Origin of the sequence: Thalassospira sp. MCCC 1A03138 (genome assembly GCF_002115785.1) — a bacterium.
GTDB lineage: Bacteria > Pseudomonadota > Alphaproteobacteria > Rhodospirillales > Thalassospiraceae > Thalassospira.
In genome coordinates this window covers 57,672-115,342 of sequence record NZ_JFJY01000013.1, presented here as the reverse complement: position 1 = coordinate 115,342, position 57,671 = coordinate 57,672, and the positions used below count along the sequence as shown (strand labels likewise).

General features: G+C 56.1%; 48 protein-coding genes (2 of these 48 cut by a window edge). 23 read left to right on the top strand and 25 right to left on the bottom strand.

The features are described 5' to 3' along the window. The 7 genes from TH468_RS20320 to TH468_RS20290 all read left to right on the top strand — a co-directional run. Window positions 1-1,495 carry the 3' portion of a vitamin B12-dependent ribonucleotide reductase gene (locus tag TH468_RS20320; RefSeq protein ID WP_085646276.1) on the top strand. Its footprint begins 2,222 nt before the window's first position, so the window shows 1,495 of its 3,717 coding nt (coding positions 2,223-3,717); the start codon falls outside the window, past its left edge; its stop codon occupies window positions 1,493-1,495. Between the two features lie 101 nt (window positions 1,496-1,596). Beyond that, window positions 1,597-2,181, top strand: a complete 585-nt coding sequence (locus TH468_RS20315; RefSeq protein WP_085646260.1) for an isochorismatase family protein — start codon at window positions 1,597-1,599, stop codon at window positions 2,179-2,181. Between the two features lie 180 nt (window positions 2,182-2,361). Further along, window positions 2,362-4,191, top strand: coding sequence for an autotransporter outer membrane beta-barrel domain-containing protein (locus TH468_RS20310; RefSeq protein WP_168177201.1), 1,830 nt, complete (start codon window positions 2,362-2,364; stop codon window positions 4,189-4,191). A 419-nt stretch (window positions 4,192-4,610) separates the two neighbouring features. Beyond that, window positions 4,611-6,242 carry an autotransporter outer membrane beta-barrel domain-containing protein gene (locus TH468_RS20305; RefSeq protein WP_168177200.1) on the top strand — a complete coding sequence of 544 codons (1,632 nt, stop codon included), beginning with the start codon at window positions 4,611-4,613 and terminating at the stop codon, window positions 6,240-6,242. Window positions 6,243-6,444: 202 nt separating this feature from the next. Beyond that, complete coding sequence (locus tag TH468_RS20300) at window positions 6,445-6,657, top strand: DUF3185 family protein (RefSeq protein ID WP_085646257.1); 213 nt, start codon at window positions 6,445-6,447, stop codon at window positions 6,655-6,657. Window positions 6,658-6,806: 149 nt separating this feature from the next. Continuing rightward, window positions 6,807-7,652 (top strand): class III extradiol ring-cleavage dioxygenase, encoded by an 846-nt coding sequence (locus tag TH468_RS20295; RefSeq protein WP_085646256.1) that lies wholly within the window; start codon window positions 6,807-6,809, stop codon window positions 7,650-7,652. 42 nt (window positions 7,653-7,694) lie between these two features. Further along, a complete protein-coding gene (locus tag TH468_RS20290) occupies window positions 7,695-8,117 on the top strand; it encodes a secondary thiamine-phosphate synthase enzyme YjbQ (RefSeq protein WP_085646255.1) in 423 nt (140 codons plus the stop codon). Window positions 8,118-8,132: 15 nt separating this feature from the next. Here the strand turns inward: TH468_RS20290 and TH468_RS20285 are convergent, their stop codons facing one another. The 3 genes from TH468_RS20285 to TH468_RS20275 form a co-directional block, all read right to left on the bottom strand. Then, window positions 8,133-8,765: a TetR/AcrR family transcriptional regulator gene (locus tag TH468_RS20285; protein ID WP_085646254.1), complete on the bottom strand. Its 633-nt coding sequence runs from the start codon at window positions 8,763-8,765 to the stop codon at window positions 8,133-8,135. Window positions 8,766-8,832: 67 nt separating this feature from the next. Continuing rightward, the gene (locus TH468_RS20280) at window positions 8,833-10,551 is read right to left on the bottom strand and encodes a phosphoethanolamine transferase (RefSeq protein ID WP_246832394.1); all 1,719 of its coding nucleotides are present in this window, start codon (window positions 10,549-10,551) and stop codon (window positions 8,833-8,835) included. A gap of 194 nt (window positions 10,552-10,745) precedes the next feature. Further along, entirely contained in the window at window positions 10,746-11,717 is a 972-nt protein-coding gene (locus TH468_RS20275; RefSeq protein WP_246832393.1) for a DMT family transporter, read from the bottom strand. Between the two features lie 176 nt (window positions 11,718-11,893). On the opposite strand from TH468_RS20275, the gene TH468_RS20270 reads away from it, so the two are divergent. Together TH468_RS20270 and TH468_RS20265 are read left to right on the top strand one after the other, a co-directional pair. Then, on the top strand, window positions 11,894-12,358 hold the full coding sequence (locus TH468_RS20270; protein WP_037987824.1) for a RidA family protein: 465 nt from the start codon (window positions 11,894-11,896) through the stop codon (window positions 12,356-12,358). A gap of 147 nt (window positions 12,359-12,505) precedes the next feature. Continuing rightward, entirely contained in the window at window positions 12,506-13,465 is a 960-nt protein-coding gene (locus tag TH468_RS20265; RefSeq protein WP_085646253.1) for an NAD-dependent epimerase/dehydratase family protein, read from the top strand. A 15-nt stretch (window positions 13,466-13,480) separates the two neighbouring features. Here the strand turns inward: TH468_RS20265 and TH468_RS20260 are convergent, their stop codons facing one another. The 4 genes from TH468_RS20260 to TH468_RS20245 form a co-directional block, all read right to left on the bottom strand. After that, window positions 13,481-13,648 (bottom strand): DUF3309 family protein, encoded by a 168-nt coding sequence (locus tag TH468_RS20260; RefSeq protein WP_085646252.1) that lies wholly within the window; start codon window positions 13,646-13,648, stop codon window positions 13,481-13,483. Window positions 13,649-13,711: 63 nt separating this feature from the next. Beyond that, on the bottom strand, window positions 13,712-14,068 hold the full coding sequence (locus TH468_RS20255) for a hypothetical protein (RefSeq protein WP_085646251.1): 357 nt from the start codon (window positions 14,066-14,068) through the stop codon (window positions 13,712-13,714). Window positions 14,069-14,138: 70 nt separating this feature from the next. Continuing rightward, window positions 14,139-14,558: a hypothetical protein gene (locus tag TH468_RS20250; protein ID WP_139834774.1), complete on the bottom strand. Its 420-nt coding sequence runs from the start codon at window positions 14,556-14,558 to the stop codon at window positions 14,139-14,141. A gap of 171 nt (window positions 14,559-14,729) precedes the next feature. Next, the gene (locus TH468_RS20245) at window positions 14,730-15,086 is read right to left on the bottom strand and encodes a multidrug efflux SMR transporter (protein WP_246832392.1); all 357 of its coding nucleotides are present in this window, start codon (window positions 15,084-15,086) and stop codon (window positions 14,730-14,732) included. Between the two features lie 161 nt (window positions 15,087-15,247). On the opposite strand from TH468_RS20245, the gene TH468_RS20240 reads away from it, so the two are divergent. After that, window positions 15,248-20,872 (top strand): G8 domain-containing protein, encoded by a 5,625-nt coding sequence (locus tag TH468_RS20240; RefSeq protein ID WP_168177199.1) that lies wholly within the window; start codon window positions 15,248-15,250, stop codon window positions 20,870-20,872. A 200-nt stretch (window positions 20,873-21,072) separates the two neighbouring features. Further along, complete coding sequence (locus tag TH468_RS20235) at window positions 21,073-22,263, top strand: FAD-dependent oxidoreductase (protein ID WP_085646248.1); 1,191 nt, start codon at window positions 21,073-21,075, stop codon at window positions 22,261-22,263. A 24-nt stretch (window positions 22,264-22,287) separates the two neighbouring features. Here the strand turns inward: TH468_RS20235 and TH468_RS20230 are convergent, their stop codons facing one another. From TH468_RS20230 to TH468_RS20195, 8 genes are all read right to left on the bottom strand, one after another. Continuing rightward, window positions 22,288-23,118 carry a phosphodiesterase gene (locus tag TH468_RS20230; protein WP_085646247.1) on the bottom strand — a complete coding sequence of 277 codons (831 nt, stop codon included), beginning with the start codon at window positions 23,116-23,118 and terminating at the stop codon, window positions 22,288-22,290. A 24-nt stretch (window positions 23,119-23,142) separates the two neighbouring features. Further along, entirely contained in the window at window positions 23,143-24,219 is a 1,077-nt protein-coding gene (locus TH468_RS20225; protein ID WP_085646246.1) for an ABC transporter ATP-binding protein, read from the bottom strand. Further along, window positions 24,216-25,034 carry an ABC transporter permease gene (locus tag TH468_RS20220; RefSeq protein ID WP_085646245.1) on the bottom strand — a complete coding sequence of 273 codons (819 nt, stop codon included), beginning with the start codon at window positions 25,032-25,034 and terminating at the stop codon, window positions 24,216-24,218. The genes TH468_RS20225 and TH468_RS20220 overlap by 4 nt, the downstream gene beginning before the upstream one ends. Before the next feature lie 2 nt (window positions 25,035-25,036). Beyond that, entirely contained in the window at window positions 25,037-25,957 is a 921-nt protein-coding gene (locus TH468_RS20215; protein ID WP_210402274.1) for an ABC transporter permease, read from the bottom strand. Then, the gene (locus tag TH468_RS20210; RefSeq protein ID WP_139834773.1) at window positions 25,958-26,962 is read right to left on the bottom strand and encodes an ABC transporter substrate-binding protein; all 1,005 of its coding nucleotides are present in this window, start codon (window positions 26,960-26,962) and stop codon (window positions 25,958-25,960) included. Window positions 26,963-26,973: 11 nt separating this feature from the next. Continuing rightward, entirely contained in the window at window positions 26,974-28,014 is a 1,041-nt protein-coding gene (locus TH468_RS20205) for a LacI family DNA-binding transcriptional regulator (protein ID WP_085646244.1), read from the bottom strand. 243 nt (window positions 28,015-28,257) lie between these two features. Then, entirely contained in the window at window positions 28,258-29,658 is a 1,401-nt protein-coding gene (locus TH468_RS20200; RefSeq protein WP_085646243.1) for an ATP-binding protein, read from the bottom strand. Between the two features lie 9 nt (window positions 29,659-29,667). After that, window positions 29,668-30,339 carry a response regulator transcription factor gene (locus TH468_RS20195; RefSeq protein WP_085646270.1) on the bottom strand — a complete coding sequence of 224 codons (672 nt, stop codon included), beginning with the start codon at window positions 30,337-30,339 and terminating at the stop codon, window positions 29,668-29,670. Between the two features lie 187 nt (window positions 30,340-30,526). Here TH468_RS20195 and TH468_RS20190 point away from each other — a divergent pair, with 187 nt between their 5' ends. Both TH468_RS20190 and TH468_RS20185 read left to right on the top strand, forming a co-directional pair. Beyond that, on the top strand, window positions 30,527-30,832 hold the full coding sequence (locus TH468_RS20190; RefSeq protein WP_085646242.1) for a PepSY domain-containing protein: 306 nt from the start codon (window positions 30,527-30,529) through the stop codon (window positions 30,830-30,832). Between the two features lie 101 nt (window positions 30,833-30,933). After that, window positions 30,934-31,467, top strand: a complete 534-nt coding sequence (locus TH468_RS20185) for a cytochrome b/b6 domain-containing protein (RefSeq protein ID WP_085646241.1) — start codon at window positions 30,934-30,936, stop codon at window positions 31,465-31,467. A gap of 134 nt (window positions 31,468-31,601) precedes the next feature. On the opposite strand, the gene TH468_RS20180 is transcribed toward TH468_RS20185, so the two are convergent. From TH468_RS20180 to TH468_RS20150, 7 genes are all read right to left on the bottom strand, one after another. Further along, the gene (locus TH468_RS20180; protein ID WP_085646240.1) at window positions 31,602-32,162 is read right to left on the bottom strand and encodes a sugar O-acetyltransferase; all 561 of its coding nucleotides are present in this window, start codon (window positions 32,160-32,162) and stop codon (window positions 31,602-31,604) included. 178 nt (window positions 32,163-32,340) lie between these two features. Next, window positions 32,341-32,811: a hypothetical protein gene (locus TH468_RS20175; RefSeq protein WP_085646239.1), complete on the bottom strand. Its 471-nt coding sequence runs from the start codon at window positions 32,809-32,811 to the stop codon at window positions 32,341-32,343. A gap of 128 nt (window positions 32,812-32,939) precedes the next feature. Continuing rightward, complete coding sequence (locus tag TH468_RS20170; protein WP_085646238.1) at window positions 32,940-34,025, bottom strand: patatin-like phospholipase family protein; 1,086 nt, start codon at window positions 34,023-34,025, stop codon at window positions 32,940-32,942. Window positions 34,026-34,118: 93 nt separating this feature from the next. Next, complete coding sequence (locus TH468_RS20165; protein WP_139834772.1) at window positions 34,119-34,826, bottom strand: hypothetical protein; 708 nt, start codon at window positions 34,824-34,826, stop codon at window positions 34,119-34,121. Window positions 34,827-34,837: 11 nt separating this feature from the next. Beyond that, the gene (locus TH468_RS20160; protein WP_085646236.1) at window positions 34,838-36,031 is read right to left on the bottom strand and encodes a LysR family transcriptional regulator; all 1,194 of its coding nucleotides are present in this window, start codon (window positions 36,029-36,031) and stop codon (window positions 34,838-34,840) included. A 299-nt stretch (window positions 36,032-36,330) separates the two neighbouring features. Beyond that, entirely contained in the window at window positions 36,331-38,895 is a 2,565-nt protein-coding gene (locus TH468_RS20155; protein ID WP_085646235.1) for a lipopolysaccharide assembly protein LapB, read from the bottom strand. 75 nt (window positions 38,896-38,970) lie between these two features. Continuing rightward, complete coding sequence (locus TH468_RS20150) at window positions 38,971-39,909, bottom strand: LysR family transcriptional regulator (RefSeq protein ID WP_085646234.1); 939 nt, start codon at window positions 39,907-39,909, stop codon at window positions 38,971-38,973. A gap of 99 nt (window positions 39,910-40,008) precedes the next feature. Between TH468_RS20150 and speB the strand changes: the two genes are divergently transcribed. The 5 genes from speB to TH468_RS20125 all read left to right on the top strand — a co-directional run bounded on the left by speB (window position 40,009) and on the right by TH468_RS20125 (window position 47,892). Beyond that, on the top strand, window positions 40,009-41,031 hold the full coding sequence (gene speB, locus TH468_RS20145; protein ID WP_085646233.1) for an agmatinase: 1,023 nt from the start codon (window positions 40,009-40,011) through the stop codon (window positions 41,029-41,031). Between the two features lie 83 nt (window positions 41,032-41,114). Continuing rightward, window positions 41,115-42,095 (top strand): ABC transporter substrate-binding protein, encoded by a 981-nt coding sequence (locus TH468_RS20140; protein ID WP_085646232.1) that lies wholly within the window; start codon window positions 41,115-41,117, stop codon window positions 42,093-42,095. 69 nt (window positions 42,096-42,164) lie between these two features. Further along, window positions 42,165-42,959 (top strand): ABC transporter permease, encoded by a 795-nt coding sequence (locus tag TH468_RS20135; protein ID WP_037987857.1) that lies wholly within the window; start codon window positions 42,165-42,167, stop codon window positions 42,957-42,959. 645 nt (window positions 42,960-43,604) lie between these two features. Next, window positions 43,605-44,399, top strand: a complete 795-nt coding sequence (locus TH468_RS20130) for an ABC transporter ATP-binding protein (protein WP_085646231.1) — start codon at window positions 43,605-43,607, stop codon at window positions 44,397-44,399. Window positions 44,400-44,793: 394 nt separating this feature from the next. After that, window positions 44,794-47,892: an FAD-binding and (Fe-S)-binding domain-containing protein gene (locus tag TH468_RS20125; protein WP_085646269.1), complete on the top strand. Its 3,099-nt coding sequence runs from the start codon at window positions 44,794-44,796 to the stop codon at window positions 47,890-47,892. 19 nt (window positions 47,893-47,911) lie between these two features. On the opposite strand, the gene TH468_RS20120 is transcribed toward TH468_RS20125, so the two are convergent. Further along, the gene (locus TH468_RS20120) at window positions 47,912-48,772 is read right to left on the bottom strand and encodes a LysR family transcriptional regulator (protein ID WP_085646230.1); all 861 of its coding nucleotides are present in this window, start codon (window positions 48,770-48,772) and stop codon (window positions 47,912-47,914) included. Between the two features lie 123 nt (window positions 48,773-48,895). Here TH468_RS20120 and TH468_RS20115 point away from each other — a divergent pair, with 123 nt between their 5' ends. Continuing rightward, window positions 48,896-50,215, top strand: a complete 1,320-nt coding sequence (locus tag TH468_RS20115; RefSeq protein WP_085646229.1) for an aspartate aminotransferase family protein — start codon at window positions 48,896-48,898, stop codon at window positions 50,213-50,215. A gap of 88 nt (window positions 50,216-50,303) precedes the next feature. Here the strand turns inward: TH468_RS20115 and TH468_RS20110 are convergent, their stop codons facing one another. Next, window positions 50,304-51,791, bottom strand: coding sequence for a PAS domain-containing methyl-accepting chemotaxis protein (locus TH468_RS20110; RefSeq protein ID WP_085646228.1), 1,488 nt, complete (start codon window positions 51,789-51,791; stop codon window positions 50,304-50,306). Between the two features lie 263 nt (window positions 51,792-52,054). Here TH468_RS20110 and TH468_RS20105 point away from each other — a divergent pair, with 263 nt between their 5' ends. Continuing rightward, window positions 52,055-52,363: a Dabb family protein gene (locus TH468_RS20105; RefSeq protein ID WP_085646268.1), complete on the top strand. Its 309-nt coding sequence runs from the start codon at window positions 52,055-52,057 to the stop codon at window positions 52,361-52,363. A 36-nt stretch (window positions 52,364-52,399) separates the two neighbouring features. Here the strand turns inward: TH468_RS20105 and TH468_RS20100 are convergent, their stop codons facing one another. Beyond that, window positions 52,400-53,569, bottom strand: coding sequence for an EAL domain-containing protein (locus TH468_RS20100; RefSeq protein WP_085646227.1), 1,170 nt, complete (start codon window positions 53,567-53,569; stop codon window positions 52,400-52,402). 246 nt (window positions 53,570-53,815) lie between these two features. Here TH468_RS20100 and TH468_RS20095 point away from each other — a divergent pair, with 246 nt between their 5' ends. From TH468_RS20095 to rbbA, 3 genes are all read left to right on the top strand, one after another. Further along, a complete protein-coding gene (locus TH468_RS20095) occupies window positions 53,816-54,958 on the top strand; it encodes an endonuclease/exonuclease/phosphatase family protein (protein WP_085646226.1) in 1,143 nt (380 codons plus the stop codon). A 198-nt stretch (window positions 54,959-55,156) separates the two neighbouring features. Continuing rightward, a complete protein-coding gene (locus TH468_RS20090; RefSeq protein WP_085646225.1) occupies window positions 55,157-56,170 on the top strand; it encodes an HlyD family secretion protein in 1,014 nt (337 codons plus the stop codon). Continuing rightward, window positions 56,167-57,671, top strand: the 5' portion of a protein-coding gene (rbbA, locus tag TH468_RS20085) for a ribosome-associated ATPase/putative transporter RbbA (protein ID WP_085646224.1). The gene runs 1,261 nt beyond the window's last position; the window shows 1,505 of its 2,766 coding nt (coding positions 1-1,505); its start codon is at window positions 56,167-56,169; its stop codon lies off the right edge, out of view. Before TH468_RS20090 ends, rbbA begins: the two co-directional genes overlap by 4 nt.

Here is a 57,671-nt window from a genome sequence, read left to right as displayed (position 1 = left end):
CACCCTGGTCGGTTCGCCAACCATCACCCATGACGATCTCAAGGCCAAGGGCTTTGACGATGACGCGATTTCGAAAATCGAAGGCGCACTTGCCAACGCATTCGACATCAAATTCGTGTTTAACAAATACACCTTTGGCGAAGAATACTGCGTCAAGCAGCTTGGCCTTGATGCCAAGGCGCTCAACAGCATGGACTTTGACATGCTGGCCGCCCTTGGCTTCGACAAAAAGCAGATCGAACTGGCAAACACCTATGTTTGCGGCGCGATGACGCTGGAACAGGCCCCGCATCTGCGTGACGAAGACCTTCCGGTATTCGATTGCGCCAACCCGTGTGGTCGTATCGGCAAACGTTACCTGTCGGCTGAAAGCCACATCCGCATGATGGCCGCGGCACAGCCGTTCATCTCGGGTGCGATTTCGAAAACCATCAACATGCCGAACAATGCCTCGATCCAGGATTGCAAGGACGCCTATATGCTGTCCTGGCGTCTCTGCCTCAAGGCAAATGCGCTCTATCGTGATGGCTCGAAACTCAGCCAGCCGCTGAATGCGGCGCTGGTCGAAGAAGACGATTACGCCGATCAGCCGACCGCAACCAAGGCGGCCGCTGTTTCCGAACAGATCGTCGAAAAAATCATCGAACGCGTCATTCGTGGCGACCGTCGCTCCCTGCCGTCGCGCCGCAAGGGTTACACCCAGAAGGCCACCGTCGGCGGACACAAGGTCTATCTGCGCACCGGTGAATATGAAGACGGCAAACTTGGCGAAATCTTCATCGACATGCACAAGGAAGGCGCTGCTTTCCGGTCGCTGATGAACAACTTCGCCATCGCGGTTTCCATCGGCCTTCAGTATGGCGTGCCGCTGGAGGAATATGTCGAAGCCTTCACCTTCACCCGCTTCGAGCCGTCAGGCATGGTTTCCGGGAACGACGCCATCAAAATGGCAACCTCGATCCTTGATTACATGTTCCGCGAACTGGCCATTTCCTATCTGGGCCGTAACGACCTAGCCCATGTCCAGCCGTCCGACGTTCTGCCGGACGCCGTTGGCAAGGGTGTGACTGAGGGCGACCTTGGCGAGGAAGCCAAGGCCGAAGACCGCGCGATCGAAACCATCCGCAAGGTCGCATCCAGCGGCTTCGTGCGTCGCAACCTTTACGTTGTCGATGGCGGTGCCCCGGTCGAAGAACGCGTGATCATGAAGGCAACCGGCACCGATCATGCCCAATCGCATGATCATGGCCACAGCCATCAGGCCGAAACCGCCAGCATCGCAACCACCGCTGCCCCGACCAGCAGCGAAACCGCGATCCTGAACGCCAGCGAAGAAGTCATGTCGGCAACGGATGCCAAAATGGACCGCATCCGCGAAGCCCGCATGAAAGGCTACGAAGGTGACGGTTGCCCTGAATGCGGCAACTTCACCCTTGTCCGCAACGGCACCTGCCTGAAATGCGACTCTTGCGGAAGCACCACGGGCTGCTCGTAAGGGCCCCGGCACCACCGCAAACCTGATCTGATCAGTAAACCGGCCGGGATTAATGTCCCGGCCGGTTTTGTTTTTGCCCCCGGATCCAAAAAGAACACACAATGTCCCGACCCGCTTCCGACCTCGCTTTTGGCAATGAAACCGCCCTTATCGTCCTTGACGTGCAAAAGGCCATCGACGATCCGAAATGGGCGTCAAAAAACAATCCCGGCTATGTCGATAAAATCGTCGATCTGCTGGCGGCTTTTCGCGCAGCCAGCCTTCCGGTGATCCATATCCGCCATGACGAACCCAATCCTGCCTCGACCTATCACACCGATGGTCCGGGCAACGCGATCAAACCCGAAGTCGCCCCGCTGCCCGGCGAACCAGTGATTGCCAAAAACGTCAATTGCGCCTTTATCGCCACCGATCTTGAAAAATACCTGCACGATCATGGCATTACGCGTCTGATCTTTACCGGTGTCGTCATCCACAATTCGATGGATGCCTCGATCCGCGTCGCCCATTGTCTGGGCTTTGATGTCATCCTGCCGCTTGATGCCACCACCGCGATTGACGTCACCGACGCCAAGGGTGTCCGTCACGATGCGCAAACCGTTTTTGACCTGTTTGCCGCGGTTCTGGGATCGGAATATTGCACGCTTTCGACCACGGATGATGTGATAGCCGCCCTGCCCGCATAACGATAATGTGGCCCGAAAACCGGGGCCTCTATCCACTTTGCGCAAACCCTATCCACTTAGTGTCAGAAAACGACACAATCCTCCCTTTAAGCGTAGCCCTCCCCATACGCCGCCCCTAAAGCTCTTGCAGCGGACCGATCTATCGGCACCGATCAAAAAGGGATGTGGGCATGGCAAATAATGAATAAGATCAGAAGCACCTTCAAAAAGGAACGATCTGATCGTTCGCACCTCGCCGGGTGCAAATCTGTCGTGAAAAAAGGGCTTTATGCGCTGGCCCTGACGGGGTTATCGCTGCCCTTTGCCAACAGTGCATTCGCACTTAGCGCAGGCTGCAGCCAGTTAAACATTTTCTCAGGAACCTCGGATGGCTTGCAGATCTCCAGCGTCTTTAATGCGAACGAGGTCGCCAAAGTTACCTTCACACATGATAATCCCGCTGCGACAATCAACTATACCTTTACCTATAAGGACAATATTAACACTGGCAACAATCAGACGATCACGAACGGCAGTTCTGAAAAAGGCGACACCATCACCCTGTCCTTCGAGATCCCAGAAGATACCACAGACGGCCTCCTTCGCTTTGAAGGCGTCGGCGCGACATATATCATGACAGGTGCCTGCGCTCTCAAAGCAGAACCGGCCGCGTCATCCTCCGCCAGCACGTCGTCCGCCGTTATCAATGCCGTCTCACGCGCTCAGACCACAGTTATCCAACAGAATATCGGATCACGTATCGCATCCACGATCGGCAATACGGGTACGGGTATTGGCAATATCACCACAGGTGGGCTAGACACTCCCGAGATCGAGAATGCCAACCTTGTCGACATGCCCCCCAAAAACCGCAAAAACAACATCACCGACCGCGATGATGCCCTGCGTCGCATGGCGATGATGGGAAGCTTCGACAGCTCCACCGGCCTTGGCATGAATATGCTGGGACTTGGCCCGACAGATCAGGGCGATGTTGGCGGTGCCGGCGGCATTGATGGACGTGCGGCCTTCGCCACCACATCCCCCTTTACGGTTTGGGGCCATGGCTCCTTTACCTCGGTCGATAACGACCATGTCAGTGGCACCACTGACAGCCGCTATGACGGCGATGTCTGGGGCTATAATGTCGGGCTGGATTACCGTTTTGCCGATGCCCTGATTGCCGGTCTGTCGCTTGGCTATAACGACACCGACCTGACAACATCCTTTAACAATGGCAGCTATCAGGAAACCGGCTGGGTCGCATCGCCCTATGTCATCTACCGCCCGATTGAAAACCTGACCATCGCGGGCGAAGCCGGATATGGCATGGGCAATATTGATGTCACCCGCGACAATGGTGCCGTATCGGGCAATACGGACTCAGACATGTGGTATGCCGCCGTGACCACATCTTATCGGGTCCGCCCCGTTGAAACCCTGCCGGTATCCCTCACCCCGTCACTGGCCTTTATCGCCGCGCGCAAGACGGTTGATGCCTATACCGAAAGCGACGGCACCGCCAATACCACCACCCGATCCAACACCCGGCAGATCAGACCAGCCATCGAGGCGGCCTATGATTTTACACCGACCCAAAGCCTGATCATCTCGCCTTTCATTGAAACCGGCCTGATCCATGATTTCACCGATGAAATCAACAATGACAAAACCGCGTTCAATATCGGCGGTGGTGTGCGACTGTCCGACAACCTTACCGGGCTGAATGCAGCACTTGAAGGCAACTATCTTGCCGGGCGTGCGGATTACACCGAATACACCATCGGCGGCACGGTGACTTATGGCTTTACCCTGACCGGGGATGATGGCCGATCCCTTGGGATCGTCACGCCATTCTTTGCCAGCAACCTCAACGAATATGGCAATCAGCGCATCCGCACCGGATTTGGCTTTGATACCGGTCCGCTTACCAGCGAACTTGCACTCAGCCACATGATGTCGATTGCCAATGACGACGATGACAACACCGATACCAGCAGGCTAGAAATCCAAATATCGATGCCGTTCTGATCTCTGGCGGGCGACGCGGTCAAACCTGACATTGCCCGCCCATTGCCGTGCTGGCAACTGATTGGCCAAAGCCTCGCTTACGCCTGCTTTATCATCGTGTACGTAACATCTTGCAATTAAGTAAATTTTCTACTTATAAATCAACCCATGCGTGCCATTCTCTGTTTTCTAAAACCAGCAAAAGAACGGCGAAACACGCGAAAGACGATTCCAAGGGGACATATATGGGCAAACGGAAAGTATCTCTTCTAAAGAGACCAGTCGTGCTGGGGATGGCACTGATAGGCGCAGCATCAATTATTTCCACTGACGCGTTTGCAAAAAGTGCAGGCTGTACGGCGTGGACGTTTAACGGCAGCACAAACGGCGTAAGTGGTTCGACTTCGGCGTTCGAAGTAAACGAAACGCCAAAGGTCAAAATGACAAACAACAATGGCGTCGGTATACCTTATGTCTTTACCTATACAGACATCACCAACGGCAACCAGGTGATCACGCGAAGCGGCACGGTCAATGCTAGCGATACAGTGACCGAAACGATTACCATCCCACGTGACACGACCGGCGGTCGGTTAAGCGTGCTGATCAATAACGGCGTCGTTCCGTCCCTCTTATTGGACATATCCTGCGCCGAAGCGGTAGCGCCAACTCCCGGATCATCCGAAAAAAGCCAGTCCACAACATCTTCGACCGTCGTATCATCTGTCTCACGTTCCCAGACGACCGTGATCTCACAGAATATTGGTGCTCGACTTTCCGCTGTTAGCACCCCGGCTGGCACCGCAACGGGCGGATCGACCTCCGGCGGCGGGATTGGCACCGGCAGTGGCAGCGCCGGAAACAGCGATGACAATGATACAAATGCCAATCTTGTCTATGACCCGGCTTACCACCGAAGTGCCCCCAACCTGACCGACGATGATAACGCCCTGCGCCGCATCGCCATGATGGGAAGCTTTGATAGCTCAACCGGTGAAGGCATGCACATGCTGGGCCTTGGCCCGACAGATCAGGGCAATACCGGCGGTGCCAGTGGTGTTGACGGCCGCACCGCTTTTGAAACCGCATCCCCCTTCACGATTTGGGGCCACGGATCATACACGTCGGTCGATAACGACTATGTCAGCGGCACCAATGACAGTCGCTATGACGGTGATGTGTGGGGCTACAATGTCGGGCTGGATTACCGGTTTGCCGAAAGCCTGACGGCGGGTCTGTCTCTTGGCTATAACGATACCGACCTGACCACATCCTTCAATAACGGCTCCTATCATGAAAAGGGATGGGTCGTTTCACCCTATGCGATCTACACCCCCGTCAGCGGACTGACCATTTCCGGCCAGGCAGGCTTCGGCATGGGCGACATTGATGTGACGCGCGATAACAATGCGGCTTCCGGCAACACGGAGTCTGACATCTGGTACGCCCAGCTCAATACTTCCTACATGATCCGCCCGCACGAAACCGTGCCATTCTCTCTGACGCCGTCCGTGGCCTTTATCGCCGCACGCAAAACGGTTGATGGTTACACCGAAAGCAACAACACCGCCGTTGCCGGCACGACTTCGAACACCCGGCAGATCCGACCGGCCATCGAAGCCGCTTACGATCTTGCGCCAACCCCGACCCTGATCGTGACGCCTTTCATCGAAACCGGTCTGGTCCATGATTTCACCAATGAAATCAACAATGACAAAACCGCGTTTGAAATTGGTGGTGGTGTCCGGCTATCCGAATCCGCTACTGGCCTGAGCGCTGCTCTTGAAGGCAACTATCTTGCCGGTCGTTCGGACTATAACGAATACACCATCGGCGGCACGCTCATTTACGGCTTTGAACTTGTTGGCGATGATGGTCGCTCCATCGGGATCGTCAAACCGTTCTTTGCCAGCAACCTCAACGAATATGGCAGTCAGCGTATCCGGACCGGACTTGGTTTTGATACCGGTCCGCTTACCAGCGAACTTGCACTCAGCCACATGATGTCGATTGCCAACGATGATGATACCGACACCAGCAGGCTCGAAATCCGCATGTCGATGCCTTTCTGATTTCTGGCAACCAGCCGTCCGATACAATCCGCAACGCCCCCGGTCACAGGCCGGGGGCGTTGCGTTTCACCATACATCCAGCCAGATCAATTATTTACCCGCGGGAACAACTTCGCGAAAGCCGCGTTGTGATCTCAGTTAAACAAATCCCGATTTCCGGGACACGAGCAAACGCAACATAAAATAATAACAGGAGCCCCCAATGCCCATCAGTCGTATTGCAGGCATCGTCATTTGTATCATCGGCATTGCCCTTTTGATCGTTGGTCTCAACGCGTCCGATAGTGCAGCCGATCAGCTCTCCGAAACCTTCCTTGGCAGCTATACCGATGAAACGCTCTGGTATCTGATTGCCGGTGGTGCCGCCGCAGTCGGGGGCTTCATCATGATGATGTTCGGTGCCAAGGCCCGCTAATCCTTCCTGATCCGGGTGTTGCCATTGTTTCCCCAAACCGCCCTTTCGCGTGCAATGGCAACACACTGTTGACGAACGGTGACTGGTCAGGGGGCCCAAACAGGCACATATTCGCAATCAATGTTTTGTGAATGTCGAGGTGCCCCACCATGACCAGTCCCGTTGCAAACCGCGTTTCCAGCCCCGTTTCTGCCACCCCGCAGAGCAATCTTGCGCCGATCTTCATCTCGCACGGATCGCCAATGCTGGTTGCGCGCCAAAGCACCCCGGCCTTTGATTTCTTTGCCCGCGATCTTGGTGATCTGTTCGACGGCGCACGCGCCATCCTGATCGTATCGGCCCATTGGCAAACCGCGACGCCGACCATCTCGACCGCGGCACGCCCGGACACCATCCACGATTTTTACGGCTTCCCCAAACCGCTTTATGACCTGCATTACGATGTTGCGGGCGATCCGGCACTGGCCCGCGAAATCGCCGGTCTGATCGGGGCAGAAACCGATGCCACACGCGGCCTTGATCACGGCGCATGGATGCCCTTGATCATTGCGCGGCCCGGCGGTGATATCCCGGTGTTTCAGCTCTCCATGCTGGGCCATGGCAGCCCCGCTGATCATTACGAACTGGGTAAAAAGCTGCGCGCCCTGCGCGATCTGGGCGTTCTGGTCATCGGCAGTGGTGCCATGACCCATAATCTGCGCGCCCTTGACCATAACGAGGGCCCGATTGATCCATGGGCGCAGGAATTCACCAACTGGATGCTGGGCAAACTGGCCGCCCGTGATATCGATGCCCTGCTTGATTACCGCGCACAGGCCCCTTATGCCGCCATGGCGCACCCCGAAGACGATCACCTGATGCCGTTTTATGTGGCACTCGGTGCGGCGGGTGATGATTTCGTGCCCGAAACCCTGCATGACAGTTTTGAATTCGGCAACCTTGCCATGACGGCCCTGCGCTTTTACGATCCCCAAAGCGCCATTGCGGCGGCCTGATCACACCGATCATCCCGGCCGCCCGAACCAAAGCGGGATGCCATGCTTACGCAAGATCAGACCACGCTTGAAATCAGCACCACCGGACAGGGCCTTGTTGAAATCACCGATCAGGTCCAGTCATGGACCCTTCAAACCGGCATCAAAACCGGTCAGGTGACAATCTATTGCCGCCATACCTCCGCCAGCCTGACGATCCAGGAAAACGCCGATCCCGATGTGGTGCTGGATCTTGAAACCTTCTTTGCAAGACTGGTGCAGGAAAACCCGAGCCTCTATCGCCACACCGCCGAAGGCCCGGACGATATGCCGGCCCACATCCGGGCTTCGCTGACCGATGTGTCGCTGACCATCCCGGTCACAAACGGTCGTGCGGTTCTCGGCACCTGGCAGGGCATCTATCTGTTTGAACACCGTCACGCCCCACACCGCCGCCAGATCACCCTGCATCTGATCGGGGAATAAGCCCGGCTGGCCGCCCTACGCCGCCATTTCCGGTCGGCGCAACCAGATGCCTCTGATCTGGGTGTCAAGCAGGTCGCGCAATGTCGCGCACATGTCTTCACAATCGTAATTCTCCGCCCCGACATGCTCATGGATGGTGAACAAAAACAGCGCGATAACGGTTTTGTGGATCGCTGCGGGTTCGATTGCCGGGTTCAGTTCCCCGTCAAGCTGCGCATCCTCGATCAGGCGCATCACCGCATCAATCAGGCCGCTACCGCGCATCAGCTCCTTGACTGCCCCCTTGCGCGGTGAAAACACCAACTGCTGCAAAATCACCTGCCAAAGTCCCGGCTGCAACGCGATCTGCGCAAAGCGATAGGATGCGATATGCATCAGCTTGTCGACAAAGCACCATTCGGGCTCCATCGTATGCAGCCCCTGCTTGATCGCATCGGCCAGATGGTCACCAACACTGGAAATAAGCAATTCTTCCTTGGTCGGAAAATGGCTGAAAATCGTGCCTTCGGCAACACCGGCTTCCCTTGCGATTTCGCGCGTGGATGTCCCGTCATAACCCTGCGCGTTGAAACATTTGCGCGCCGCGATCAGGATGTTTTCACGCGTCTGTTCGCGTTTGGTGGCACGGCGGTTCACACCGGTCTGCATAAGACATCCCCTGTTTAACTGAGCACACTCAATGAGCATGCTCAATTAAACCTGATGCCTGCCGCTGTCAATTGCCTGTCATTTCGGGCTGCGTTTCAAGCTCCGCCTGATAGGTGGCGTTTTCGCAAGGAGCAAAGATATCCTGCCCCTTGCGATAGACCGATGTTTCAACCCCCATCACGCCCAGCACGGTTGAAAACACATTGTCATGCGAAAAGCTGCCGGTTCTGGCCTGATCGCTAAGACAGACGCGATTGATCCCGTGATCGGCGACAAACCCGTCCGACGCCCAGACAAACATCGGCACCCGCGTCTGTTCGTCCGGGGCAAACATGTATGGCGCGCCATGAAGATACATGCCGCTTTCGCCAAGCGATTCCCCATGATCGGACACATACAGCAGCACGGTATTGTATCGGTCCTGATAGGACTGCAACCGTTCCACCAGCCTTGAAATCACAAAGTCGGTATAGCGGATCGTGTTGTCATAGGTATTGATCAGCTCCTGCTGCGTGCAGTTTTCAATATCGCTGCGCGGGCAGTCGGGGGTGAAAAACCGGTGTTCATCGGGATAACGTTTGTAATAGGTCGGCCCGTGGCTGCCCATCAGATGCAGGGTCACCAGCCGGTCGCCCGCCATCGCGGCAATCTGTTCGTCAAGACCGTCCAGCATCACCTCGTCATGGCAGGTGCCATTACCGCAATATTGCGGGAAATCTTCGGGTTTGATGTCAACATTGGGGATGCGGTCACACGCCCCTTTGCAGCCTTCGTCATTTTCCTTCCAGAACACCGAAACACCGGCCTTCGCCACCACATCCATCAGGCTTTCGCTATGGCTGGCGACCTCGCCATTGTAATTGGCATGATCCATGATCGAAAAAATGCACGGTACCGAAACCGCCGTTGCCGTCCCGCAGGACCGCACATCCTGAAACGCCAGCATCCCCGGAATTTTCTGGGTGAATTCCGATGTCGGGCGGGTATAGCCATTGGCCTGCACGCTTTGCGCGCGTGCCGTTTCCCCGATCACCAGAAACATCAAAGTCGGCTTGCCGTTGCTTGCGACCTTTACCACCTGATGGGCGTCATTGCCGACCGTCTGGAATGGCATTGATGACGATACATAACGCCGTTTGACATACTGAATACTGCCCGTCACGTAATTGACCGGCGAAACTTCCTTGCCCAGCACTTTGTGATTGCGCCCGACCGATGCGTAATCCTTGAAATAAAGCCCGGCAATCCCGCCAAAAAACACCAGCGGCACCGCAATCATCGCCACCCGTTGCACAAACCCGCGCACAATACTGCGCGGATAGCGCACCGGCAGCAGGAACAGGAAAATCACCGGCACGATCCCGGTCGCGAAAAACCAGATCGCCGATTGCACATTCAGATACGAAAACGCTTCGGCGGAATTGGTTTCGACCACATTTTCAATCATGCCGCGGTCAAACACGATACCGTATTTGACCATCGCATAATTCGCAAGTGCGCCGGTCAAAATCAGCAGGGCAAAAAACGGCTTCAAAAGATATTTGAACGAAAACGGCGTGAATAAAACGATAGACCCCAGCAGCAAAACAAACGGCGCACTGGCCGCAAAGCCAAGGTCATAGGCCTCAAGCTGCCCGAGAATTTGATAAAAATGCCCCAGAACCTTCCAGTTCAGGACAAGCGCGAAATAAACCGCCAGCCCGACAATGACAAAGCGATAATCAATCGGGGAAAAACGCAATCGCATCCGGCCAAAAAAGCGAACAGGAAGGCTGAAACGGGACATCGGCACTCGCACAAAAAGGGGCAAAATGCCCCACGCCTGCGCTGCAATGTCTGTCCTCGTTTGGCAACCGGACCAACAATGCCGGGATCAACCCGATCACGTGGGGCAACCGGTCAACAAACCGGCCCCCGATTGCTATCAATCGAAACTGACAGCAACCTGAACGGTGCCTTCATGCCTTTGCAAAAGCTGGCTCAGGCGGCTCGCTTACGCATTCTGCTTTGCCGCAGCCCCAGATAACTATGCGTCGCCAGCGTCGCGATCACGATTGATCCGCAAATAAGCGTCGTGCGGCTTGGCACCTCATCAACCACCAGCCACACCAGAAGCGATCCGAAAATCGCCTCGTTCAGCATGATCAGGCCCGCCTCGGCCGCCGGGATTTTCTTGGCCCCGGCGGTAATGAACAGAAACGACAGCGGCAACACCACACAGCCCAGCAGGATCAGCCACAGCGGATCAAGCGGCTCAAGCGCCAGCGGGTCTGCGCTTGGCGCCATCACCAATGTCGCCAGAAACGCGCCCACCATCATCGCACGCACCGCATCAATATGAATGCGCGTACCGACCACGTTGAAATAACACGCCATGCAGATCGCCGTACCAAGGGCCAGAATATCGCCAAGCGTATTAGCCCCGCCAAACCCCGCCCCGACAATCGCCGCAAGCGATACAAACACCACAACCGACGCAATCCATGTCCGCATCGCCAGAACGCGCTTGAACACAAACACCGCAATCAGGGCGGATAATAACGGGGTTGCGGCAATGATCACCAAAGTATTCGCCGCATCGGTATTGCGGATCGACAGGATGAAACACGCACTTGTGCCGCCATAAAACAGCCCGGCCAGCATTTCATCACGGGTCGGCATCATTGCATGGCGCAATGACTGACGACGTCGCATCCCGCGCCAGAACGCGATCAGGGCAAGCGTGCTGCCAAGGATCAGCAACCGCCAGAACGCGGTCGTCATGTCATCGGCCTTGACCAGCCTTACCAGAAGCGCATCGGGACTGATGATCAGAACCCCGATCAGCACCAGCCACGCACCGTGCAAATCGGCAATTTTAAACCGTCCTGATCCCATTTCGTCCGCGTCCCCTGATTGTTTTATGCCACCCGTTTCGGGCTTGGCTTTCTTGTGCGATGGATTGCGATCCATGACAAATCCAAATTTCTCATCAATCGATCAGCGTTGCTTATGGAAGGTCGCCGCCGCACGCCATCTCATGTCACGCCGCGCCACGCCATTTCACACAAAAGAAATGGTTTTGTTTGCGCGCCAACGCCGATAAGTTGGAACCGTTTTCGCCACACCAAATCACGAGGATCAAATCCATGGCCGGAAAAATCGACGCTCGCCTTGCCGAACTCGGCATCACCCTGCCCCAGGCAAACGCCCCGGTTGCCAATTACGTGCCCTATGTCCGTTCCGGCAATCTTGTGCATGTCTCGGGTCAGATCACCATGGAAAACGGCGAACTGAAATTCATCGGCAAACTTGGCCGCGACTATCAGGTCGAAGACGGCCAGAAAGCCGCACGCCTCTGCGCGCTCAACCTCATCGCACAGGTCCGTGCCGCGATTGGCGATCTTGATAATGTCAAACGCGTCGTCAAACTGAACGCATTTGTCAATTCCGATCCCGCCTTCACCGATCAGCCCAAGGTCGTCAATGGCGCATCCGACACCATGGTCGAAGTTTTCGGCGATGCCGGCAAACATGCCCGCTCTGCGGTTGGCGTTGCGTCCCTGCCGCTCGGCGTTGCGGTCGAAATCGACGGCATCTTCGAAGTCGCGTAATCGCCCCGATCCAAGGGTACAAAATCGCGCAAACATCCAAAAGCCGGGCTCATGCCCGGCTTTTTTGTTTTCCGCAAAATTCCCGCTTGACCTTACCCTTACTTGAGGTTCTATGAACGAACGCATCACGAATTCAGGAGAATTGCGATGCGTGTTTTTATTCTGGGTGGAAGCGGCCTGATCGGGACGGCAATCGTGCGCAATCTGGTTTCGGCCGGGCATCATGTTTTTGCGCTGGCACGAAGCGAAAACAGTGCCGCCCATCTTGCCGTCATGGGCGCATGGCCGATCCGGGGCGATATCCACAATCCCGGCCTGTGGTGCGATAAACTGCCCGTCGTCGATGCCGTCATCCATGCCGCATGTGATTTTTCGGCTGATATGGGCGGGGTTGATGCCGGGACGCTGATCGAACTGCTCCGCACCCTGCATCGCCAGTCCGGGCCAAAGGCCCCGGCCCTGCCGCGCTTCATCTATACCGGCGGAAGCTGGCTTTACCCGTCAAGCAAATCCGATGACGCCATCCATGATGAAACCGCGCCCTTTGCCCCGCAGCCGGGCTTTGAATGGATGATCGCAGGCCTGACCAAAATCCTGTCCGATCCGGCCCTGCATGGCATGGTGATCCACCCCGCCACGGTCTATCGCACCGATCCGCCGTCTCGCACGAGCCCGACCTTGCCGGGCGGGGCGCTTCATGACATGGCACGCAGGGCGCGCGATGAAAACCGCGTCCGGATTGTTGGCGATGGGCCGGGGGATGAAGTCGTCTGGCCGCTGATCCATGCCGATGATCTTGCCGACCTTTACCGGCTGGTGCTTGAAAACGGCGAACGCGGCCAAAGCTATATCGGGGTTGGGATCGAAGGCATCGCGACCGGCGATCTTGCCCGCCAGATCGCCCGGACCTTTGGCCGTGCTGATTGCGAGGTCGAGCATATCAGCCCCGATGACATCGCCCGCGAATACGGCGAATGGGCGCGGGGCCTGGCGCATAGCCACCGCATGACCAGTCAAAAGGCGATCCGCGAACTCGGCTGGCAACCACGCCACACCGATATCACCCGTGACCTGCAAAGCTGCTGCGGGATTTCCGCAGCAGCCTAGGGATCAGACCGTGGATCAGATCCGGCCAAGCAGGACCAGTGCGATGACAACAATCAGCACGACGCCAAGCAATCCGATGCTGCCATGGCCATAGCCGTAGCCATATCCGCCAAAACGTCCGCTAACCCCGCCAAGCAGGAAAATCACGAGTAATACGACAAGAATGGTACCGACTAACGACATTTGGTCGTCTCCTGCTGTGTTGAAAATAATCTGAAAGTCAAATCACACCCGTCACGACCGCCTTTAATCATGCGGGCCGGACGGCGTTTGTTGATGCGACAACCGCAACCAGACGCCGTCATCATGCAGATAGGTCGATGTACAAAGTGCTTCATAGATTGGGTCTTCGGCCCGTTCGGCCGATACGCAATAGGCCAGAACCGCAACATCACCCTTGCGCGTGATCGCAAGATCGCCGAACGCCACCGTCCGCCATCTTTGCGCGACCGCGTTGTTACGCCAGATCGCCTCATCCACAAGAATGCCCGCCGGATAGGGCAAAACCGCAATCGCCCCCTTGGCCGTCAGGTGATGAACACCATCCGCCCCTTCGGTCCAGAAACGTTTTTCAAGCGCCCATAGATCGTCTTTGTCTGTCATCAATTGGCCTTTGCGCACAATTTGGGAATGAATCCGGATACAAAGATCGGTCTGGTGGCGGATGAGGTTTCTATTTGCCGAACCAGAAAACGGCGATCTGCACCACCAGAAACGCAATCGCGACCATCAGATAAAGCCGGTTGCCAAGGATATCGGGCAGTATTGTGCCTTTGCTTGCGCTTGCCTGACGCGTGCGATCCACCAACTCCCCGCCGGGCAGGCCCGCAATCATTCGGCTGACCGCCTCGGCACGTCCGGCAATCACAGATGGCACATCAGTAAAGCGCGCAACAAGCCCGTCAAGCCGTTCCCACGCGGATTTTCTCGGCAGCGCCGCAAGGTCGGATGCCTCCTGCCACGGATCAAGGCCAAGCCGTGCCAGCATCGACAGAACCGTAACGCTGGTTCCTTTGCTGTCATCGCCAACCGGCATTTGCAGGAACTGGTCGTATTTTGTGTCAAGACCGATAGACGAGGAATAATGCGCCACAACAAGCCCCATAATCAGCACGGTTCGGGCTGGCCGGATGAACCGATCCCGAAGTGCTCCCCCGGCATATACCGGGGCTGAAAAAGGAACACCTGTCGGCTATTGTAGTCGACAATTGTATTTTCCGGACTGATGCAGGTTAGGGTTGTTGTTGAAAATCGTGCTGAAATCCTAATGCTTGCCGCTGATCGCGTTAAGCCCGACCACACCGCCAATGATCATCAACAGGAAGACCGCCTTTAATACGCTCATCGGCTCCTTGAAAAACATCATCCCGATCACCGCCACCGCCGCCGTGCCAAGCCCCGACCACACGGCATAGGCCGTGCTGACCGGGATCGTGCGCAACGTCAATGACAGTACCCAGAAACTGACCCCGTAAAGCAACAGGGTCAGAACCGCAAAGCGCCAATCGGTAAAACCGTTGGAAAATTTAAGCGACACCGTCCCGACCACTTCAAGGCAGATCGCACCCAACAGATAAACCCACGCCAGCATCACCAACCCCTTCACGGTCAAAGATTTCATGCACGGCCCAACATGGCCAAAACCGCATAAACCGGCAAGCATTCACACGCAGAAAAGCCCACAGGCGTCTCATAATTAGAAATATCTAAAAAACAAATTGCCATTAAACGGCGATAGACGGCAGTATAATGCGCGTAGAAGAATATATTCAGGGGGAACTCATGCTCGCACAACGATCAGCCCGCTGCCTTTTCTGGCCCAAAGGGCCAACCAACTTCAATGCTATTTTGACCATAATCGCCATCATGGTGCCCCTTTCGGCCCATGCCGCGAGCATGTCCCTCTCCGAGGCCTTGAGCAACACGCAATGTCAGGGCGTAATTCCAAACGGCAAGACCCTGAAAATCGGCGGCACATCGCCCTGCATAGATGTCGTCATCAGCGCCACTGACGCCAGCACCAACAGCAGCATCACCGCGCCACTGCGCCCCGTCGTAATCGGCTCTGGCGGCACGCTCTCCTTCAAAGACGAAACCACGACCCTCTATGCCAACTCATTCCTCGTAAAGGATGGTGGTCAAATGCTTGCCGGGTCACGTGGGGCACCGATACAAAACAAAATCACAATTATCATGGCCGGTACGTTGTCAGCATCCCCCGCCCCGATGGCCATGGGATCGACACCGATCGTAACCACGACAAACAAAACCCCGAATTCACGTGATATTACGGTCATGGATGGCGGCAAGATTGCTTTGTTTGGCGGACATGGGCTGTCGGCATGGCCCGATGGTATCAATAACGATCCCAAAGCCAGTCCCGCCTTCATTAATACCCATCGAGGCACCAATAGCTGGACCTACCTGGCCACGCCAGCAGGACCGGCAAGCTATAATGACGGCGCAAATGTCAGCGCCCCCGTGCCATCAACCAATCCCGATACAACCCTGACATTGGCAGGTGAAGTTGACTGGGCTCAGGGTGACTGGATTTCAGTCGCAACCACCAGCTTCTCATCTCATCAGACCGAAATTGTCCAAATCGATACCATAACCACTGTCACCGATCCCAATCAAAGCGCCATGACAATAACCGGCGCAACCAATGCAGCGCCCATTATTGTCACCGCATCAAGCGCGCCTGAAACTGGCGAAACGGTCACAATCACAGGTATCAAAGGAAACACCGCCACCAACGGAACATGGATCGTCACCAAACAAAGCGACACAACATTTGCGCTTAACACCGCAATCGGTAACGGAACCTATACAAGCGGTGGCACCGCGCAGGTCCAGGTCAGCCAGATCACACTCAGTCAACCGCTCAAGCACTACCATTTCGGCGGCAAGGCCCCTACGTCCGGCTTTTTCCCGGCCAATACAACCCAATCCGTTATTGCGGGCGGCAACCCGATTGATGTCAGTTTTCAATCCAAAAGCTTCTATGACAGCGCGGATCAGAATTACGGCATTGATGAACGCGCCGAAGTTGCCCTGCTGTCACGCAATATCAAACTGACGTCGGTGGCAGGCGAAGCTGGCGATGCAAATTCCTTTACCGGCGGGCATCTGGTCGCCATGGTCAGTGCCCACGGCAAACACGCCCCGATCCTTAATCTGGTGGGGGTCGAAATCGAAAAATTCGGCCAGCCCTTCGTCGGGCGCTATCCGCTCCATCTGCATCACCTGCCACAAATGACGATTACGGCTGCGACTAATGCCAGTCCCATCGTCGTCACCTCATCCAAGGCTCCAGCAGCGGGAACGATGGTGCGGATTTCCGGGGCACAGGGAAATGATGCTGCCAACGGCACCTGGGTAGTGGATAGTCCGACAACAACAACCTTTGCCCTCAAAGGGTCAACCGGCAATGGCACCCTGATCGGCACCCCTGTCTTGACAACGGATAATATCCTTGTTCAGGATGTCAGCGTTCATCATGCCTATAACAAATGCTTTGTCGTCCATCACACGGCAAATGCGCAGTTCTATAACAATGTCTGTGTTCGAACCGTGGGTCAGGGTGTGTATCTTGAAGACGGCACAGACATCACCGGCAACCAGTTCATGCGCAACCACATTGCCGGCACAATGGCCGCCCAAAGCACCTATTCCTACCCGCGCGCAAATAACAGCCAGTACTGGGATGGCGACAACCTTCAGGCCGCCAACACTAATGCCAACTGGTACACAATCAACGGCATTCCTGATACGTCTTTGTCCGGCGCAAATAGCGGAACCGGAACCGAACCCGGCCCGGACACCTATCATCCCGGCGGTTTCTGGATCACCAATCCCGGCAATGTCTTTGTCAATAATTCCGTCGCCGGATGTCAGGCACAGGGACGCGGCTATTGGATCATCACCCAGGACCCGACACAGGAAAGCGCCTATCCGGAATTTACCGGTAACCGTACACATGGTTGCTATAACGGGATAGACACCGCGCCGGATGCAATCAACAATGCCTTTAACCCGGCACCATTGCTGCAACCCGCGACATATCCGGTTTCAGGCGCATCCAATCCCCCTATTATTGTCACCAGCTCCGAAGCGTTACCAACAGGTATCAGTACCGGAGACTTTACAGTCACGATTGCCGGTATCGGGCCCGAGACCAATGGCACCTGGCCAATCAGCGATATTGATCAGACGAAAAAATCATTTGGCGTTGATAACGCCCGCCTTGCCGGAACTCCCCCAGCAGGAGGCACATGGACTTTTGAAAACCAGCCGATCCTGACGGCAGCCAAGGCCACTGCTACAAGCCCGATTGTCATCACCTTTCCCGGTGGGTCATTCCCGGTTCCGCCAAATGGGGCAACCGTCATCATCACCGGGCAAAATCCGGCTGTGAATGGGACATGGACAATCAAGGATTCATCTGCCACCGGCTTCACACTTGCAAATTCCGAAACCGTCGGAATGAGTGGGCTGCCACAGAATGGTGGGTTCTGGGCCATGCAAGGTAACATTGCCAGCATCGCCAGCGCCCCGATCACAATCACCAGCACGAATGTTCCACCGACCGGCACACAGATTACCATCTCTGATATCGGAGGTAATACCGCCGCGAACGGATCTTGGACCGCAACGAAAATCAGCAGCACGACCTTCTCGCTCGACGGTTCGAATGGCAACGGTTCCTATACCAGCGGCGGCATCTGGAGCGAAGCAACCTATCCCCCGATCCTTCTGCTGAATGGCAATACATCCACCCGGTCACGCAATCGCGGCCTATGGAGCCGCTCGATCTTTATGGCACTGCACAATAACCGGTTCGCCACCAACCCCTACGGCGTATCGCTGGCCGGCGGCGGCGGCCCCGAAGGCAACCTGCCAGGCTATTGGGATTTGGCCCATGCCAATGTCTTTGCCGGGATGAGCCGCAACAATGTGGATCGCTATCCGGCCTGCAGTTTCAAGGGGCAAAGCGGAAATAATTGGAAACAGGAATGCACCGATGTGAAACTGGCCTCAGATGCCCACTGGGGCAACTATCCCGATGCCACGATGAACATTCAGGGTTACAGCTATTATGACGGCCCGGCCCGGATTGAAAACAACCGTTTTGTCAATTTCCGCGCCGATCCGACCGGTATTCACAGCAACGATCCCGCCGCCCGTCTGCTGACCTCAACCGACATTGCCAAAATTGTTTCTGATGGCATCGTCGGGCAACTCGAAGGCATTGTAAATTCCGCTCCGGCCAACTCGGCACCATCGGCGAATTACAAAGGCTATGCAGGTGATCCGGCCACCGGCTGGATTCAGTCAAATGCCCAATCCGTTCCACCGACCCAATACATCAAGGGCAGCATCTGGGACAATGTGGATTTCAAACATCAGGTCTATGATGAATCGGTCAATATGGGCGTCTTTGAAGATGGTGATAAAACCACCGTCATCCTTGATATGGATGGCCGCCTCGCCGGGATGAAAGTCGCCTGTACATCAAACGATGCCAATTGCACCCCGCCCCCGGCGGTATCGCTCAACAACCTCGACTATTACGCCACTGATTTTACAGTGGACGAACCGCACTCTCGCGGTCCCAACAATTTCCTTGCCACTTCGCTTATGAGCCCGCATCGCTATGCGACGCTCAATATTGAATCCGTGCCAAGCCCATCGAGCGCTCCGCCATTACGGGTGGAGATCACCCGCGATATGCCAGCCTACGGGGACACAACCTATCCCAACCTGTTTCTGAACGGACGCGGCCAAAATCCCATTTATGAACCCTTTGTTATGGACCGCATGGGTTACACGGTGCATGCAAAGAATGGCACAGAAAATCAACCTTCCAGCCAAAGCCTGCAAGCATTCGAACCCAAACTTCTGTTCAGCTATACCGATCCATCGGTGAAAAAGGCGGGCCAGTTCTTTGTTAACCGGATCGGCGTGTTTGCACCGCTTGCCACCCCGTCCAGCATCAAAATCTATCGTATGCGGCGCCAGTGGGGGGATAAATATATGGGGGCCGATTGGCCGCCCGCCCCTTATGTCCCGCCGGTCGCCGCCCCGTCCTGTGACGGTACCTTCTTCACACTCACCACAACGCAACAGGAAACCGGTTGGCAGGATTGCGTTAACCGGGGCACCAATAGCGGCAATTATACCGGCGGGACAACACTCACCCAAGCGACCAGTTGGAACGATTTTGAACAAAGCTATACGGACCTTATGGCCGGGACGACAACTGTCGCCACCTTCATCGCCAACCAGACCTATTATTACGACGCCACCAGCCAGACGCTGTATTTCTATATGATCGAAGACAAACCGGTCTGGCAGAACTATGCGCCGCTCGGCACCTGTGACGCGGCAAATTATACGACCAACGAAAACTATCTTGGCCGCATTCAGGCGATCAAGACTTTCAGCAATCCCGCCAGCGTCAAGGCCGCCCTCGATGCCGCCTGTCTGGTCAGCAACAGCACCCAGCAGAAGAACGATCTTTATTCCTGTCATGAAACAGGGTGCGCGGCCTATGCTCTTGACCTCAGCTCTGCCGGGCTTTCAACCGGCACCCTCCAGACGATCACAAATGCCACCAATGCCACCGGCACCAGCCCGATCACAATAACAACCGGCACCGCCCCGCCAACCGGGTCAAAGGTAACAATCAACGGCATTGAGGGAAACACTGCCGCCAACGGCACTTGGACAGTCACAAATACCGGCGCAACGACCTTTACCTTAAACGGATCAACCGGCAAAAGCAGTGGCACCTACACATCCGGTGGCACATGGATATGCGATAATTGTGCCCCACCGCATCCGATTACGCGCACGGCCTATAACGGGTGGAATCAGTACAAGCTGGTCTATGCAACACCAACCCAACAGCCCAACGGCCTTCCCGTGGCAGGCAACTCCGCCATCGGGAATACGCCGCCCCCGACTGACGGGGCCGATCTGTCCGACCTGCAAATACCGCTTTTCGATGCCGTGCCACCACTCGGCAATCAGGTTACCTATAATTTCCTGCCGCTTTCGGGCCCCCCCTTCCCGGTAACCGAAAACTTCCCCTATCGCTGCACCCAAACGCCACCCTGGTCGCCGGTCAATGCACGGGGAACTTATTCATCGCCGACCTATCCAATCCATCATTCCATATGCTCTGCATTCGACATCACTGGTGCAACCAATGCCAAGCCGATTGTCATCACCTCAACCTTCGCACCGCCGACAGGGACAAAGATGACAATCACGGGCATTACGGGAAATACGAAGGCCAATGGTACATGGACCGTCACCAATATCACCCCGACAACCTTCTCTCTTGATGGAACAACCGGCAACGCCACTTATATCAGTGGCGGTTCCTGGCAAATTGATTGAAGGCAGAACAGTCAGGACACCATCGAATAAACAAGCAAACGGCGGATCGTTTTTTTTTCGATCCGCCGTTTGCTTTGCCCCATATCAATCCCACCCCAAAGCCATTGCGTATAGAAGGTGACCAAGGCACATTGCAGCCCGAACACCAACATGCGACACTGCGCCCGGATTTGAAGCCCGAATAAAACAGGGATAAAGACATGATCGAAACCGATATTCTGATTGCAGGCGGCGGCATCGCCGGCATGAGTGCGGCGGCCCGCTTTGCCGCTGACGGGCACAGGATCATGATCGTCGATCCCGCCCCCGCCGACATTGGCGAAGGCACGGACCTGCGCACCACCGCCTTCCTGCAACCGGGCATCGAAACCCTTAAAAAGGCCGGAGTCTGGGACGCGATCAAACCGACGGGTGCCGAACTTCGCGTCATGCGCATCGTCGATGCCGGCGGCAATGAACTTGCCCCGCGTGAAACCGCCGATTTTGACGGCGCGGAAACCACGCAGGGCTTCTTTGGCTGGAACGTGTCGAACAAGGCCGCGCGTGTTTCGCTGATGGCGAAACTTGAAACGCTGCCCAATGTCGATTTCCGCTTTTCCACAACCGTCACCGGCTTTACCGGCACTGCCCGCTATGGCGAGGCAACCCTGTCTGGCGGCGAAACCGTGCGCGCCAAGCTGGTCGTGGCGGCGGACGGCCGCAATTCATCGCTTCGCGAATTTGCCGGAATCAAGCATCGCCGCTGGGCCTATGATCAAAGTGCGCTGGTCTTTGTCGTCACCCACGACAAACCGCATGACAATATCTCGACCGAAATCCACCGCACCGGCGGGCCGCTGACCTTGGTTCCCATGCCCGATCTTGATGGCAAACCCTGCTCATCCGTCGTCTGGATGACCCCGGCCGACCGCGCCCAGCAGCTTTACAATATGGATGACGCCACCCTTTCGGCTGAAATCACCCACGACACCATGTCGATGTTCGGCCCGCTTACGGTCGCAAGCCCGCGCGCGGTCTGGCCGATGATATCACAGGTCCCGTCGCGCCTGATTTCGGCCCGTTTGGCCTTGGTGGCCGAAGCCGCCCACGTCGTCCCGCCGATTGGCGCACAGGGGCTTAATATGAGCCTCCATGACATCGAAACCCTGGCCGAGCTGATGGCAAAGGCGAAGCTCAAGGGCGACGATATCGGCGCGACCACGTTGCTCAAATCCTACGAACGCAGACAGCTTCCCAAAACGCTCGCACGGGTTGGCGGCATTGATCTGCTCAACCGCGCCTCGATGTTCGAACCCAAAACGCTCCGCGATCTGCGCTATGTCGGGCTTTCAGCCCTTAACCGCATCGGTCCGCTTCGCAAACTCGCAATCAAGGTCGGGGTGGGGAAATAACTTAGCCCCACCTGGTTCAACCATTCAAACAATCAGCTTCCCATCCGGTCCGAAAAACGGATGCGGTCCGTCATACCGGTCAAGATAGGCCAGATGCGTCATCAGGCTGTGTTGCGCAGCATCCCAGACATGCAGATGCATCGCGGGCGGCTCCATGACAAAGGCCGATGGCCCATCGGCGCGCAAATCAAACGCCACCTGATGGGCAACCGACGGGCCGATCATCAACGGCACCCCGGCCCAGATCGTATGGATCGGGCGGTGCACATGGCCACAGAAAATCGCCTTGATCCGGTCGCGATGCACCGAAACGATTGCGGCGAGTTCGTCCGCCCCCCCGCCCAGATTTTGCGCGTCCATATGGGCAATCCCGGTCCGGATCGGCGGATGATGCATGAAAATCGCGCAATCGCGCCCATCCCCGTCCAGAAGCACATCGCGCAGCCAGTCAAGCTGTGTCTTCCCTAAAACACCACCCGGTTTGCCCTCATCCAGCGTATCCAGCGCGATCAGGCGCAACGGAAAATCATCGACAACGTAATTGACGAATGCCGTCGTCCCTTTGACCGGGGTTGCATCGGGGAAAGCCGCACGAAGCGGCCCACGCCGGTCATGGTTACCCGGCACCATGAAATAAGGGATCGTCAGCTTTTCAAGGATTTCGGCCACCAGCGCATATTCTTGCTGGTCGCCAAGGTCACCAATGTCGCCGGTAAACAGCACCACATCCGGGCGCGGCCCCATCGCCATCACATGGGCAACCGCCTTTTCAAGCGCGCCTGCGGTATCCACCTTGCGATAGGCAAGCCTGCGGCCCGCCCCGATATGCAGGTCGGTCAATTGTGCAATCAGCATGTTGTTGATTTCTTTCTTTTGTTCTTATGAATGGGCCGCAACAGCGGGGAAAACCGTCAGCCGGTCGGCATTGACCCGGCAATGCACATCGGCCCCGGTTTCAATCACGTCATCGGCATGGGTATCGATTGTCACCGCCTGCGGGCCGATCCCCGACACGGTCAGACGCAACCGTTCGCCCAGATACGAAACCGCCTCGACCCGGCCGGTAAAATGCGCCTCGTCCAGATCACAGGGCGAGAGCCCGTCTGCCCGGAAATAAAGCTCCACCGCACCCTGATCGATAATCGCCCCGTGGCGCGGATCAAACGCATCGACCGCATCAAAAACATGGGCACCGATATGCAGCCGCCCGTCGCGCATCTGCCCTGTCATCCGGTTGGCCGCCCCGACGAAATCGGCGACAAACGGGTTTTGCGGCTTGCGGTAAATCTCGCGCGGGGTGCCGATCTGCGCGATCTCGCCCTTTTGCATCACCACAATCCGATCCCCCAGCGCCATGGCTTCTTCCTGATCATGGGTCACGTAAACCGCCGTAATGCCAAGCTTGCGCAAAAGCGCATTGATCTCGGTCCGCAACCTTACGCGCAGTTTCGCATCCAGTGCGGTCAGGGGTTCGTCGAGCAACAAAACACGCGGCTGCACCGCAATCGCGCGCGCCAGTGCCACACGCTGGCGCTGCCCGCCCGAAAGCTGATCAATCCGCCGGTCTGCCAGCATATCGATATGCATCATTTCCAGCATCGCATCGACGCGCGCATCGCGTTCTTTGCCCGGCACCCCATGCACCTTAAGCCCATAGGCGACGTTTTCCGCCACCGTCATATTGGGAAACAGGGCATAGGACTGAAACACCATGCCGACCCGGCGTTTTTCAATCGACTGGCGGGTGACATCATCCCCGTCAAAGCTGATCACACCGCCCGCGTCAGAAAATTCAAGCCCGGCAATCATGCGCAAAATCGTCGTCTTGCCGCATCCCGACGGACCCAGCAGAACAATCGTTTCCCCGCCCTCGATCGTCAGGTCAAAGGGGGCCAGTGCGCGTGTGCCATCGGCAAAGGTTTTCGCACAATTGCGAAGTCTGATCTGCGTACTCATAACGTATCCTCCGCCGTATCGATGCGTCTGGATGCGCGCTTGCCCCGGTCGGCAAGTGCCTGCATCGCAATCAGCAACGGCATGATCAAAACAAAGAAAATCAGGGTATAGGCACTGCCGATCTCAAGGCGCATGGATGCATAGGCATCGGCAAGGCCGACCGGCAATGTCTTGGTCAACGGCGTATGCAGCATCCAGGTCAGGTTGAATTCCCCGATGGAAAGCGTCACCACCATAAGCGCACCGGCCAGAATACCCGGCTTGGCATTGGGCACGATGACGCCAAAGAACCGCCGCCAGAACCCGGCACCAAGGCTTGCCGCCCCTTCTTCCAGCATCTTCATATCCATCGCCGCCATCACGGCTGCGACCGACCGCACCATGAATGGCAGGGTAAACAAAACATGCCCGGTCAGGATGAAAAGCCAGCTTGATCTGTATCCACTGACCCCGCCATAGGTAATCAGCAACGCCAGCGCCAATGCCAGCCCCGGAATGGCAACCGGCAGCGTCAGCAATTCCTCAAACAGCCGCATCATCCGGCTGGGCCGTCGCACCAGCACATAGGCCAGCGGCACACCTGCCAGCAATGTCACCACAAGGCACGCCATCGCAATGCCAAGCGACAGCAGGATGCTTTGCGCATAAAGGTCCCAGACCTCAAACACCCAGCGCAGGGTCAATCCCGACGATAGCCCCTTGAACACATTGACCGTCACCCCGGCAAGCGCCGACATCACCACCGGCACCACGATAAACAGGCACAGCACAATCGTAAGACCCAGCTGGCTGTAAAATTTCCAGTCACGCCGCATGATCACGCTCCCCCACCGGTGCCCGATGTCGCACCATTGCCAACGAAAACCCGCACCGCGGCCAGAACCGCCCATGTCATCGCACCCAACGCGATGCTAAGCGCCGCGGCCACCGCGATATTGGCGTTTCGGGTAAATTCGGTATAGATCACCATCGGCAGAACATCGATATCGGTCGCCAGCGTAAAGGCAGTGCCAAACGCCCCCATCGCGGTCGCAAAGCAGATCGCACCCGACGACACAAGACCGGGCATAAGACCGGGCAGGATCACATCCTTCACCACCCGCCATGTCGGCGCACCAAGCGACCGTGCCGCTTCTTCAAGCTGCGGATCAAGCTTCTCGGCCGATGCCATGACGGCCAAAATCACCCGCGGGATCGAAAAATAAAGATAGCCGACAAACAACCCGGTGATCTCATAGGCAAAGACGATCTTCTCGCCCCAAAGCGCATCCGTGACCGATCCGATCACGCCCTGCCGCCCGGCCAGCATGATCACCATGAAACCAACCACCGTCCCCGGAAACGAGAGCGGCAGGGTCAAAAGGGCCGTAATCACATTGCGCCCGGCAAACCGGTTACGCACCAGAAACAGCCCGCAAATCCCGCACAGAATAAGCGCCGTTACCGTAACGCCCCCCGACATCACAAGCGTCTGGATCAAACTGGCGAGATAACGCTCATTTGTCAGGATCACGAAATAGGTCGCAAGCCCATCCGGGCCATCCGCCACCCGCATCGCCACCAGCGCCATCGGGATCGCGAAAAACGCCGCGACGATGATCAGGCCGGGCAACATCAGCAATGCCAGAATGGCCGGGCTACCCGCCCCCGGTGTTGCCCGCCCAAAAACAAGCGGCAACAAAGACAATGGGAAAGAAGGGCGCGAACGCCCCTCTTTGATATGTTCAACCGACGACACTTACCGCACCTCGGACAGATAACGCTCGCCAAAACCGGCCTGAACTTCGGCCATCTTGGCGTAATCGACCGGCTGGGAACGCTCATATTCCGCGGCCGGAAGGAACTTTTCCGATGCTTCCGGCGACATCGCCGATGCAATCACCGGGCGCAGGAACGCATTGGCCCAATGGGCCTGCCCCGCATCCGACATCACATAATCCAGAACCTTTTTGCCATTGTCCGCATGCGGCCCGTTTTTCACCAGACTCATGACATAGGGAACGGCAACCGTGCCTTCGGTCGGGATGACAAAGGCGACATTGGCCTCGTCCTTGTATTTCGCACGATAGGCATTGAAATCATAATCGATCAGGATCGGAATTTCGCCCGACAGAACCCGCGCATAAGCGGTCTGTTTCGGCACGATCGGATCGTTTGCCTTCAATTTTTTGAAAAACTCGATCCCCGGCGTGAAATCGTCAAGCGATCCACCCATCGCCCGGTTGATCGCAACCGCACCGGCATAACCGACAAACGCGCTTGACGGGTCAAGATAGCCGACCATGCCCTTGTATTCCGGCTTCAGAAGGTCCGACCAGCTTTGCGGAACCGGCGCACCGCCAAGGGCTTCGGTATTCACAAACAGCCCAATCGTGCCAGAATGAATGGCAAACCATGCACCTTCCGGGTCTTTCAGGCCGTCCGGGATCTTGTCGAAATTGGCCGGTTTGTAATCGGCAACAACGCCTTCCTCTTTGGCCTTGATGCCAAACGAAACCCCGTAATAGGCAACATCGGCAACCGGATTATCCTTTTCCGCCAGAAGCTGCGACAGCGTCTGACCGGAATTCTTGTTGTCCTGTGGCACATCGATTTTAAGGTCGCGCGCAATGTTTTTAAGCTGCCCGCCCCAATCGGCCCATTCCGGCGGACAGTTATAGCAAATCGCAACATCTTCGGCGAAGGCGGGCTGCGCAGCCGCAACAGCAAACGCCGCACCCATGACAAGTTGTTTGAAACGCACTTTTGATCTTCCTATACTCGGGTTGATGAACGGCGTCGGGATGATCCACGGATTGATCCAATGGAGTCCCCGTCGCTTAGATGATGAGGCAGCAACAAACTCTGCGGGTTTGTCTGCCCCTTGATCAGGCCGCGCAGGAATGCAAGCGCCTGCCGGCCCATCTGCTGGGTGGGTTGAACTGCCGAACACAGCTTTGGCGTGATCAGCCCACCCACCGAAATTCCGTCAATACCGCCAACCGAAACGTCACCGGGCACCGATAACCCATGCGCCCGGCACGCGCTGATCGCGGCAATCGCCAGCATGTCGGTCGAACAGACAATCCCCGTGACCGCATCCGGCCCCAACAGCAAATCGCGCAGCGGTTCCACCAAATCGGTCTCGCCAAACCGCACCTGCACCAGATGCTTTTTCTCAATCCCGGCCTGATCCAGCGCCCGGCAAAATCCGTCATAACGCTGGCGCGACCGGTCCGAACTTTCAAACTGGCCGGCCACCATCACAAGCGACCGGTGCCCCTTGGCAATCATGGCGTTGGTGATGTCAAAGGCCGACTGCGCGTTATCAACACTGATCGCGGCGATATCGGCGCGTTCCGGCTGGTTAAACAGCAACACGAACGGGATTTTCTCGGCCAGCAGCAAATCCACCACCGGATTGTTATCCGCATTGGCAAGGGTCAGGATCAACCCATCGACGCGATTGTTCAAAAGCGCTGAAACCGCCCCCATTTCGCGTTCAGGATCATAGTTTGACGATGTCAGAAGAACCGTAAGCCCCTCTTCATTGGCTTCCTGCTCGATCCCCTGAACCGATGTGGCAAAAACCGGGTTGGCAAGGGTCGGCACCAGAACGCCCACCGTGCGGGTATGGGTCATCTTCAACCGGCGGCCATTGATGTTGGGCCGGTAATTCAGATACCGCACCGCCGCGGTCACGATTTCGGCGGTTTCCGCCGGAACCTCGCCGGGGTAATTGATCACGCGCGATACCGTCGCAATCGAAAGACCGGACTTGCGCGCCACATCGCGCATGGTGGGTTTTGACGACATACCAGAACTCCTGTAACGCCCCCACCATAGGCAAGTTACAAGTCAGTCTGATAACGCATTTGTTGCCGTTTTATGAACATTTGAAACGTTTACATTGGCAGAAAACCGGGACTTGTCAAAACGGCACGGCTCCCCGACTAACCCAATTTTCACAGGCCTAGCATGGCCTCGCCCCCTTGTTTTTCCCCGCCAAACAAAAAGCCCGGCAATCACTTGCCGGGCTTTTCGGATCGGGTCATCCCCTCAACTCTGATGCAACCGCAACTCCGCCATAAAGCCATCCGGCTTGCCGGGGCGCGGGGAATGGAGTGTTAGCTCGCCATTGATATTGCCAACGATGGTTTTGACAATCGAAAGGCCAAGCCCCGCCCCGCTGGCCTTGGTATTGGATCGTTTGAACCGCGATGTCAGGTCATCAAGGTCTTCGGGCCGCACCGCATCGCCCGCGTTCGAAACCCTGACCGTGTCGCTGCCAATCACCTCCACCATGACCTTTTCCTGATCGCTGCCATGTTTAAGCGCGTTTTCAATCAGGTTGCGCATGCAGATCGCAAAGGCATCGTGATCGATATTGGCCGAAAGCGCGGTTGCCGATCTGGCGTCAAAGGCGATGCGCCCCGCCCCATCGGCCACCCGTTCCAGATCATCAATCACAAGCCCCAGTGTCGCGCCCAGTTTCTGGTTTTCCCCGGTCGGGCTGGTGCCGACCCCGGCCTCGGCGCGGGCCAGTTGCAAAAGCTTTTCTGATAGCCGTGACAACCGTTTCAGGCTTTCCTCGGTCTGCCGGGCGCGGATGCGCCCCGGATGGTCTTCGGGCAATTCCGCCAGAAGCCGCTGCGTCTGCGCCAGCGCCGCGGCAATCGGGGTGCGCAATTCATGCGCGCTATGCGCGGTAAAGGTCCGCTCGGCACGGAGTGCAGCATCAAGCTTTTCCATCAGCCGGTTGACGGCGGTGACGATGGTGCTGATTTCCTCGGGCGCATCGTCGAGTTCAAGGGGCTGCAGATTGCCCTCGCCGCGTTCCTCGATCGCATCGCGGACGCGCAACACCGGGCTTAACCCCCGCCTGAGCGCCACGATCACGCCAATAATCACCGCCGGGATCAGCAGCACAATCGGCAGGAACTGCGCCATCACGCTTTCAAAAAGCGCCTCGCGCCGGTGTTCAAGCGGCTCTGCCACCTGAATAACCCGCATGCCCCCCAGAAGGACGGCGGTATAAATGCGGAAATCCTGCTCGTTATAAAATCCTTCGATCAGGGGGGCTTCAAACGGATTTTCCTGCGCGTTATAGGACCGGAGCAAAAGCGCTCCCCCGCCATCGCGCACCTGATACATCAGGTAATCCTCGCCAAGTTCCTCGTCCCCGTCGCCATCCCCGTGATCTTCGGTGCGGATTTCGCCCTTGGCCGGGCTTGGCAGGACTTCCTGCGCACTCCCGCCATCATGGCGTTGCAGATAATCATCAATCAGCGGCGCATAGCGATAGGCCGTGGTGACAAGGCTGTTATCGAACGCTTCCTGCATTTCGTGATACATGCTGTAACCGGCCAGAACCGACCCCGCCAGCCAGAAAACACTGACCGTCACCGTCAATCGCCGGGCCAGCATGAATTGCAGGCTGTTTTTGGCCATCTTGCTCATAAGTTCGGATCATCCTTCAATGCGATAACCAACGCCACGCACGGTATGGATCACCGCCTTGCCCAACTTGCGCCGCAGGCGGCTGATATAAACCTCGACCGTGTTGCTTTCGATTTCCGCGCCAAATTCATAAAGCGCTTCTTCAAGCTGTGCCTTGGATAAGGTCGCGCCCGGACGGCGCAGCAATTGATCCAGCACCGCCCATTCCCGTGATGTCAGATCGGTCTGCTGCCCGTCGATCACAACCGACCGGCTGGCAAGATCAACCTCGATCGCACCACCGTTATCCCCCGAAAGCCGGATCAACGGGTTCGGATTGCCCGAATAACGCCGCGCGACGGCCAGCAACCGTGCCGAAAGCTCATGCAGGTCAAACGGCTTGACCAGATAATCATCCGCCCCGGCATTCAGCCCGGCAATCCGGTCTGAAATCTGGTCCTGCGCGGTCAGGATGATGCACGGCGTCACACTGCCCGCACGGCGCATGCCGCGCAAAAGATCAATCCCCTTGCCATCGGGCAGGTTCAGGTCAAGCAACAGCACATCATAAGGTGTGCCGCGCAACATGATCTCGGCCTCGACCACACTGTCGGTCATATCCACCGCATCCCCCGACGCCAGCAAATGGTCGCGCACCGCCTCGGCCAGATAACGTTCGTCTTCCACCAGCAAAATCCGCATCGCGCCCCGCGTCCCCGTTTCCCGTTCGAATACGATCCCAAACCGGCAGATATGCCGTGCAAAGCTGACAACAACCTGAAGGCCGGACCAAACCCCGTTCAGCTTCCTGTCAGCAAACCGCGTCAGGATCACCCCATTCGATACGCCAACCATGACCGTTTCAACGTGATCTTAAAGGACCCCGACAATGAAAAGAATGCTTTTCCCGACTGCCTCTGCTGCGGCACTGACCTTTGCCCTTCTGGCGGGTGCCGCCCTGACCCTGCAATCCGCCCCGGCACGCGCCAGCGATGATCTGTGCAACGTCCCCAAAGCCGAATGGCAGCCGATGGAAAACCTTGAGGCCAAGCTGAAAGCCGATGGCTGGACCGTCAAGAAAATCAAAACCGAAGACGGCTGCTACGAAGTTTACGCCAAAACCCCGGATGGCAAACGCGTTGAAGCCTATTTCAACCCGAAAACCTTCGAAGCCGTCAAAACCAAAGAAGACTGATTGCGGCCTTCTCGAACCGCACCCCGTTGCCCCCGCTCCGGTGATCATGAAGCTCCCCACCCGAAGATCACCGGGGCAATCCGCAAAAAGGAACTTGATCGATGCAGGTAAAAGTCTGGGACCCGCTGGTCCGTATTTTTCACTGGGGCCTTGCGGCAAGTTTCGCCATCGCCTGGATCACGGCCGATGAATGGGATGCCCTGCATCACTGGGCCGGCTATGCCGCCGGCGGCCTGATTGCCTTTCGCCTGATCTGGGGTCTGATCGGGTCACGCTATGCCCGTTTTTCCCAATTCATCCGCCGCCCGTCCGTCGTGATGGCCTATCTTAAGGATATCATCACCGGCCGCGAAAACCGCTATATCGGCCATAACCCGGCCGGGGCTGCGATGATTGTCGCCCTGATCATCGGCATGATCGGCTGTGCGCTTACCGGCTGGATGTATACCACCGACGCCTTCTGGGGGGTGGACTGGGTCGAAGAAACCCATGAATTCCTTGCCAATGCGCTGCTTGCTCTTGTGCTGGTCCATATCGGCGGGGTGCTGCTGGCAAGCCTGCGTCACCACGAAAACCTTGTCCGCGCCATGATCACCGGCCGCAAACGGGTTGCCGGGTCTGACGATATTTCCTGATCGACGCACGCGATCTCCCGAACGGCCTGAAAAATCCTTTGAAATTTTCCCTCGAATTTCTTGCCGGATACGAAGCCGAACCTTGCGGGCGGGATTTTCCCCGCCCGTTTTTTTGTGTGCGGACGCAGGGCGCGTTACGCCCTATCCCCCATCACGCTCGCCGGATTGCCGACCACCGTGACGCCCGGCGCGACATTCTTGGTCACCACCGCACCCGCGCCGACAATCGCATCATCGCCGATGCAAACCCCGGCCAGGATGATCGCCCCGCCGCCGATCCAGACATTTCGGCCAATCGTCACCGGCAGCGCGATTTCAAGATGCTGCTTTCGAAGCTCCGGGTCCTTATGATGCTGCGCGCAGTAAATCTGCACATTCGGGCCCAGCATTGAATGATCACCGATGATCACCGAAGCTGTATCAAGGATCGTGCAGCCGACATTGATGAACACATCGCGCCCAAGGTGGATATTGACCCCGTATGCGCAATGAAACCGCGTTTCGATCCGAACGTCTTCGGCACATTGCGCAAACAGCGCGCGCAGCTTTGGCGCGATATTGCCACGTTCCGCTGGCGGCAGGGTGCTGTGTTCATGCACCGCCTCATGGGCGCGTGCCCGCATGGCATCAAGTTCCGGGTCAAGGCAGCTATACCACTGCCCTGCCTTCATTTTTTCAAGCTCGCTTTGGGGCATATCGATCCGGGGCGTTGTTAAGGATGGCGGGGTTCAGACTACGCCCCGCCCGCACCTCGCGCAAACAAAAGAAACCCGCATATGTGGGGGCATATGCGGGTTTTGCGGCAGGTCAGATCAGGGGGGAGACGTCTTCAAACCTGCCAGTCGGGTCTTCAGGGAGGCGGCAGAAAAACGCTTACTTCACCACAAGCCTGTAATTCGGCGTGGTATTAAGCGGGCAGCTATAAAGATACTCACCGGGCTCAAGCGTCACCGCGTAATCCTTGGTCTTGCCCTTAAGCAACCCGCCGCCCGACACCGAAATCTTCTTGCTCAGAATCTTGTCGGTCCAGTCATAATCCTTGTCGCGCAGCCAGAAACCGACCTCATAGGGCACGCCCTCATTGGCGACCCGGAAAATGTAATCACCGGGCGGCAGCGTCATTTCACCAGCCTTTGCCACCCGCGCATCACCGCTTTCGTTATTGATCGCAACGCAATCGGCTTTCTTGGTGCTGGTGTAACGATGGTTGGTGCCCTCGGGCTCCAGAAACTGGCAGGGCACCTGCGTGATCTCGATAACCTTTGGGGCGGCCTTCGACGGGGCGGCAAACCCCGCCAGCATCGCCATCGCAATCCCGCCGCCCATAACAACCGATTTCAACATCTGCTTATCTCCGGATTGATCTTTCCATCCGGTGTACCCGCCTTTGCCCGAAACCGGAAATCAAGCCCCGATCACAGCTTGGAGAGCCACGCGAGAGGCCCCTCCGGCCCGGCCCGCCAAATCACCCGTCAATCCGGCGCAAACAGATCAAGGTCCAATGTCGGCCGCTCGCCAATATCGCCACGATGCTTGCGCAGAAACTTCGCCGCCGCCTCGCGCCCCTTGTCGCGCAGCATGGTCATGAAATCCCATTCGGCATTGAGTTTGGAGGATTGATCAAGCTCCAGCATCACATCGCTTGCGATGCAATGCATCCGCATCGCGCCCCATTTGCTGGCCTCGCACGCATGGGTCGGCGCATCGTGGCGCAGGATCGCAATCATCCGAAGCTCCTTCATCAGGCTGCTGTTGAACGATACCTCGTTGAGCCGATTGGCAATATCGCGTGATGATTTCGGCACACCGGGCCGTTTGACCGGGTTGATCTGCACGAGGATCGTGTCATCCGACCCGCATTCGCGCACCAGCGGCCCAAGGCTCGGATTGCCGGAATATCCGCCGTCCCAATAGGGCACCCCGTCAATTTCAATCGCCTTGTAAATCGTCGGCAGACAGGCCGATGCCAGCAGCACATCAACCGTGATATCCGGGTTGCGAAACACCCGCCCCTGCCCGGTTTCAACATTGGTCGCGGTGACAAAAAGCTTGGCCGGGCTTTCATTAAGCGCCCTGAAATCGACAACCTCGTTCAAGATCGCGGCCAGCGGATTATCCCCCGCCGGGTTCAGGTCATAGGGCGAAAACATCTTCGCACTCATATCAAGCCACATATAAGCCAGCGAGTTTTCAAGCGACCAGTTGCCAAACAGAATATCCATCGGGCTGCGCTGAAGCGGGCTGAACCGGGCGGCTTCCGATACCGCGCGCCAGAATGTCTCAAGGTCCATCCGGGCCCCTTCATAGCCGCCCTTGGCAAAGCCCGACGTCACCACCGCGGCATTCATCGCCCCGGCCGAAGTCCCCGAAATCGCCTCAACCGTGATTTCCTCATCCTCAAGCAGCCGGTCCAGAACTCCCCACGTAAACGCCCCATGCGACCCGCCACCCTGCAACGCCAGACTGATATGCTTGCGCGGCTTCTTGGCCTTGCCGTTCCCGTTAACCTTGGCCTTGGTCTTACTCTTCGCCGTCGACTTCTTCGCACTCTCGCTCATGCCAACTCCTGCGTCATCTCACTCGCGGGCCTCGCCCACCCTGATCATATGTTGCACATGCGAAGAATTGCCAGTTTGGAAGGGTTAAAAGGATTATTCTCCGGGCTTCGCCGTATGAGCAGAAACATGGTGGTGATAAGCGTTCAACGCCTGCAAATAGAATGCTTCTGATGTTAGTGCAAAATGGCTGGGATGATAGACATTCAGGAATATCCGCCCATTGTCACAATGTACGCGATGGCTGACTTTCTTCATGTCAGGGAAAAGATATTTTTTCACCACCCGATAGGTTCCACACAAAACCACAATATCGGGCGCAATCGCATCAATCTGCGCCTGCAAAAAATGGCCATAGCGGGTGACGTGATATTTGATTTCCTCGGGTTTGCTTCTCGCCGTTCCGGTAATCTTCTTGACGTTTATGTATGAAACGGACAACGGCGCTTCAAATTCGCTTTGCCGCGCAAGTTCAAACGGCGGGATCTCTCCATCATAATTTAGCAATCCATAAGCCCATCGCCCAACCCGGGCGAGAACTTTACTCCTGCCACCACGCCATCCCGTCTTCTTGTGTGTCGCGGACCGGGAAATAGACTCTCTCACATCCCCCTTGGAATCATTTGTCTCGCGCAGAATGAACAAAACCTTCCTTCTGGCAGAAACCCAATGCTCTTGGGAAACGATGCCATCTGGAATGAATGCGCCCCCCTCACTCTCTATTTCTGCTCGCCAATTAGCTTCAAGTTCCCGCAGCTTGAGAACATAGTCGGGTTGTGCGTCTGAACTTTGCTTTTGTAGCACTGTCACTTTCCTCACCCCCACTCAATCGCCGCAGGCAAATCCATTTTTGGGGCCTGCTCCATCACCATCGCAAGGAAGATCCGCGCAATCGGTGACAGGCTTCTGCTTTGGCGGGTGATGATGCCAATCGGGCGTTTGCGGATCGGCTCGCAGAGCGGCACGAAGGCCAGTTTTCCGGGTGCTGCAAGGTCGGCAACGCGGGCGGCCAGTTCCGGCAGGACCGTGATCCCCACCCCTTCGGCCACCATCGCGGCCAGCGTGATCGTGTTGGATGTTTCGACAATCGGGCGCAATTGCGCGATCGGGTCGATCATGGTGCTGCCCGATCCGTCCGCCGCGCGGCCGCCGTTTTTGGCGTCCTCGGCACGCTTCGCATGGGCGGCCTTGGCGACCCGTTCAATCGCCCGTTCGCTGGCATTCGCCCGGCGCAAGGCCATTTGCGCCTCGGGCAGGCCAAGGGCCGCGGCCCGCTTCACCGCAGGCGATGCCGCAACCTCCGCCGGGTCAACACCGGCATAAGCGGCACCACCAGCGCCACCAACAGCGCCCCCCGCCTCACCGGCAAAGCTTCCCTGTGCCGCCATCATCGCGCGCGTGCCCGATTCCGGGCCCAGCCCGACAAACGCCTGATCAGCCAGTTCCGACCACGCAATCGCGCTGCGCTTGGCAAAGGCATGGGTCGGGCGGCACAGCACCCCGAACCGGTCGGAAAACAGCGGGCTGAACGCAATATCGGGCAGGGCATGCCATTCCCCGGCAATGCCGAAATCCGCCTCGTTGCGCGCCACCGCCTCATGCACCTCGCCCGCATTCAGCTCGTCCAGGCGAAGCCGTGCATCGGGATGTTCATCAACAAACCGGCTGATCACGCCGGGCAGAATGCGCGTCAGGACCGAGGGGGCAGCCGCAATGCGGATCGTCCCGCCAATGCCCTTGGACAGCGCATCAAGATCGCCAAGCGCCTCTTCAAACTCGCTGATCAACCGACGCGCCGTGGGTAAAAACCGCGCGCCCGTGGCGCTTAACGTCACCTGTCGCGTCGTGCGGTCAAAAAGCGGCGTGCCCGCCACATCCTCGAACTGGCGGATCGTCGCCGTCAGCCCCGATGGCGTCAGCCCCAAAACCTCCGCCGCGGCGGTAAAGGTGCCATGATCGGCAACCGCCACAAAAACCCGCATATGGCGCAAACTGATGGAAGACAGCATGTTTCATCCGCTAACTGGTTGACCGGATTGCAACACTAACGGGTAAATTGCGCGTTGTGCAGCGTTTCCTGCACGGCCCCGCTTCGCCGCGATGCCAAACCACCCCGGCCACCACCGAACCCGACGCCCTATGGACTCCCGCCTGCGCGGGAGTGACGATAGAATGTGCCCCAACCTCTCCCGTCATTCCCGCGCAGGCGGGAATCCAGTCCTCCGTGCCGCATCCGCAAAAATCGCCCCGGAACCAGCCACCCCATGGGCTCCCGCCTACGCGGGATGGGCTGAGCGGGAGTAGGCTTTTAGCTTAAAGGAAGCACTTCCTTGGAAAGATCGTCGGCAACATCAATTTCCAGAGCGTCAGATTTCTCACTTTTTCTCGGCCCTGCTCGCATTATAGTCACGGGTTGAAGAGAAAATTTCGAATATTCGTCATTGAGGCTTTTGACTATAGCCCGCAAAACAGGCCAGTTCTTAGGGTAGTCAAATCGAGACCCGAGAATGATTTCCGATACGTGTCCGACTATTCCGTGTCCTTCGACCATCGGATGAATTCGCACGAGCTGTGGTCCTTCTGAAAATCTCAAAAATCTCACTTCCTGTTCATAGGACCAATCCGCACTTTTGATAAACAGAGTATCAACTAGCGCACGCTCTTTCGTTTTATTTTCTGGATACCTTAGACTTCGCCACCCGATTTCAGACGGCAACTTGCTTATTTGATAGCCAATACACATCCCTGCAAAGGCATCTGCATAGTGCGCCCACATCTGTAGGTTATCATGCCGCAAGGTGGTGCAAAAACACGTTACCTTGTCTTGCGCTTCATCAGAAACGTGGACGAATTCATCTCCCGTTATCACATTCCGATACCCGTCCATATCGAATGGATCATTCAATTGATCTGCCCTGCTAAAATATACCTTGTAGTCACCAAGAGCAGAGACTGAATTGAGGTTAAAAGAACAGTACTTATAAAGGGTACTTCCATTGATAGACAGCACTGGATCTCCCCCCCTTAAACCGATTTCAGGCAAAGGTTCCGAAAGTTTTCCAAATAGCGAGATATCGGCCTTAAACCAAGACTCAAAGCTATTATTTAACTTCGCGATAACGTCGTTCTTTTCCGGCGCTGTCAAATTCGACTTGTCGATCATGTCCGCGTAAACATGCTGTAACAAATTATGTGCTGACGCAGAGCGTTCATGATATTTTCCGAATAGAGAAATTGCCTTTTTTAAAAGTTCGATTGCCTCTTCATAGCGGCCTAGCCCCTTCAAAGTTCTTGCACGCTCTTGATGAATGAACGGCGATTCAGGCTCCAAATCGGCAAGGTAGGTCAAAATCTCCAAGCACTTCTTGTAATCTTGTTCTTCAAAATACAGCCAATAACCGGACCACAGGTCCTCCTTTGCACTGCTTGCATTGCAAATGACTGTACTTCTTTCGACCTTGCTGATTTCAGATAAAACTCTTTGAGAAAGTCTTTCGAGTAAATTTATGGCCCGCAGGAATGTCTTGTCATAATTCCTCGCACGGAAATCACGGGAGCGTTCAGATGGGTTTGCTCCTCTTCTTTTTATTTCCCGATAAATCTCAGTTAGGCGGTCGCGATAAGCATAGTGGGATATAGAAAAGCTAGAATGCGAGTCAATCTTACCCTCTCTAATTTCCCGCCAACTTCTTTTAATATTTACCAGATTCACAACGAAGTAAAAACGAGCTTCCATCAGTTCGAAGTGCAGTTCCATGTCTGAGAGCTTAGCCTTCAACCCCACGTGATGAATTCTTTGTTCGAGGTATTTTCCATAAACAACTGCAGGCAACATCTCTTTCTTGAGATAGCTAACTGTTTCATCTGAAATGCCGTTTTTCAGCGCCTTTTTCCACATCGCCAATGCGGCGGTATAATAAGGATAACAATCTGAGAACGGCTGCATTCGATAAAACACTTCCAGCGCTTCATCGTAAAAATCAAATCTTAGGAAAAGATCCGCCGATGTTCGGTCTCGCCCAACCTCATCACGCACAAGAACTTCTTTAGCTGCCTTGGCATCACCTTTCTTCAAAAAGATGGTTGCAAGCTCAGGTGTCCGAAAGTTGTTTATGGTATCAGCGACTTGAAGAGCTTTCTCAAAACTCCTTTGCTGACAGTACAATTCAATCAGTTTTCTTTTTGCAGCTTGCGCCCAGCCACTAACGCCAGAAATGACCGTTTCAAGTTTTGCAATACTGAGGCCCACTTCACCAAGTTCGGCCAATATTTGACCTTGAAGAAGGACACATAGCTCTGATTGGTTTTCTAATTCCGATAGCCAATCGAGGAGTTTAAGCTTATCATTTCTGTGGCGTTCTCGATAAATCTCCCGTTGCACATGATTAAGAATTTCATGGAATCTTTCAGGTGCACATTTAATGGCCTTATCTAAGAATAAAATCCAATTTGTATTGTCTCCCTTCTCGATCCAAGCTTTACAGAAATAAGTGTCGAAGCTTGGCTGAGATATTTGCAAGTTCTCCTCACAGTAGGAAAATAGCTTTTCACGAACTCTATCTACAGCGCGCCGATTTCCAGAATGCCAATGAAGAATGTCCATCATCAATGCATCTTTAAAGTTTTCTTCGCTCCAAGATGCTCTATGCATTAACTCGCGTTTGATCGACTGGTATCGTTGAGTATCATTCAAAAAATCAAAAAAAACGCACAAACAAACATTCGCGCTCAGAATGTCATTTTCACAATCAGAATCGTCACGAACTCTCTCAACTGATGAGATAGCATCGTAATATTTCGCGTCCCAAAAATTGCTACGCGCTTTTTTCAATATGCTATCGAGGTCATCGGTATTCGACGAATTATTCAACATTGTCTCCCTGATCTCGAGATCAACATTATATCAGTATTCAGATGTGAATATTGCAGACACGCCAAAATCGCCACCTCACCCCGCCCGCTTCTTCGCCCCGCCATAAACCGGATGCACCGCCCTCAGGCAGTCGCAGAATTCACGTGCCATGCGCGACAGCACGGTATTGGGGAAATGCGCCATGCACATGCCGATCTTGAAGCTGAGGAAATCGGGGCGAAGCGCCTTCATCTCCCCGCGTTCTTCCCACCGGGCGGCAAAATGGGTCGGAAGGAAACTGACGAACCGGCCGCTTAAAATAAGGTGTGCGAGGCCCTCCATGTCATAGGCCGTCGCACTCGGCGGATGTTTGAAAAGCGATTGGAACGCGGTTGCCACCGAATAGCCGCGCCTGGCAAAGGTCAGCTCCGCCACATCTTCCATCGGCATTTTCGCGGTATCGCGCTCAAAAAGCGGGTGGCGCATCCCGCAATAAAGCCGCTGTTCCTCGTAAAACAGTTGCTGCATCTGCACCGCACTGTTCATCGGCTGGTTGGGCACAATCGCCACTTCCATCTGCCGGCTAAGCAACGCATTTTCAATCTGGTTGGGCGACACGATCAGAAGCGTGACATGCACATCGGGTGCGCGTTCATTAAACGCCGCAAGTGCGAGATCAAGCGCGCAATTGGGGTTTTCCACCACCGCATCGACAACGCCAACCCGCAATTCCCCGACAAGGCTGCCACGGATCGCGCCGACCTCGGCCCTGAAACTATCCTCGGCGGCAAAAAGCTTGATCGCCTCGTTATAAATCTTCTGCCCATGTTCGGTTAAGGCAAAGCCGGACCGTCCGCGCCGGCACAGCGAAACGCCAAGCCGCGTTTCAAGGGCCGACATCTGCGCACTGATGGTCGACCGCGACAGGCCAAGCTGTTCCTGCGCGGCACTAAAGCCGTTGCTTTCGACAATCGCGCGAAAAATCCGCAATTGCCGCAGATCAACATCACTTAACGGGGGAACGGTGGCTGCCATGATAGGTTGGAAATTTCCGACGTTTACTCTTGAAGTTCGATATTATTGGACACGTTACGCTGTGGCAACGTGAATGCAAGGACTTCACGGAGAAAAAACATGCCAAGCGACACCATCCCCACCGCAAAGCCCCATACCGGCCCGGTTGTCAAAACGTTCGAGCCACCATCGGCCATGGAAATCCCGCGTTTCGCCGGTGTGCCGACTTTCATGCGCCTGCCGCTGCTGGGGCTTTCCGACACCGCTCTTGAACAGGTCGATATCGCCATTCTGGGCGTACCGTGGGATGGCGGCACCACCAACCGCCCCGGTCCGCGCCACGGCCCGCGCCAGTTGCGCGACCTGTCGACCATGATCCGCCCGCGCCATCCGGTAACGGGGCTTAATCCCTTTGCCGTGCGCAATGTCGCCGATCTGGGCGATAGCCCGGTCAACCCGGCCGACATCATGGATACGCTCGATAAGGTCTGTGCTTTCATCAGCGCGCTCAAGGCCAAAAACATAGCACCCCTTTCGGCCGGTGGTGATCATCTGGTGTCCTATCCGATCCTGAAGGCGCTGGGCGCGGATCAGCCGCTTGGCATGGTGCATTTCGATGCCCATACCGACCTGTTTGACAGCTATTTCAACGGCTATCGCTATACCCACGGCACACCGTTCCGCCGCGCGATTGAGGACGGCTATCTTGATCCAAAGCGCGTCGTTCAGATCGGCATTCGCGGCACCATGTATGATGGCGAGGATGTCGAATGGGGCCTTGCCCAAGGGGTGCGCATCATCCGCATGGAAGAGGTCGAGGATCGCGGCATTGATGCCGTCATGCGCGAAGCCCGCGAGATCGTCGGCAACAAGCCCACCTATGTCAGCTTTGACATCGACAGCATCGATCCCGCCTTTGCGCCGGGTACCGGCACGCCCGAAATCGGCGGCTTCACCAGCCGAGAGGCACAGCGCATGGTTCGCGCCCTTGAAGGCCTTAACCTGATCGGGGCTGATCTGGTCGAGGTTTCCCCACCCTTTGATCCGTCGGGCGGTACCGCATGGCTTGGCATTTCGATCATGTTTGAACTGCTTTGTGTTCTGGCCACGTCACCAGCAACACGCAACCCCAACAATAAATGACGTCCATAAATAACGTCCATAAAGGGGGCCAAAGCCCCCATCCATAAAAACATCATCAGTGAACTTCACAGCGGAGACTTGAAATGAAACATCTGTTCAAAGGACTGTGCCTTTCGGCCATCGCCCTTGGTGCGGTTTTGGGCCTGTCGGCCCCGGCATCGGCCAATCAGGAACTCACCATCGCCCATTCCACATGGGTCGGTTATGGCCCGCTTTACATCGCACGCGACAAGGGATTCTTCGAAGAAGAAGGCCTTGATGTCGATCTGGTCGTAATGGAAGACGTCAAAACCCGTATGCCGGCCCTGGCCGCTGGCCGGATTGACGTTGCCGTCACCACCATCGATACTGTGCTGGCCTTCTACAGCCCCGAACACCCGTTATCCTACCTGTTTGCGCTCGATGATTCACGCGGCGGCGATGGCATTGTCGCGGGCAAGGACATCAAAACCATCGCCGACCTCAAGGGCAAATCCATCGCCTTTACCGAGGGCTCGGTCTCGCAGTTTTTCCTGAGCGTCCTTCTGAAAGACGCAGGGATGAAGCTTTCGGATGTTAATGCGCTTAACATGTCGGCCGGTGATGCCGGTGCGGCCTTTGTCGCGCAGAAGGTCGACGCGGCGGTGACGTGGGAACCGTGGCTGACGCGCGGCACGGATACCGATCATGGGCATGTTCTGGTCGACAGCACCAAAACCCCGGGCCTGATCACCGACATCATGGTCACCACCAATGACATGCTTGAAAAAAACCGTCCGGCAATGGAAGGCCTGTATCGGGCATGGTCCAAGGCGATTGCATGGCAGAAGGACAATGTCGAAGAAGCCGATGAAATCATGGCAAAGGGTGTTGGCGGCTGGCTTGAAGACCCGGCGGTGTTTGCCGAAACCCGTGCCGGTATCGTTTTCTATGACGATGCGATGAACAAGACCTTCATGGACCCGGCCAACGAAGGCGGCATTCTGGGCACCATCAAAAACGCCAAGACCCTTGGCGAAGAAGGCGGCCTGTTTACCATTGATGCCGAACCGGCAAGCCTGATTGCCGCTGACATCGTGAAGTAATCAGTACTTTCCGTCACATCGCCACTTTTCACATCGCCACCTTCCGACGACCATAAAAGAGCAAGCACCATGTGGACCAGATCGCTGTTTTCGCCCAAGACCGAAATACCGAAATCCGCCTTTATCGGATTGTCGCTCTGTTCGGTTTCTCTTGTCCTTGGTCTATGGTGCTTGCTCACCTATGGCGGCATCACGCCAAAAGATTTCCTTGCCGCCCCGCATGAAGTGATCGAAGCCGCGATCAAGCGCATCGGCAATCTGTCGCTGTTTCATCATATCGGGGCGAGCCTCTCGGTCATTCTCTCGGGCTTTATCCTCGCCTCCATATTCGCCGTTCCGATCGGCATCCTGATGGGCAGCTTCCGCGCGGTGCAGGCCTTGGTCGAACCGCTGACCGGCTTCATGCGCTATATCCCGGTATCGGCCCTGATCCCGCTCCTGATCCTCTGGGTCGGGATCGGTATCGAACAGAAAATCATGGTGATTTTCCTCGGCACCTTCTTTCAGCAGCTCATCCTGATTTCCGATGTCTCGGCCCGCGTGTCCAAGGATCTAATTGATTGCGCCTATACGCTCGGCGCCAACCGCAAACAGGTCGCCCTTCGCATTCTGGTGCCGGCCTGCATGCCCGGCGTGATGGATAACCTGCGCGTCACCATGGGCTGGGCCTGGACCTATCTGGTGGTGGCAGAACTGGTCGCCGCCGATACCGGCCTTGGCTACATGATCCTCAATGCCATGCGCGGCCTGTTTACCGATGTCATCCTGCTGGGTGTCTTTACCATCGGCATCCTGGGCCTGATCACCGATTTCATCTTCAAGGTCCTGCGCAAAAAGCTCCTGCCCTGGTCTGCGGATTTTTAAGACCATGCAAGACGGATACGCTCACATGCACCGCGACATGCCGCATCAGAAGCACAAGCAGCAACGCGCACAGCAGATGCCCCAAAAACGGCATCAGCAACCACCCGCAGCACGGCAACACCCAAAGCTTGGCCAAACGTTCTACGCTGCTGATTGCAGGGCGAAGGCAGCACTCTCCGCCCTGCGACCAAACCCGCAACACGCCAACCTCAAGCGCCCGTTCTACGCTGCCTCCTGCAAGACCCGCGCAACAAACGCGCCTCGGATATACGCTGCCCCGCGTACCGTTCCAACGCCCCACGTGGCAACGGTAGCCGCGAAAATGGCAGCGGCGGGAACGGCAAAGACAAAGGCAGCGACAGCAGCAACAGGACGGCACATGCACCTGCCACCCTCACAACCAAACCCGCAGCCCCCAAACCTTGGCCGCGAGTTCTACGCTGCCTCCCGCAAAGCCCACGCAACAAACGCGCCCCGGATATACGCTACCCCGCGCACCGTTCCAACGCCCCACGCGGCACCGCCACGAGCAGGAACGGCAGCGGCAGCAATCCCGCAACGCCCAAACCTCGACCGCCCGTTCTACGCTGCCTCCTGCAAGGCCCGCGCGACAACCACGCCCCCGAAAACACCAAGGATACCATCATGAGCATGCTCACCCTTTCCGACATCACCGTCCGTTTCGAGCCCAAGGGAAAGCCGCCGGTTCTGGCCCTTGATGATGTGTCACTTTCGGTTGCCCATGATACCTTTTCGGTGATTGTCGGCCCGTCGGGCTGTGGCAAATCAACGCTGTTGCGACTGGTGGCGGGGCTGGAAGTCCCGACGTCGGGCATGATGGCGCTGGATGGGCAGCCGATTGCCGGGCCATCGGCCGACCGGGGTATGGTGTTTCAAAGCTACACCCTGTTTCCGTGGCTGACCGTGCGCGAAAACATCATGTTCGGGCCGCAGCTTAAAAAACTGCCGAAATCCGAATGCGAAGACATTGCCGATGATCTGATCCGCGCGGTGCACCTGACCGGGTTCGAGGGATCATATCCCAAGGAACTTTCGGGCGGCATGCGCCAGCGTGTGGCACTGGCCCGTGCGCTCGCCAATGATCCGCGCATTCTTCTGATGGATGAACCGTTTGGCGCGCTTGATAGCCAGACCCGCCAGCTGATGCAGGAACTACTCCTTGATGTCTGGCAAAGCCGCCGCAAAACCGTGCTGTTCATCACCCATGACATTGACGAGGCGATCTTCCTGGGCGACGAGGTCCATGTCATGACCGCGCGTCCCGGCAAAATCAAACAATCGCTTGCCATCAACATTCCCCGCCCGCGCAGCATCGATGCCCTGACCTCGTCCGAATTCATGCATTACAAAAAAACCATCCTGTCGCTGATGCATGATGAATCGGTGCGGGCCGATACGCCGGAACCGGTATTGGCGTGACCCAGGCGAATACCGGGGCGGAAATGTGGCTCAAACAGCATCAACAAAAATCATATGATAAGACTTTTATAATTTCCCGCACCGGCGGTGCATCAAAGCCCTGAACACCGCCGTTTTCCTGATGGATCGGGACCATTTGCGCGCCAAAGCGATAGTATAATTTATACAAAATTCATTATAATCATATAATACGACTTTAATAAAACCGATGCCGGAGCCCTTTTTTGCCCCCTCGGCACGGTCGGCATAGGGCCACCGACCAGGTTGAAAAATCGGATTATTCACTAAAAATGAATAATCCTTCGGAATTTTAAATTTGTCTATTTAATCCGCCTCCTGTCAAATGGGTCAAATGACGCCGCCCGCGCGCCGAAAAAGAGACCAGAGAGACATCATGACCGCGCCCGCTCCGACCGCCAGCCCGATGACCAGATCAACCGCCGGATCACCCCCCGCCCGCCGCAGCTTTTCGCGCTTCAATCGCCTGCCGGTTCTGACCCCGGACCGGTCGCTTGACAGTCTCACACTTGGTTTCCTCAAAGCCCTTGAAAAAGAAGGGAAATTTGCCGGTGAAATCCATGCCGATTTCCCCTCACGCCTGATCAATGCGACGGATAACAGCGTCTATCAGGTGATGCCAACCGCCGTCCTGCAGCCAAAAAACTGCAATGATATCAACGTTGTGATGGAACTGGCCGGGCGTGAGGAATTCAGCGAGGTCAAAATCACCCCGCGCGGCGGCGGGACGGGCACCAATGGCCAGTCGCTTAACAACACCATAACCCTTGATACATCCAAGCATCTCAATAACATACTGGGTTTTGATGCCGAAAAGGGGCAGGTCCATGTCGAGCCAGGCGTGGTCCTGGATCAGCTTAACGCTTGGCTGAAACCGCATGGTTTCTTCTTCCCGCCTGCCGTCTCGACCGCCAGCCGTGCGACCATTGGCGGCATGATCGGGTCCGATAGCTCCGGCAAGGGATCGCGGATTTATGGCAAAACAAGCCATTATATCAATGACATGACCACGGTTCTGATCGACGGCACCGATTTCCGCACCCACGCAATGAGTGCCGTCGAGGCCCGCGAAATCATGGCGCGTGACGACCGCACCGGTCGGCTTTATCGCAAAATCCATGATGAAATCATGCCGCGTCGGGATCAGATCAACGCGATTTTCCCGGAAATGAACCGCGGGCTTACGGGCTATAACCTCAAGGAAGCCGTTTCGGATCAAGGGGATATGAATTTAAGCTTCCTGATCGCCGGGGCCGAGGGCAGCCTTGGCATGGTCAAGGAAATCACGCTGCGCGTCATTCCGCTGCCAAAGCACAAGGCGGTCACGGTGGTGCGCTATGACAGCTTTGACAGTGCGCTTCGCCATGTTGGCACCCTTGTGCAGTTTGACCCGGTCGCCATCGAAAGCATCGATGACAAGGTCATGGAACTGGCAAAGCAGGATGAAAGCTGGCATCTGCTGGGAAAACTGCTCGGGACGGAGGATAGCTCTGTTCCGACACGCGGCTTCAATGTCGTTGAATTTGTTGGTGAAACGCCCGAAGACGTCGCGGCAAAACAGGCCGAACTGCGCACCCATCTTGATGTCAATCCGGATGCGGATTATGCCCCCATCGGCTTTGTGCAGGCAACCGATCCGACGCAGATCGCCGCCATCTGGTCAATCCGGGCGAAATCCGTTGGATTGCTTGGCAATCTGGAGGGCAAACGCCGCGCGACCCCCTTTGTTGAGGATACCGCCGTCCCACCGGAAAACCTTGCCGATTTTATCGCGGAATTCCGGGCTTTGCTCGATGCCGAGGGGCTTGATTACGGCATGTTTGGCCATGTTGATGTCGGCTGTCTGCATGTCCGCCCGCTGCTTGACATGTGTGACGAGCAGGACGAAGCGCGCCTGCGCCGTGTATCGGACAGGGTCGTTGACCTGACCAAAAAATATAACGGCCTGATCTGGGGCGAACACGGCAAGGGTTTTCGCGGCGAATATTCACCAACCTATTTCGGGCCGGAGCTTTATGATGTGCTCAAGCGCATCAAGGAAGCCTTTGATCCGGAAGGACAATTAAACCCCGGCAAGATCGCATCCCCCTATTCAAAAAACACCCCGATCACCGCGATTGACGCGGCCCCGATGCGTGGTCAGCTTGACCGCCAGATCGAAGACAGGCTGCGCGATGAATACCTCAACGCGACGCGGTGCAACGGCAACGGGGCCTGCTTTAACTGGGACCTGATGGATGCGATGTGCCCGTCCTATAAGGTCACACGCGACCGCGTTCATTCGCCCAAGGGCCGGGCGGGACTGGTCCGCGAATGGATCCGGCAGCTTTCAGTCGGCACCGATCCGCGCAATCAGGACCTTGCCGTGATCAATGCGCGCGATTTCTCGCACGATGTCTATGATGCCATGGCCGGTTGCCTGTCCTGCAAGGCCTGTGCGGGGCAATGCCCGGTCAAGGTCGATATCCCGGAAATGAAATCACGGTTTCTGGAGGCCTATCACACCCGCTACAAACGGCCGGTAAAGGACTATGTGATCGCGCAGCTTGAAAGCATTGCGCCGTTGATGGCAAAGGCCCCGTTGCTTTTCAATGCCTTGCAGTCCATCCCGCCGATGCCTTGGATTTTCAAAAGCCTGATCGGCCTGACCGATTTGCCGAAACTCAGCCGCCAAAGTGTCGGCAAAGCCCTGCGCAAACGAGGTATCGGCAAATTCAAACTGGCCGATCTTGAAGCATTATCAGATGCCGATCGCGCCAAATCCGTGGTGCTTTTGCAGGATTGCTTCACCAGCCACTATGACATCGATGTTTTCACCGCCCATATCGACCTTCTGCAAAAGCTCGGTTACCGCGTTTTCGTGCCGCCCTATCGCCCGAATGGCAAGACCTTGCATGTAAAGGGCTTCCTCAAACGCTTTGATTATCAGGCCAAACAAAACGATATCGTCTATGGCCGGTTGGCCAAAACCGGTGTGCCCCTGATCGGGATCGAGGCCAGCGTAACGCTGACCTATCGGCAGGAATATGCCCAGCGCCTTGGCAGCGACCGACCGGATTACCGCGTGCATCTGTTCCATGAATGGCTGTCCGCCGAAATCACGGAAAACCGCCTTACCCTGCCCGCAAGCAGCGGGAATGCAGGAGGTACGGCCCCGGCAACGCTCTTCCCGCATTGCACGGAAAAAACATCAATCCCCGATGTCGGCGTCAAATGGCAAAAGATTTTCGAAGCCTTCGGCATCAAACTCGCGACCGAGAAAACCGGATGTTGCGGCATGGCAGGCGTTTACGGCCACGAAACCCGCCATCAGGAAACCTCCCGCGCGCTTTATGACCAAAGCTGGAAAAAGAAAGTCGATCAGACGGGCTTGGATAACATGCTCGTCACCGGCTATTCCTGCCGCTGTCAGGTCGCCCGCTTCGAAGGGACAAAGCCCAAGCATCCGGTGGAGTATCTGACCGAACTGGTCTGACGGGTCGACTGATCCACCATCACAGGAACGGCAGCAAATTCCGGATATGATCGCCAAACGCACTGATGGCTGGGCTGCGCGCGGTGTTTGACGTCACGACCTGCAATCCAAGCTGTGGCAAGGCGGGCATTGGGGATTTGAGGATGTAAAGGTCCGCCGGGACGGCTTTTTGCATCATCACACTGATCGCAAGGCCAGAGCGCGCCACCGCGATCAGGCCGGTCAGGCTGTTGCTGGCGTAGGATATTTTATAGCGCATCCCCGCCTCATCCATCGCATCGCATGCCGCCTTGTGATCCATGGCGTTTGAGGCCGGCATCGCAAGCGGAATGGCGCCATCAGGGAAATCATGGAGTTCCAGCGCCGGTTTGCTTCCGACCCAGGCGAGCTGTTCGGTGCGCACGATCTTTTGCCGGTCATGGATTTCCGGGGTCGAGGTAATGGCCATATCGATCTGGCTGGCATGCAGCAGGCGGTTCAATTCCGGGCTTGGGGCGGACACCACCTTGATCTCGACATCCGGGTGGATGGTGCCAAAGCTTTTGAGCAGGGCCGGGAAAAACGTGATCAGGTAATCCTCGGGACAGCCAAACACCATCGAGCCATGCAAACCCTTGTCGGAAAAGGCCGAAACCGCCTCGTCATGCAGGCGTAAAATCCGTTCGGCATAGCCCAGAAACCGCTCCCCCGCCCCGGTCAGGCTGACACCGCTGCCGCTTCGGTGAAACAGGCTTTGGCCCAGCGTTTCTTCAAGCCGCTGGATCTGCATTGTCACGGTTGACTGGGTACGGCCCACCTGAATGGCCGTGGCACTCAGCGTGCCGGAATGCGCGGCCCGCACAAAGGTCGCAAGCAGTTTGAGATCAAGCAGGGTCTGCATCGCCGCACCAGCACCATATCAATTTTTCCAATACCAGAATGCCATAACTATCAATTTTACGGGGCACCTGCCAGCAGATACCATCTGGATCAATCAAAGACACATGCATGCAGGGAGCCCATCATGTCACACAACACCGATCCGAAATTCTGGGATGCCGCCAAAAAACACCTGATCCGCTATGGCGGCACGTTTGAACCCGCGATCATCGAACGCGCCAAGGGATCGTTCGTCTATGACACCGATGATCGCCCCATTCTGGATTTCACATCGGGTCAAATGAGCGCGCTTCTGGGTCATGGCCATCCGAAGATCGTCGAAACCGTGCAAAGCCAGGTCGAAAAAGTCGCCCATCTGTTTAGCGGCATGCTGTCCCGCCCGGTGGTGACATTGGCGGAGCGGTTGGCGGAACTGGCACCGGGGCTGGATCGGGTTTTGCTGGTTTCCACCGGGGCAGAGTCAAACGAGGCCGCGATCCGGATGGCAAAGCTTGTGACCGGCAAGCATGAAATCGTCGCCTTTTCCAAAAGCTGGCACGGGATGACCGGCGTTGCCGCATCGGCAACCTATAGTGCCGGGCGCAAGGGATATGGCCCGGCCGCCGTCGGGTCCTTCGCCATTCCCGCCCCCAATGCCTTTCGCCCGCGGTTCAAACATGCCGATGGGTCGCTGGACTGGCAGACGGAGCTTGATGATGCATTCAATCTGGTCGATAGCCAGTCGACCGGCAATCTTGCGGCCTTCATTGCCGAGCCGATCCTGTCATCGGGTGGCATGCTGCCCCTGCCCAAGGGATATCTGGCCGCGCTTAAGCAAAAATGCGTTGAACGCGGCATGCTGCTGATCTTGGACGAGGCCCAGACCGGCGTGGGTCGCACCGGCGATATGTTTGCCTTTGAACGCGATGGCGTGACACCCGATATCATGACGTTATCGAAAACTATCGGTGCGGGCCTACCACTGGCCGCCGTCATGACCACGGCCGAAATCGAAGACGCCGCCCATGAAAAGGGTTTCCTGTTTTACACCACCCATGTGTCCGATCCCCTGCCCGCCGCGGTCGGTGTGACCGTGCTTGACGTGGTGCGTGACGAGAAACTGGTCAACCGTGCCCGGACATCGGGCCAGAAGCTGTTTGACGGCTTATCCAAGCTCAAAGACCGCTATGACTGTATCGGCGATGTCCGCGGGCGTGGATTGATGCTTGGCGTTGAAATCGTCAAACGTGGTGCGGATGGCCAGTTCAGGGAACCCGATCATGATCTGGGGGCCACGATTGCGACCGAGGCGTTCAAAAACGGGCTTAGCATGAATATCGTCAAGCTGCCCGGCATGGGCGGCGTCTTCCGCATCGCTCCGCCGCTGACGATCAGCGACGCGGAACTCAACCTTGGCCTGTCGATCATCGCCAAGTCAATTGATGGGGCATTGTCGGGCCGCTGATCGTCCCCTCCTCGCCCCGCCAAAAAAGACAAAAGCCCGGCTGATCCCATAACCAGCCGGGCTTTTATCGTATCGGATATCTTCGCACCTAGCGCGTCAGCACTTCGGCAGCTTCGCGGGTGCGCTTGACCGAGCTCCCGACCCCGCCGGAAATCGAGCGGATTTCGTCAAGCCGCCGGGCAAGTTCATCGACCGAGACGGCCATTGTCTGCATGTTTTGCGACACGCTTTCGGTCACGGCACTTTGTTCTTCGACCGATGCCGATATGCTGGTGACACTGTCGCGTGCCGTTTCGATGGAACCGCGAATGGTTTCAAGCGAGCTGACAACCTCGTTTGAAATTTCCTGAACCCCGCTGATTTCGGCTGAAATCTGATCGGTTGCCTTGGCCGCCTGATTGGCAAGGTTTTTGACCTCGTTGGCGACCACGGCAAAGCCTTTGCCCGCCTCGCCCGCACGAGCGGACTCAATGGTTGCGTTAAGTGCGAGCAGGTTGATCTGCCCGGCAATGCCCTGAATGACTTCGACAATGCCCGTCATCGCGGCAACGACATCGGCCATTTTCTGGGTCGACTGGTTGGCACTGACTGTCTGGGAAAAGGCCCGTTCGGTTTCATCGCGGCTTTGTGCCATGCTGCGCGAAATTTCCGCGATTGAGGCGGAAAGTTCCTCGGCACTGGCGGCAACGGTCTGCACCGAGTTCGAACTTTGCGCCGCGGCGGATGTTCCGCTCATCGCGGCCTCGTCAAGGCTTACGATGTTATCGTCAATTTCGGTGAAATTGGTATCGATCATTTTTTTAAGATCGATCAGAAGCTGGACCTGCTCGGTAATATCGGTCGCGAGCTTGATGACCCGTTCGGGTTTGCCATTCTGATCAAAAATCGGGTTATAGGTCGCCTCAAGCCAGACTTCTTTGCCGCCCTTTGCCAACCGCTTGAACTGTGCGGCCTGCACATCGCCCCGGCGCAGGTTGGCCCAGAAATCCTTGTATTCGGTTGATTGGGCATAGCCCGGGGCGACAAACATGCTGTGATGCTTGCCGACAACCTCCCCTTCGGAATAGCCCATGGTTTTCAGGAAGTTGCCATTGGCCTTAAGGATTTTGCCCGTCAGATCAAATTCGATCATCGCCTGGGATCGGTCAATCGCGGTCAGAACGCCCTCGTTAAGTGCCCGTTCCTTACGGCGCACGGTGATATCGGTCGCAAATTTGATGACCTTTACCGGCTTCCCGGCCGTATTCAGGATCGGGTTATAGGTGGCTTCAAGCCACACGGTATCCCCGTCCTTGCGTACGCGCTGGAATGCATCGGCTACGAATTTTCCATCCGAAAGGGTTTTCCAGAACTGCTTGTATTCCGGGCTTTTTGCGTAATCGGCTGTGACGAAAATCGCATGCTGCTTACCGACGATATCGCCAAGCTCATAACCCATCGTCGAAAGGAAATTGGCATTGGCTGTCAGGATTTTACCATCCAGCGAAAATTCGATAACGGCCATGGATCTACCAAGGGCTTCATAGATCTGCTGCCCTTGCGATGATCCACCGTTTCCGAAAATATTGAAAGCCATACCGCCTATCCTTTTTTCACCACATTACGACTTTGGAAGGGAAAAATACCCACCCTCCGCAACAAAACCTATTCTAAAGTATTATATCAAAGGTATATTTCAAGAGGAAGAATTTTCGAAAGTGCGGTATGTCACACTTTTTCAACCAGAATCTTGGAATCAGGCGTCACACCGTTACGGATAGGTGGCAGATTGACGCTATTGACACCAAACGCGATATCCCGGTTCAATCGGGCATTCCAGTACTAGGTGAAGGGCCCGCCATGATTCGCCATATCGTTCTGATCAAATTCAAACCCGGCATTGACGAAACCGTAATAGACAGCCTGTTTGATGCACTGGCACAGCTTGGCAATGAAATAGCCGGCATGCGTGGCTTTGATGGGGGGATTTCTGTTAGCCCGGAAAAACTCGAACAGGGATTCACGCACGGTTTCTGTATCGATTTCGACGATGAAGCGGCGCGCGATGCCTATCTTGCGCATCCGACACATCAGGCGCTGGGTGCCGAACTGGTCAAAGCCGCCGATGGCGAGATTTCCGGGCTGATTGTGTTTGATCTGGAGATGTAAGAATCAGCTTTAGCCGTTCATAAGGTAAAACAGCTTTCAGCAAAGGGCAAAAGCACCGGTTGGTATTTTATCAAGCGCTGCTGGCCTTGCGAAAAAGAAGCCCTGCATTTCTTCAACACCAAGCGCCTGCATCCTTTGCGCAACATTGGCGTCTTCGACACCTTCGGCAACAACGCGCAGGCCCAGATCATGCGAAGCCTTCACGACCCACGCGGCAAATGATGATTTGAGACAATCCCCATTTGCTGTTGCGATGAATTCGCGATCAATCTTGACCCCGGCGAAAACACCGGCTTCAAGAAGCTCCACCGAGTTGCTTCCCGAGCCAAAATCATCGATGTAAATCGCAACACCCCGATTTTTGAGAATTGCGGCATTGGCAAGGAATGCCGGGTCTTTGACGATGTCGCTATGTTCGGTGATTTCGACTTCGATCCTGATATCGCAAAGCAGCATGTCGCTTCTGAAATGAAGGATTTCTTCGAGAAAGCAGTTATTGCGAATGGAATAGGGCGAACAGTTGATCGAAACGGTTGGCGAAAAATCGAACCGGGACCGGATATCCTTGGATTGCCTGCGCACTTCATTCATCACCGCTGTGGTCAGCAGATTGATGGCCGGATGTCCTTCGCAGGCCAGAATGATTTCCTCAAGAAGGAAACGTTTCTGAAGGTTAGGAAAACGGATCAGGACTTCAAGCCCGCAGGCCAGGCCGGTCTTTGTCTCGATGCGCGGCTGAAAGACAATCGAATAACCGTTATTTTTGATCGCCCGCATGACCAGCCCCGGTGTAATCAGGGTCCCGGCCAGATCAATCGCACGCGAACTCAGCGCCTGTTCGATGGATTTGCGGATCAGTTCAATCGATGCGGGCTTGGATAATATGCACGATACAAAAGCCGTGTTAATGGCCTTGTTCATTGCAGAATTATCAAGATGCCCCGATAGCAGAACACGCGGGATATTCGGCGCAATACCGACCATTTCGCGCAACAACCGCATGCCGGAAAAGCCCGGCATGGCCAGATCCGAAACAATCACGTCAACTTTTCGATGATTATCGCGAAGCCATGAAAGAGCCTCAACCGGATCGGAGAAGGAAACCACGTTGTAACGCTGCCCCAGGGCCCGCGCAACGCCACGCAACAGATTTTCGTCATCATCGACAAAAACGACGGTCGGTTTGAAGGGGTTAACGTTGTTCATATTTGCAAAGCCTTCCCGATGAAGCAGAACGCGATCCAGCAGTGCTTCACAGCCGATCGCCCATTACATGCGGGACCCTATGGCGGGACGGGATTTCAAAACATCCCCATATGGGGACTAAATCGCCCGTCCTTCCCGATATCGTCACAAACATGACACTTCATATTTGACGCCACGCCCGCATAATACCTGTGGTAGAATTTCATCCTTCACCACGGCACAGCGAAACGAGTATCGGGGGACGTCATGCGGATTGCTACGTTTAACGTCGAAAACCTGTTTGACCGGGCAAAAGTCTTTAACGATGAAGACCCCGAAGCGCATCGCGATGTGCTGGATGCCCATGCAGAGCTGAACAAGCTGTTTGGAAAACCGGTTTACAGCGATGCCGACACGGCACGCATGTTAACACTGATTACACGGCTTGGCATGTTGCGCAGTGACGAGGGAAAGTTTACCCGCATTCGCAAAATTCGCGGCCAGTTGATTTCACGCCCCCGCCCGCCCAGGCAGCCCTACATTGTTGCCGATGGCCGCGATGACTGGGTCGGCTGGTGTGAGCTTCGCATGGGGCCGGTGGACGAAGCCGCAATGTTAAACACCGCGCGCATGATCGGTGATGTCGGGGCAGATGTCCTGGCACTGGTCGAGATTGAAAGCCGCCCGGTTTTGCTGGCGTTTCAGGATTTCATGCGCGAAAAGGGCGTTTTGCCCGTGCCCTATCGCCACATGATGATTATTGATGGCAATGACGGACGCGGCATTGATGTCGGCCTTGCTACCCACGAAGGTTACCCGATTGGCGAAATGCGCAGTCACGTCGATGACCTGAAACCCGACGGTGCCCCGATTTTCAGCCGCGATTGCCCGGAATATGAAATCATCACACCATCGGGCGCACAGATCATGGTCCTGCCGAACCATTTCAAAAGCAAATATGGCGGCAATGACCCGGCAAGCCGTGCCAAGCGACTGGCACAATCATTGGCGGTTGCGGCCTATTACAATCGCCTGATCGCCGAGGGTTTTGAAAACATCGTGGTTCTGGGCGATCTTAACGATACGCCCGACAGTGCCGAGCTTGACCCGTTGCTGAACGGTACCGCTCTTCTCGATGTTTCGGCCCACCCGAATTTTACCGAGTTCGAATTCAATGCCGGTAATGGCGACCGGGGAACCGGCACGCATGGCCTTGGCAATGATGATGATAAAATCGATTATCTGTTGCTTTCGCCTGCCCTGTTTGACCGGGTGACCAAAGGCGGCATTTATCGCAAAGGCATCTGGCCGGGATCACGACCGTCACGCTGGACAACATATCCGGGCTTCACCAAAAAGCATCAGGCAGCATCAGATCATCACCTGATCTGGGCTGATATCGATATCTAAGCGCGTTGGATCACAATACCTTTCGCGACCTTCCTGATACTTTTCTAAATTGCGTAAGATCAAAGATTTACCTTGCCGTTCAGGTCAGGATCATTCCAGACTTTATCGCGTTAAAGCTATAACCTGCTTGCGATAACCCCTATATGCCGATGGCACATCCGTGGCCACAAACCCGGCAATCCTGTCTTGGAGGGCGGAATGAGCAAACTGCGCGTGCCTTTGGCGATCCTTGTCGTGATCATCGCGATTGCCGGGGGCGGTTACTATTACTGGCAGCAAAATCAGGAGACCCTTCCCGAATTCATCGCCAGCGGCAATGGCCGGATCGAGGCCGAGGAAGTCCGGGTGGCAACCAAATATGCCGGCCGGGTCGACGAGGTTCTGGTCGATGAGGGCGACGTGGTGCAAGCCGGTCAGGTTCTGGCGCGAATGGATACGGCCGAACTTCAGGCCAGCCTTGCCAAGGCCCGCGCCGAAGTTGCCAGTGCGCAACAAGGCATTTTCGAAGCCAAGGCCGATATCGCTCAGAAAGAAAGCCAGCTTTCCCTCGCGCAGCGACAGCTTGAACGCGCCAACGAGCTTGTCAAAAGCAACAATATCGCGCGTGAACAGGTCGATCAGCGCAAATCGGAACGCGACGTGGCCCAGGCCGCCCTTGCGGCGGCAAAATCGCGCCAGACAAGCAGCGAACGTAATGTCGAGGCCGCCCAGGCCGAGCTTGACCGCATTCAGGTGCAGATCAATGATTCCGTCCTTAAGGCACCGCGCGGCGGGCGGGTGCAATATCGCCTTGCCGAACCCGGCGAAGTTCTTGCGGGTGGCGACCCGGTGGTCACGGTTCTCGACCTCACCGATGTGTACATGACGATCTTCCTGCCGACCCGGCAGGCCGGTTTGGCCTTTGTCGGCAACGAGGCGCGCATTGTTCTGGATGCGGCACCGAATTTTGTGATCCCGGCCTATGTGTCATTCGTTGCCGATGATGCACAATTCACCCCGCGCGAGGTCGAAACCAGAAGTGAACGCGACAAGCTGATGTTCCGGATAAAAATACGCATCGCGCGCGAATTGCTTGAAGAACATCGCAAACGGGTCAAAACCGGCCTGCCCGGCGAGGCCTATGTCATGCTGGCCGATCATAAAAACTGGCCGGAACGCTTTACACCCAATGTTCCCGATGATGCGACACTGAACCAGAGCCTTCAGGAATGAGCAACGCTCCTGAAAATGGCGCAAGTCTTGCCGCGCGGCTGGACCATGTCCGCCACCGATACGGCCATGTTCATGCGCTTGACGATATCAGCCTTGATATCCCCACAGGCCGGACCATCGGCTTTATCGGACCGGACGGTGTGGGTAAATCCACCGCCCTTGCCCTGATATCGGGTGCGCGCAAATTGCAGGATGGCGTGGTCGAAACGCTGGGCGGACCGATGGACGACACGCGCCACCGAAACAGCGTTCTGCCCAAAATCGCCTATATGCCCCAGGGACTGGGCAAGAACCTTTATATGGACCTGACGATCCGCGAGAACCTTGAATTCTTTGGCCGTTTGTTTGGCCAGTCGGCGCGTGAACGAAATGACCGGATTGAAAAGCTGGTAAAGGCGACCGGGCTTGAACCCTTTACCGAGCGCGCAGCCGGCAAGCTTTCGGGCGGGATGAAGCAGAAGCTTGGCCTGTGTTGTGCCCTGATCCATGATCCGGAAATATTGATACTGGACGAGCCGACAACCGGCGTCGATCCCCTGTCACGTCGACAGTTCTGGGAACTGATAGACCAGATCCGCAAAACCCAAAGCGGCATGACCGTTCTGGTCGCCACCGCATATATGGACGAAGCCGCCCGTTTCGACCAACTGATTGCGATGAATGACGGCAAGGTGCTGGCAAGTGGCACAGCGGACGAGATTTTGGAGCGCACCGGGGCAGATAACCTTGAGACCGCGTTTGTAAGGCTGCTGCCCGAAGAAGAACGCAAGGGTCACAAGGACCTTGTCATTCCGCCGCGCACCACACATGGCGATGTTCCGGCCATCGTCGCCGACGGCCTGACCATGCGGTTTGGCGATTTTACCGCAGTCGATAATGTCAGCTTCCGGATTGAAAAAGGCGAGATTTTCGGGTTTCTCGGCTCGAACGGGTGCGGCAAGACGACAACCATGAAAATGCTGACCGGGCTTTTGCCCGCAACCGAAGGCACGGCAGAGCTTTTCGGCAAACCGGTCGATGGGCAGGATACCGAACTTCGCAAACGGGTCGGCTATATGAGCCAGGCCTTTTCGCTTTATGCCGAACTCAGCGTCTATCAGAACCTTGAACTGCATGCGCGGTTGTTTCACCTGCCTGCGGACCGGATAAAGCCCCGAATTGACGAGCTTTCCGAGCGGTTCGGCCTGACCGAATATCACGATGATCTGGCCGAAAGCCTGCCGCTTGGCGTGCGGCAACGGTTATCGCTTGCGGTTGCGATCATTCACAACCCGGAAATCCTGATACTTGATGAACCGACATCGGGCGTTGATCCGGTCGCACGTGATGGATTCTGGCAATTGCTGGTCGAACTTTCCCGTGATCAGGGGGTGACGATTTTCATCTCCACCCATTTCATGAACGAGGCGGAACGCTGCGATCGCATCTCGCTGATGCATGCGGGCAAGGTTCTAATCAGCGACACCCCGGGTGAAATCACGCAGAAACGCGGTTGTGACAC

Excerpts from the sequence above, each read along its gene's own strand:
- TH468_RS20315 (WP_085646260.1), top strand. The coding sequence starts at position 1,597 with ATGTCCCGACCCGCTTCCGACCTCGCTTTTGGCAATGAAACCGCCCTT.
- TH468_RS20310 (WP_168177201.1), top strand. The coding sequence starts at position 2,362 with ATGAATAAGATCAGAAGCACCTTCAAAAAGGAACGATCTGATCGTTCG.
- TH468_RS20305 (WP_168177200.1), top strand. The coding sequence starts at position 4,611 with ATGACAAACAACAATGGCGTCGGTATACCTTATGTCTTTACCTATACA.
- TH468_RS20300 (WP_085646257.1), top strand. The coding sequence starts at position 6,445 with ATGCCCATCAGTCGTATTGCAGGCATCGTCATTTGTATCATCGGCATT.
- TH468_RS20295 (WP_085646256.1), top strand. The coding sequence starts at position 6,807 with ATGACCAGTCCCGTTGCAAACCGCGTTTCCAGCCCCGTTTCTGCCACC.
- TH468_RS20290 (WP_085646255.1), top strand. The coding sequence starts at position 7,695 with ATGCTTACGCAAGATCAGACCACGCTTGAAATCAGCACCACCGGACAG.
- TH468_RS20285 (WP_085646254.1), bottom strand. The coding sequence starts at position 8,765 with ATGCAGACCGGTGTGAACCGCCGTGCCACCAAACGCGAACAGACGCGT.
- TH468_RS20280 (WP_246832394.1), bottom strand. The coding sequence starts at position 10,551 with ATGTCCCGTTTCAGCCTTCCTGTTCGCTTTTTTGGCCGGATGCGATTG.
- TH468_RS20275 (WP_246832393.1), bottom strand. The coding sequence starts at position 11,717 with ATGGATCGCAATCCATCGCACAAGAAAGCCAAGCCCGAAACGGGTGGC.
- TH468_RS20270 (WP_037987824.1), top strand. The coding sequence starts at position 11,894 with ATGGCCGGAAAAATCGACGCTCGCCTTGCCGAACTCGGCATCACCCTG.
- TH468_RS20265 (WP_085646253.1), top strand. The coding sequence starts at position 12,506 with ATGCGTGTTTTTATTCTGGGTGGAAGCGGCCTGATCGGGACGGCAATC.
- TH468_RS20260 (WP_085646252.1), bottom strand. The coding sequence starts at position 13,648 with ATGTCGTTAGTCGGTACCATTCTTGTCGTATTACTCGTGATTTTCCTG.
- TH468_RS20255 (WP_085646251.1), bottom strand. The coding sequence starts at position 14,068 with ATGACAGACAAAGACGATCTATGGGCGCTTGAAAAACGTTTCTGGACC.
- TH468_RS20245 (WP_246832392.1), bottom strand. The coding sequence starts at position 15,086 with ATGAAATCTTTGACCGTGAAGGGGTTGGTGATGCTGGCGTGGGTTTAT.
- TH468_RS20240 (WP_168177199.1), top strand. The coding sequence starts at position 15,248 with ATGCTCGCACAACGATCAGCCCGCTGCCTTTTCTGGCCCAAAGGGCCA.
- TH468_RS20235 (WP_085646248.1), top strand. The coding sequence starts at position 21,073 with ATGATCGAAACCGATATTCTGATTGCAGGCGGCGGCATCGCCGGCATG.
- TH468_RS20230 (WP_085646247.1), bottom strand. The coding sequence starts at position 23,118 with ATGCTGATTGCACAATTGACCGACCTGCATATCGGGGCGGGCCGCAGG.
- TH468_RS20225 (WP_085646246.1), bottom strand. The coding sequence starts at position 24,219 with ATGAGTACGCAGATCAGACTTCGCAATTGTGCGAAAACCTTTGCCGAT.
- TH468_RS20220 (WP_085646245.1), bottom strand. The coding sequence starts at position 25,034 with ATGCGGCGTGACTGGAAATTTTACAGCCAGCTGGGTCTTACGATTGTG.
- TH468_RS20205 (WP_085646244.1), bottom strand. The coding sequence starts at position 28,014 with ATGTCGTCAAAACCCACCATGCGCGATGTGGCGCGCAAGTCCGGTCTT.
- TH468_RS20200 (WP_085646243.1), bottom strand. The coding sequence starts at position 29,658 with ATGAGCAAGATGGCCAAAAACAGCCTGCAATTCATGCTGGCCCGGCGA.
- TH468_RS20195 (WP_085646270.1), bottom strand. The coding sequence starts at position 30,339 with ATGCGGATTTTGCTGGTGGAAGACGAACGTTATCTGGCCGAGGCGGTG.
- TH468_RS20190 (WP_085646242.1), top strand. The coding sequence starts at position 30,527 with ATGAAAAGAATGCTTTTCCCGACTGCCTCTGCTGCGGCACTGACCTTT.
- TH468_RS20185 (WP_085646241.1), top strand. The coding sequence starts at position 30,934 with ATGCAGGTAAAAGTCTGGGACCCGCTGGTCCGTATTTTTCACTGGGGC.
- TH468_RS20180 (WP_085646240.1), bottom strand. The coding sequence starts at position 32,162 with ATGCCCCAAAGCGAGCTTGAAAAAATGAAGGCAGGGCAGTGGTATAGC.
- TH468_RS20175 (WP_085646239.1), bottom strand. The coding sequence starts at position 32,811 with ATGTTGAAATCGGTTGTTATGGGCGGCGGGATTGCGATGGCGATGCTG.
- TH468_RS20170 (WP_085646238.1), bottom strand. The coding sequence starts at position 34,025 with ATGAGCGAGAGTGCGAAGAAGTCGACGGCGAAGAGTAAGACCAAGGCC.
- TH468_RS20160 (WP_085646236.1), bottom strand. The coding sequence starts at position 36,031 with ATGCTGTCTTCCATCAGTTTGCGCCATATGCGGGTTTTTGTGGCGGTT.
- TH468_RS20155 (WP_085646235.1), bottom strand. The coding sequence starts at position 38,895 with ATGTTGAATAATTCGTCGAATACCGATGACCTCGATAGCATATTGAAA.
- TH468_RS20150 (WP_085646234.1), bottom strand. The coding sequence starts at position 39,909 with ATGGCAGCCACCGTTCCCCCGTTAAGTGATGTTGATCTGCGGCAATTG.
- speB (WP_085646233.1), top strand. The coding sequence starts at position 40,009 with ATGCCAAGCGACACCATCCCCACCGCAAAGCCCCATACCGGCCCGGTT.
- TH468_RS20140 (WP_085646232.1), top strand. The coding sequence starts at position 41,115 with ATGAAACATCTGTTCAAAGGACTGTGCCTTTCGGCCATCGCCCTTGGT.
- TH468_RS20135 (WP_037987857.1), top strand. The coding sequence starts at position 42,165 with ATGTGGACCAGATCGCTGTTTTCGCCCAAGACCGAAATACCGAAATCC.
- TH468_RS20130 (WP_085646231.1), top strand. The coding sequence starts at position 43,605 with ATGAGCATGCTCACCCTTTCCGACATCACCGTCCGTTTCGAGCCCAAG.
- TH468_RS20125 (WP_085646269.1), top strand. The coding sequence starts at position 44,794 with ATGACCGCGCCCGCTCCGACCGCCAGCCCGATGACCAGATCAACCGCC.
- TH468_RS20120 (WP_085646230.1), bottom strand. The coding sequence starts at position 48,772 with ATGCAGACCCTGCTTGATCTCAAACTGCTTGCGACCTTTGTGCGGGCC.
- TH468_RS20115 (WP_085646229.1), top strand. The coding sequence starts at position 48,896 with ATGTCACACAACACCGATCCGAAATTCTGGGATGCCGCCAAAAAACAC.
- TH468_RS20110 (WP_085646228.1), bottom strand. The coding sequence starts at position 51,791 with ATGGCTTTCAATATTTTCGGAAACGGTGGATCATCGCAAGGGCAGCAG.
- TH468_RS20105 (WP_085646268.1), top strand. The coding sequence starts at position 52,055 with ATGATTCGCCATATCGTTCTGATCAAATTCAAACCCGGCATTGACGAA.
- TH468_RS20100 (WP_085646227.1), bottom strand. The coding sequence starts at position 53,569 with ATGAACAACGTTAACCCCTTCAAACCGACCGTCGTTTTTGTCGATGAT.
- TH468_RS20095 (WP_085646226.1), top strand. The coding sequence starts at position 53,816 with ATGCGGATTGCTACGTTTAACGTCGAAAACCTGTTTGACCGGGCAAAA.
- TH468_RS20090 (WP_085646225.1), top strand. The coding sequence starts at position 55,157 with ATGAGCAAACTGCGCGTGCCTTTGGCGATCCTTGTCGTGATCATCGCG.